The organism is Leifsonia sp. LS1 (genome assembly GCF_020521355.1).
Lineage (GTDB): Bacteria > Actinomycetota > Actinomycetes > Actinomycetales > Microbacteriaceae > Leifsonia.
The window spans coordinates 1-56,295 of sequence record NZ_BPER01000002.1 but is presented as its reverse complement, the minus strand read 5'-3'; the positions used below and the strand labels follow the sequence as shown (position 1 = coordinate 56,295).

54 protein-coding genes, 1 tRNA gene and 1 pseudogene (1 of these 56 only partly in view) are annotated in these 56,295 nt (G+C 70.2%); 29 read left to right on the top strand and 27 right to left on the bottom strand.

Features of this window, described 5'->3' with window-relative positions; genetic code table 11:
• The 5 genes from LLS1_RS03605 to LLS1_RS03585 form a co-directional block, all read left to right on the top strand.
• A protein-coding gene (locus LLS1_RS03605; RefSeq protein ID WP_226653650.1) for an iron chelate uptake ABC transporter family permease subunit crosses the window boundary here: on the top strand, positions 1-100 show its 3' end. 968 nt of this gene lie to the left of the window's left edge; the window shows 100 of its 1,068 coding nt (coding positions 969-1,068); its start codon lies beyond the left edge, outside the window; it ends in the stop codon at positions 98-100.
• A complete protein-coding gene (locus LLS1_RS03600; protein ID WP_226653649.1) occupies positions 97-1,167 on the top strand; it encodes an iron chelate uptake ABC transporter family permease subunit in 1,071 nt (356 codons plus the stop codon). Before LLS1_RS03605 ends, LLS1_RS03600 begins: the two co-directional genes overlap by 4 nt.
• Entirely contained in the window at positions 1,164-2,018 is an 855-nt protein-coding gene (locus tag LLS1_RS03595) for an ABC transporter ATP-binding protein (protein ID WP_226653648.1), read from the top strand. The genes LLS1_RS03600 and LLS1_RS03595 overlap by 4 nt, the downstream gene beginning before the upstream one ends.
• Before the next feature lie 11 nt (positions 2,019-2,029).
• Positions 2,030-2,995: an ABC transporter substrate-binding protein gene (locus LLS1_RS03590; protein ID WP_226653647.1), complete on the top strand. Its 966-nt coding sequence runs from the start codon at positions 2,030-2,032 to the stop codon at positions 2,993-2,995.
• 72 nt (positions 2,996-3,067) lie between these two features.
• Positions 3,068-4,045: a zinc-binding dehydrogenase gene (locus LLS1_RS03585; protein WP_226653646.1), complete on the top strand. Its 978-nt coding sequence runs from the start codon at positions 3,068-3,070 to the stop codon at positions 4,043-4,045.
• Between the two features lie 21 nt (positions 4,046-4,066).
• Here LLS1_RS03585 and LLS1_RS03580 read toward each other — a convergent pair whose 3' ends face one another.
• The 4 genes from LLS1_RS03580 to LLS1_RS03565 form a co-directional block, all read right to left on the bottom strand.
• Entirely contained in the window at positions 4,067-5,383 is a 1,317-nt protein-coding gene (locus tag LLS1_RS03580; protein ID WP_226653645.1) for a M1 family metallopeptidase, read from the bottom strand.
• Complete coding sequence (locus LLS1_RS03575; RefSeq protein ID WP_226653644.1) at positions 5,380-9,339, bottom strand: Pls/PosA family non-ribosomal peptide synthetase; 3,960 nt, start codon at positions 9,337-9,339, stop codon at positions 5,380-5,382. Before LLS1_RS03575 ends, LLS1_RS03580 begins: the two co-directional genes overlap by 4 nt.
• Before the next feature lie 44 nt (positions 9,340-9,383).
• Complete coding sequence (locus tag LLS1_RS03570; RefSeq protein WP_226653643.1) at positions 9,384-9,746, bottom strand: hypothetical protein; 363 nt, start codon at positions 9,744-9,746, stop codon at positions 9,384-9,386.
• A gap of 66 nt (positions 9,747-9,812) precedes the next feature.
• Positions 9,813-10,292: an NUDIX domain-containing protein gene (locus LLS1_RS03565; RefSeq protein ID WP_226653642.1), complete on the bottom strand. Its 480-nt coding sequence runs from the start codon at positions 10,290-10,292 to the stop codon at positions 9,813-9,815.
• Positions 10,293-10,342: 50 nt separating this feature from the next.
• On the opposite strand from LLS1_RS03565, the gene LLS1_RS03560 reads away from it, so the two are divergent.
• The 3 genes from LLS1_RS03560 (at position 10,343) to LLS1_RS03550 (ending at position 13,472) form a co-directional block, all read left to right on the top strand.
• Positions 10,343-10,801: an NUDIX domain-containing protein gene (locus LLS1_RS03560; protein ID WP_226653641.1), complete on the top strand. Its 459-nt coding sequence runs from the start codon at positions 10,343-10,345 to the stop codon at positions 10,799-10,801.
• Positions 10,802-10,865: 64 nt separating this feature from the next.
• Positions 10,866-12,557: a bifunctional 3'-5' exonuclease/DNA polymerase gene (locus LLS1_RS03555; protein WP_226653640.1), complete on the top strand. Its 1,692-nt coding sequence runs from the start codon at positions 10,866-10,868 to the stop codon at positions 12,555-12,557.
• Positions 12,558-12,623: 66 nt separating this feature from the next.
• A complete protein-coding gene (locus LLS1_RS03550) occupies positions 12,624-13,472 on the top strand; it encodes a DUF1684 domain-containing protein (RefSeq protein ID WP_226653639.1) in 849 nt (282 codons plus the stop codon).
• Positions 13,473-13,499: 27 nt separating this feature from the next.
• Here the strand turns inward: LLS1_RS03550 and LLS1_RS03545 are convergent, their stop codons facing one another.
• On the bottom strand, positions 13,500-14,066 hold the full coding sequence (locus tag LLS1_RS03545) for a PadR family transcriptional regulator (protein WP_226653638.1): 567 nt from the start codon (positions 14,064-14,066) through the stop codon (positions 13,500-13,502).
• A 193-nt stretch (positions 14,067-14,259) separates the two neighbouring features.
• Here LLS1_RS03545 and LLS1_RS03540 point away from each other — a divergent pair, with 193 nt between their 5' ends.
• Positions 14,260-14,763 (top strand): DUF3145 domain-containing protein, encoded by a 504-nt coding sequence (locus tag LLS1_RS03540; protein ID WP_226653637.1) that lies wholly within the window; start codon positions 14,260-14,262, stop codon positions 14,761-14,763.
• A gap of 102 nt (positions 14,764-14,865) precedes the next feature.
• On the opposite strand, the gene LLS1_RS03535 is transcribed toward LLS1_RS03540, so the two are convergent.
• From LLS1_RS03535 to aceE, 7 genes are all read right to left on the bottom strand, one after another.
• Entirely contained in the window at positions 14,866-16,101 is a 1,236-nt protein-coding gene (locus LLS1_RS03535; RefSeq protein ID WP_226653636.1) for a beta-ketoacyl synthase, read from the bottom strand.
• Positions 16,102-16,212: 111 nt separating this feature from the next.
• A complete protein-coding gene (locus LLS1_RS03530) occupies positions 16,213-16,464 on the bottom strand; it encodes an acyl carrier protein (protein WP_021765217.1) in 252 nt (83 codons plus the stop codon).
• Positions 16,465-16,520: 56 nt separating this feature from the next.
• Positions 16,521-17,525, bottom strand: coding sequence for a beta-ketoacyl-ACP synthase III (locus LLS1_RS03525; protein ID WP_226653635.1), 1,005 nt, complete (start codon positions 17,523-17,525; stop codon positions 16,521-16,523).
• 9 nt (positions 17,526-17,534) lie between these two features.
• Positions 17,535-18,455, bottom strand: coding sequence for an ACP S-malonyltransferase (locus LLS1_RS03520; RefSeq protein WP_223356319.1), 921 nt, complete (start codon positions 18,453-18,455; stop codon positions 17,535-17,537).
• 79 nt (positions 18,456-18,534) lie between these two features.
• Positions 18,535-20,940 (bottom strand): hypothetical protein, encoded by a 2,406-nt coding sequence (locus tag LLS1_RS03515; RefSeq protein WP_226653634.1) that lies wholly within the window; start codon positions 20,938-20,940, stop codon positions 18,535-18,537.
• A 53-nt stretch (positions 20,941-20,993) separates the two neighbouring features.
• Entirely contained in the window at positions 20,994-22,202 is a 1,209-nt protein-coding gene (locus LLS1_RS03510; RefSeq protein WP_226653633.1) for a CdaR family transcriptional regulator, read from the bottom strand.
• 8 nt (positions 22,203-22,210) lie between these two features.
• Complete coding sequence (aceE, locus tag LLS1_RS03505) at positions 22,211-24,937, bottom strand: pyruvate dehydrogenase (acetyl-transferring), homodimeric type (protein WP_226653632.1); 2,727 nt, start codon at positions 24,935-24,937, stop codon at positions 22,211-22,213.
• A gap of 225 nt (positions 24,938-25,162) precedes the next feature.
• Here aceE and LLS1_RS03500 point away from each other — a divergent pair, with 225 nt between their 5' ends.
• Positions 25,163-25,636, top strand: coding sequence for a peroxiredoxin (locus LLS1_RS03500; protein ID WP_223356328.1), 474 nt, complete (start codon positions 25,163-25,165; stop codon positions 25,634-25,636).
• 39 nt (positions 25,637-25,675) lie between these two features.
• Positions 25,676-25,748 (top strand) — tRNA-Val (locus LLS1_RS03495).
• Between the two features lie 113 nt (positions 25,749-25,861).
• Here LLS1_RS03495 and LLS1_RS03490 read toward each other — a convergent pair.
• Both LLS1_RS03490 and LLS1_RS03485 read right to left on the bottom strand, forming a co-directional pair.
• Complete coding sequence (locus tag LLS1_RS03490) at positions 25,862-26,332, bottom strand: GNAT family N-acetyltransferase (RefSeq protein ID WP_226653631.1); 471 nt, start codon at positions 26,330-26,332, stop codon at positions 25,862-25,864.
• A 96-nt stretch (positions 26,333-26,428) separates the two neighbouring features.
• A complete protein-coding gene (locus tag LLS1_RS03485) occupies positions 26,429-28,012 on the bottom strand; it encodes an ABC-F family ATP-binding cassette domain-containing protein (protein ID WP_226653630.1) in 1,584 nt (527 codons plus the stop codon).
• A gap of 336 nt (positions 28,013-28,348) precedes the next feature.
• On the opposite strand from LLS1_RS03485, the gene LLS1_RS03480 reads away from it, so the two are divergent.
• The 4 genes from LLS1_RS03480 to LLS1_RS03465 all read left to right on the top strand — a co-directional run bounded on the left by LLS1_RS03480 (position 28,349) and on the right by LLS1_RS03465 (position 31,703).
• Entirely contained in the window at positions 28,349-29,104 is a 756-nt protein-coding gene (locus tag LLS1_RS03480; RefSeq protein WP_226653629.1) for a methyltransferase, read from the top strand.
• Between the two features lie 25 nt (positions 29,105-29,129).
• Positions 29,130-30,200 carry a zinc-ribbon domain-containing protein gene (locus LLS1_RS03475; RefSeq protein WP_226653628.1) on the top strand — a complete coding sequence of 357 codons (1,071 nt, stop codon included), beginning with the start codon at positions 29,130-29,132 and terminating at the stop codon, positions 30,198-30,200.
• A gap of 70 nt (positions 30,201-30,270) precedes the next feature.
• The gene (locus LLS1_RS03470; protein WP_226653627.1) at positions 30,271-30,690 is read left to right on the top strand and encodes a VOC family protein; all 420 of its coding nucleotides are present in this window, start codon (positions 30,271-30,273) and stop codon (positions 30,688-30,690) included.
• A 170-nt stretch (positions 30,691-30,860) separates the two neighbouring features.
• The gene (locus LLS1_RS03465; RefSeq protein ID WP_226653626.1) at positions 30,861-31,703 is read left to right on the top strand and encodes a class II glutamine amidotransferase; all 843 of its coding nucleotides are present in this window, start codon (positions 30,861-30,863) and stop codon (positions 31,701-31,703) included.
• 25 nt (positions 31,704-31,728) lie between these two features.
• Here the strand turns inward: LLS1_RS03465 and LLS1_RS03460 are convergent, their stop codons facing one another.
• Together LLS1_RS03460 and LLS1_RS03455 are read right to left on the bottom strand one after the other, a co-directional pair.
• A complete protein-coding gene (locus LLS1_RS03460) occupies positions 31,729-32,217 on the bottom strand; it encodes an FBP domain-containing protein (RefSeq protein WP_226653625.1) in 489 nt (162 codons plus the stop codon).
• Between the two features lie 172 nt (positions 32,218-32,389).
• Positions 32,390-33,709 carry an acyltransferase gene (locus LLS1_RS03455; protein ID WP_226653624.1) on the bottom strand — a complete coding sequence of 440 codons (1,320 nt, stop codon included), beginning with the start codon at positions 33,707-33,709 and terminating at the stop codon, positions 32,390-32,392.
• 119 nt (positions 33,710-33,828) lie between these two features.
• On the opposite strand from LLS1_RS03455, the gene LLS1_RS03450 reads away from it, so the two are divergent.
• Entirely contained in the window at positions 33,829-34,527 is a 699-nt protein-coding gene (locus LLS1_RS03450) for a hypothetical protein (RefSeq protein ID WP_226653623.1), read from the top strand.
• Positions 34,528-34,558: 31 nt separating this feature from the next.
• Here the strand turns inward: LLS1_RS03450 and LLS1_RS03445 are convergent, their stop codons facing one another.
• Positions 34,559-35,590: an NAD-dependent epimerase/dehydratase family protein gene (locus LLS1_RS03445; RefSeq protein ID WP_226653622.1), complete on the bottom strand. Its 1,032-nt coding sequence runs from the start codon at positions 35,588-35,590 to the stop codon at positions 34,559-34,561.
• 144 nt (positions 35,591-35,734) lie between these two features.
• On the opposite strand from LLS1_RS03445, the gene LLS1_RS03440 reads away from it, so the two are divergent.
• Positions 35,735-36,619: a helix-turn-helix domain-containing protein gene (locus tag LLS1_RS03440; RefSeq protein WP_226653621.1), complete on the top strand. Its 885-nt coding sequence runs from the start codon at positions 35,735-35,737 to the stop codon at positions 36,617-36,619.
• Positions 36,620-36,622: 3 nt separating this feature from the next.
• On the opposite strand, the gene LLS1_RS03435 is transcribed toward LLS1_RS03440, so the two are convergent.
• Complete coding sequence (locus LLS1_RS03435) at positions 36,623-37,615, bottom strand: LacI family DNA-binding transcriptional regulator (RefSeq protein WP_226653620.1); 993 nt, start codon at positions 37,613-37,615, stop codon at positions 36,623-36,625.
• A gap of 155 nt (positions 37,616-37,770) precedes the next feature.
• Here LLS1_RS03435 and LLS1_RS03430 point away from each other — a divergent pair, with 155 nt between their 5' ends.
• From LLS1_RS03430 to LLS1_RS03395, 8 genes are all read left to right on the top strand, one after another.
• Entirely contained in the window at positions 37,771-39,657 is a 1,887-nt protein-coding gene (locus LLS1_RS03430) for a glycoside hydrolase family 2 protein (RefSeq protein ID WP_308443784.1), read from the top strand.
• 98 nt (positions 39,658-39,755) lie between these two features.
• The gene (locus tag LLS1_RS03425; RefSeq protein ID WP_226653619.1) at positions 39,756-41,060 is read left to right on the top strand and encodes an ABC transporter substrate-binding protein; all 1,305 of its coding nucleotides are present in this window, start codon (positions 39,756-39,758) and stop codon (positions 41,058-41,060) included.
• A complete protein-coding gene (locus tag LLS1_RS03420; RefSeq protein ID WP_226653618.1) occupies positions 41,057-42,001 on the top strand; it encodes a carbohydrate ABC transporter permease in 945 nt (314 codons plus the stop codon). The genes LLS1_RS03425 and LLS1_RS03420 overlap by 4 nt, the downstream gene beginning before the upstream one ends.
• Complete coding sequence (locus LLS1_RS03415) at positions 41,998-42,927, top strand: carbohydrate ABC transporter permease (protein WP_226653617.1); 930 nt, start codon at positions 41,998-42,000, stop codon at positions 42,925-42,927. Before LLS1_RS03420 ends, LLS1_RS03415 begins: the two co-directional genes overlap by 4 nt.
• Complete coding sequence (locus LLS1_RS03410; RefSeq protein WP_226653616.1) at positions 42,924-43,526, top strand: hypothetical protein; 603 nt, start codon at positions 42,924-42,926, stop codon at positions 43,524-43,526. Before LLS1_RS03415 ends, LLS1_RS03410 begins: the two co-directional genes overlap by 4 nt.
• On the top strand, positions 43,523-44,659 hold the full coding sequence (locus LLS1_RS03405; RefSeq protein ID WP_226653615.1) for a Gfo/Idh/MocA family protein: 1,137 nt from the start codon (positions 43,523-43,525) through the stop codon (positions 44,657-44,659). Before LLS1_RS03410 ends, LLS1_RS03405 begins: the two co-directional genes overlap by 4 nt.
• Complete coding sequence (locus tag LLS1_RS03400) at positions 44,656-45,567, top strand: PmoA family protein (RefSeq protein ID WP_226653614.1); 912 nt, start codon at positions 44,656-44,658, stop codon at positions 45,565-45,567. Before LLS1_RS03405 ends, LLS1_RS03400 begins: the two co-directional genes overlap by 4 nt.
• Complete coding sequence (locus tag LLS1_RS03395) at positions 45,564-46,298, top strand: cupin domain-containing protein (RefSeq protein WP_226653613.1); 735 nt, start codon at positions 45,564-45,566, stop codon at positions 46,296-46,298. Before LLS1_RS03400 ends, LLS1_RS03395 begins: the two co-directional genes overlap by 4 nt.
• Before the next feature lie 125 nt (positions 46,299-46,423).
• Here LLS1_RS03395 and LLS1_RS03390 read toward each other — a convergent pair whose 3' ends face one another.
• The 3 genes from LLS1_RS03390 to LLS1_RS03380 all read right to left on the bottom strand — a co-directional run bounded on the left by LLS1_RS03390 (position 46,424) and on the right by LLS1_RS03380 (position 48,811).
• Entirely contained in the window at positions 46,424-47,377 is a 954-nt protein-coding gene (locus tag LLS1_RS03390) for an isoprenylcysteine carboxylmethyltransferase family protein (RefSeq protein WP_226653612.1), read from the bottom strand.
• A 64-nt stretch (positions 47,378-47,441) separates the two neighbouring features.
• On the bottom strand, positions 47,442-48,422 hold the full coding sequence (locus tag LLS1_RS03385; RefSeq protein ID WP_226653611.1) for a cation diffusion facilitator family transporter: 981 nt from the start codon (positions 48,420-48,422) through the stop codon (positions 47,442-47,444).
• Positions 48,419-48,811: a metalloregulator ArsR/SmtB family transcription factor gene (locus tag LLS1_RS03380; RefSeq protein WP_226653610.1), complete on the bottom strand. Its 393-nt coding sequence runs from the start codon at positions 48,809-48,811 to the stop codon at positions 48,419-48,421. Before LLS1_RS03380 ends, LLS1_RS03385 begins: the two co-directional genes overlap by 4 nt.
• A 71-nt stretch (positions 48,812-48,882) precedes the next feature.
• Between LLS1_RS03380 and LLS1_RS03375 the strand changes: the two genes are divergently transcribed.
• Positions 48,883-49,302, top strand: coding sequence for a hypothetical protein (locus tag LLS1_RS03375; RefSeq protein ID WP_226653609.1), 420 nt, complete (start codon positions 48,883-48,885; stop codon positions 49,300-49,302).
• Between the two features lie 21 nt (positions 49,303-49,323).
• On the opposite strand, the gene LLS1_RS03370 is transcribed toward LLS1_RS03375, so the two are convergent.
• From LLS1_RS03370 to LLS1_RS03360, 3 genes are all read right to left on the bottom strand, one after another.
• The gene (locus LLS1_RS03370; protein WP_226653608.1) at positions 49,324-49,893 is read right to left on the bottom strand and encodes a YbhB/YbcL family Raf kinase inhibitor-like protein; all 570 of its coding nucleotides are present in this window, start codon (positions 49,891-49,893) and stop codon (positions 49,324-49,326) included.
• A gap of 59 nt (positions 49,894-49,952) precedes the next feature.
• Positions 49,953-50,378, bottom strand: a complete 426-nt coding sequence (locus LLS1_RS03365; protein WP_226653607.1) for a MarR family transcriptional regulator — start codon at positions 50,376-50,378, stop codon at positions 49,953-49,955.
• 62 nt (positions 50,379-50,440) lie between these two features.
• On the bottom strand, positions 50,441-51,187 hold the full coding sequence (locus tag LLS1_RS03360; protein ID WP_226653606.1) for a phosphotransferase: 747 nt from the start codon (positions 51,185-51,187) through the stop codon (positions 50,441-50,443).
• A gap of 155 nt (positions 51,188-51,342) precedes the next feature.
• On the opposite strand from LLS1_RS03360, the gene LLS1_RS03355 reads away from it, so the two are divergent.
• Positions 51,343-52,254 (top strand): patatin-like phospholipase family protein, encoded by a 912-nt coding sequence (locus tag LLS1_RS03355; RefSeq protein ID WP_226653605.1) that lies wholly within the window; start codon positions 51,343-51,345, stop codon positions 52,252-52,254.
• A gap of 16 nt (positions 52,255-52,270) precedes the next feature.
• Here the strand turns inward: LLS1_RS03355 and LLS1_RS03350 are convergent, their stop codons facing one another.
• From LLS1_RS03350 to LLS1_RS03340, 3 genes are all read right to left on the bottom strand, one after another.
• Positions 52,271-52,681 carry an arsenate reductase ArsC gene (locus tag LLS1_RS03350; protein ID WP_226653604.1) on the bottom strand — a complete coding sequence of 137 codons (411 nt, stop codon included), beginning with the start codon at positions 52,679-52,681 and terminating at the stop codon, positions 52,271-52,273.
• 55 nt (positions 52,682-52,736) lie between these two features.
• Complete coding sequence (locus LLS1_RS03345) at positions 52,737-53,612, bottom strand: metalloregulator ArsR/SmtB family transcription factor (protein WP_264186810.1); 876 nt, start codon at positions 53,610-53,612, stop codon at positions 52,737-52,739.
• A gap of 71 nt (positions 53,613-53,683) precedes the next feature.
• Positions 53,684-54,994: an NAD(P)-binding domain-containing protein gene (locus LLS1_RS03340; RefSeq protein WP_226653602.1), complete on the bottom strand. Its 1,311-nt coding sequence runs from the start codon at positions 54,992-54,994 to the stop codon at positions 53,684-53,686.
• A gap of 82 nt (positions 54,995-55,076) precedes the next feature.
• Here LLS1_RS03340 and LLS1_RS03335 point away from each other — a divergent pair, with 82 nt between their 5' ends.
• Complete coding sequence (locus LLS1_RS03335; protein WP_226653601.1) at positions 55,077-55,433, top strand: metalloregulator ArsR/SmtB family transcription factor; 357 nt, start codon at positions 55,077-55,079, stop codon at positions 55,431-55,433.
• Positions 55,430-55,918 (top strand): annotated as a pseudogene (locus LLS1_RS03330) (N-acetyltransferase family protein). The gene LLS1_RS03335 and the pseudogene LLS1_RS03330 overlap by 4 nt, the downstream one beginning before the upstream one ends.
• Positions 55,919-56,295 lie beyond the last annotated feature (377 nt).

Here is a 56,295-nt window from a genome sequence, read left to right as displayed (position 1 = left end):
GATGAACCCGGCGGAACTGCCGGTCGGGTTGGTGACGGCGTTCGTCGGAGCTCCTGTCCTGATCGCACTCGCCCGTCGCGGCCGGGGAGCGGCGCTGTGACCCGCGGCGCTCCGCCGGAGCAGGACGCAGTGTTCGCGTTCGACCGCCCGCAGGTCGTCCTCCGCGGTCGAGGGCTCTCGGTCCGGCTCTCGCGGCGGGTCGTCATCACCGTCGCGGTGCTGACGGCGCTCGCGGTCATCGTCGCGGTGCTCTCACTCGGAACCGGATCCTACGCGCTCAGCCCGGCCCAGGTGGTGGAGGCGCTCATCGGGCGCGCCCCCGGCATCGCGCACACCATCGTCGTCGACTGGCGTCTGCCGCGCGTCCTGGTCGCCGCGCTCTTCGGGATCGCCCTCGGCCTCGCCGGCTCGATCTTCCAGTCGCTCACGCGCAACCCGCTCGGGAGCCCGGACGTGATCGGATTCGACACCGGCGCGTACACCGGCGCCCTGGTCGTCATGCTCGCGCTGCACGGATCCTCCCTCGGAGTGACGGCCGGCGCCATCACCGGAGGCCTGGCGACGGCGACGGTGGTGTACCTGCTGGCCCATCGCCGAGGCATGCACGGGTTCCGCCTGATCGTGGTCGGCATCGGAACGACGGCGATGCTCACCTCTGTGAACACCTGGATGCTCCTCACCGCGGACACGCAGGAGGCCGTCAGCGCGGCGTTCTGGGGCGCAGGATCGCTCGACACCGCCGGCTACCCGCAGCTGGCTCTCGGCGCAGTCGTCTTCGTCGTGCTCTTCCCGCTCGCGGCGGCCGTGTCCCGTGGCCTGGGCCAACTCGAGCTGGGCGATGACGCGGGCGCGCAACTCGGCGTCGCCGTCGAGCGGACCAGGATCACGGCGACCGTCGTCGGTGTCGCGCTCAGCGCCACGGTCACGGCGCTGGCGGGCCCGATCGCCTTCGTCGCCCTGAGCGCCCCGCAGATCGCGCGCCGGCTCGCGGGAACGGCGGGACCGACGCTCGGCGTCTCCGCCGCCACCGGCGGCGTGCTCCTGATGTCGGCCGACTGGATCGCCCAGCACGGCCTCCCCACCCCCGTCCCGGTCGGGCTCGTCACCGTCGTGCTCGGCGGCGGCTACTTCGTCTGGCTCCTGATCGCAGAAGGGCGGCGCCGATGACCGGGTCCGCACCGCGTCCGCCGACACGTCCCGCGCCGCTCGAGGTCGACGGCGCCACTCTCGGGTACGACGGCCGGGTGATCGCGGAGGACCTCTCGGTGCGCATCCCCGACGGCTCGTTCACCGTCATCGTCGGGCCGAACGCCTGCGGCAAGTCGACGCTGCTGCGTGGTCTGGCACGACTGCTGCGGCCCTCCGCCGGGCAGGTCCTGCTCGACGGACGCGACATCCACGCCTACCGGACGAGGGAGGTCGCACGCCGCCTGGGCCTGCTGCCGCAGTCCTCGATCGCGCCGGACGGCATCACGGTCGCCGACCTGGTCGCCCGCGGTCGGCACCCCCACCAGAGCGCCTTCCGCACCTGGAGCAGGGCCGACGAAGACGCCGTGGCCGCCGCCCTCGACGCGACGGGGGTCTCGGCGCTCTCGACGTGGCGGGTCGACGAGCTCAGCGGCGGACAACGGCAGCGCGTCTGGGTGGCGCTGGCACTGGCGCAGGAGACGGGGATCCTGCTGCTGGACGAGCCGACGACCTTCCTCGACATCGCGCACCAGTACGAGCTGATGGAGCTGTTCCGCCGGCTGAACCACGACGGCCGCACGCTGGTCGCCGTGCTGCACGACCTCAATCAGGCCAGCCGCTACGCCACGCACATCGTCGCCCTCAGCGACGGTCGCGTGGTCGCGCAGGGCGCGCCGGACGACGTGGTCACCGCCGACCTCGTCCACGACGTGTTCGGCCTCCCCGCCCACGTCGTGCCCGACCCCGTGTCGGGAACGCCGCTCGTCGTCCCGTCGGGTGTCCCCGGCCGCGTCTTCGAGTCCACCCGCCCGCTCAGCACCACCGAATGAACGAAGGATCCATGACACAGCACCCCCGCCTGCGCCGCACCGTCCTCGCGTTGGGAGCCGCCGCCCTGGCGGTCGCCCTCGCCGCCTGCAGCTCGACCGCCTCCGGCGAGTCGACCGCCTCCGCCGGCACGCGCACCGTGTCGACCGCCGAAGGCGAGGTGACCGTCCCGGCACACCCCCAGCGCATCGTCTCCGTGCACGCGTGGACGACCGAGTCCCTGCTCGACATGGACGTCACCCCGGTCGGGGTGGAGAACAGCGGCGAGCAGTACGTTCCCACCCGCTATGTGCCCGCGTGGAAGAAGATCGACAAGATCGCCGAGGGCGGCACCGTCGACCTGGAGAAGATCGCCGCGCTGAAACCGGACCTCATCGTGGGCGTCGACGTCCCGTACCTCAAGGACGTCTACGCGAAGCTCTCCACGATCGCCCCGACCGCCTTCGCGCCGTTCAGCGAGAGCGCCACGTTCCAGGACTATCCGAAGTACACCGCCGCTTTCGCAGACACCGGAGCTTCCTACGAGGCGCTGAAGAAGAAGTACGACGACCGGATCGCCGAGCTGAGGTCGACGTACGCGTCGCAGCTCGCAACGGTGAAGTGGGACGTCATCCAGGGCGGCTTCGATGCGGGCAACTTCTGGATCTACAGCACCGGCTCGCCCGTCGGGGGAGTGCTGGAGTCGCTGGGCGCGACGTTCGCGTCCGCCACGGCGGGCACGAAGTCGGGAGACACGCAGTCCGTCTCGTACGAGCGGACCGACCTCCTGACGGACGCCGACGCGATCATCTACTACGTGAACAACGACGGCACTCCGGCCAACAACATCGACAAGCTGTTCGCGCTCCCGGGTTACCAGTCGCTCCCCGCGGTCACCGCGGGTCACGCCGTCGGCACACCGGACTTCCTTCCCGGCTCGTACTCCGACGGCCTCGGACTGCTCGACTCCATCGAGAAGGCACTCAAGACCTTCTCCTGATCGTTCGCTGAGCGATCGCGCGCGTGGCCTAAGCTGGAAACCGATCTGTTTCCTACCCATGAGGCGGTACCCATGCGCGCGATCGTGCAGCACCAGTTCGGCGACCCGGCGAAGGTCTTGACGGTGGAGGAGCGTCCGCTCCCGGAGCCGGGACCCGGCCAGGTCCGTGTGCGGACGCTGTACTCGCCGATCCACAACCACGATCTGTGGACCGCGCGCGGAACCTACGGCTTCAAACCCGAGCTCCCGGCCCGCGCGGGGACGGAGGCTGTCGGCGTGGTCGAGGCGCTCGGCGAAGGCGTCGAGTCGCCGGCGGTCGGCCAGCGGGTCGTCACCGGCGGGACCTTCGGGGTCTGGGCCGAGGCGTTCGTCGCGTCCGCTTCCGGTCTGATCCCGGTGCCGGACGGCCTCTCCGACGAGACGGCGTCGCAGCTCGTGGCGATGCCTTTCAGCGCGCTGAGCCTGCTCGACTTCCTCGATGTGGAGCCGGGCGATTGGATTCTGCAGAACGCCGCGAACGGCGCCGTCGGCCGCCTGCTCGCGCAGTTCGCCGCCACGCGCGGCGTCAACGTCGTCGGGCTGGTGCGGCGGGAGGCCGACGTCGCCGAGCTGGCCGACGCCGGCATCCGCCACGTCGTCGCGACCGCGCACGACGACTGGCGCCGTGCGGTGACGGAGCTGACCGGAGGCGCGCCGTTCGTCGCCGCCGTCGACTCGGTCGGCGGCGAGTCCAGCGGCGACCTGCTCCATCTCCTCGGGGAGGGCGGGACGCTGGTGTCGTTCGGCGCCATGGGCTCCGACGCGATGACCGTCTCCTCGGGCGACCTCATCTTCAAGCAGGCGACGCTCAAGGGCTTCTGGGGCAGCAAAGTGAGCGCGGCGATGCCCGCCGACAAGCGCGGGGCCCTTTTCGGCGAGCTCATCCAGGCCGCGCTGAGCGGCGCGATCACGCTGCCCGTGTCAGGCGTGTATCTGCTCGACGACATCGCCGACGCGGTGCACGCGAGTGGACGCCCGGGGCGGGTCGGCAAGGTGCTGCTGCGCCCGTAGGCGGCGCGCACCCGTCTGCCGTCACTCGGTGAGCGATGGCAGACGGGTTCCACGCAGCCAGGCGTCGAAGAACGCGTCGAGCGGTTCGTCCGCGTAGCGCGCGGCCAGAGCCTCGAAGTCGGAGGCCTGGACCGTGCCGAAGCGGTGCTCGGCGCACCACGCGCGCAGCAGGTCGTAGAAGCGGTCGTCGCCGAGGCGGAGCCGGAGTGCGTGGAGAGTGCACGCGCCGCGCTTGTAGACGCGGTCGTCGAACATCGCGTCCGGGCCCGGGTCGGCCAGGACGAGGTCGTGCGCCGTGACCCTCAGCAGCGCATGGTGGGTCCGGGCGAGCGCGTTCGCCGATGGACCTCCCGACGCCTCCGACCAGATCCACTCGGCGTAGCAGGCGAAACCCTCGTTGAGCCAGATGTCGTGCCAGGCCGCCAGCCCAACGCTGTTGCCGAACCACTGGTGGGCGAGCTCGTGGGCGACCAGACGCTCGGACCCGCCGCGTCCGTCGACGTGCGACGCACCGAAGGTGGCCATCGCCTGCGCTTCCAGGGGGATCTCGAGGGGATCCTCCGTGACGACGACGGTGTACGAGGGAAAGGGATATGGTCCGAAGCGATCCTGGAAGCACTCCAGCATGCGCGCGAGAGGGGCGAAGTCGGCGAGCACGCGGCGGGCGAGCGCCGGCGGGTAGGCGAGAACGACCTCCACGCCGCCGGTGCGGCGCGGCTCGAGCGTATACCGGCCGATCTGCACGGCGGCGAGGTAGGTGGCCGTGGGCTCCTCCCGCTCGAACACCCAGGTGCCGCGCCCGGCGCTGACACTGTGCTCGACGAGTTCCCCGGTTGCGAGCACGGTGTACGCCTGCTCCGTCGTGACGCGGATGCGGTACGCGGCCTTGTCGGAGGGGCGGTCGTTGCAGGGGAACCACGACGGTGCCCCGGAGGGCTGGGAGGCCGTGATGACGCCGTCGCTGAGCTCCTCCCAGCCGAGAGCGCCCCAGCGGGTGCGGCGAGGAACCGGCGAGCCGTCGTAGGCGATCTCGACGACGAACTCCGCGCCCTCGGGGATGGCAGCCGCCGGGGTGATGCGCAGGTGCGTCTGGTTCTGCGTGTGCTTCGTGCGCTTCTCGCCGGAGAGCCTCACCTTCTTGGCCCGCAGGTGCACCAGGTCGAGCACGATCGCCGTGAGCCGGGTCCGGGCCCGGCCGGTGATGACCGCGGTGGCGTCGAGACGGTTGGTGGCGACGCGGTAGTCCAGGGCGAGGTCGTAGGAGACCACCGCATAGTCGTCGGTGCCGGAGCGGGGGAGGTAGGCGTGCGGGGCCGGAGCGGGGGAGGAGCCGCTCATCGAACCGCCCGCTTCTGGTACTGCCGCACCACGACCTCACGCCAGGGGCCGATCGGGTTGCCGCTCCACCGGCTCCCGGTGGGCACGCTCTCGCCGCGCATGACCAGCGAGGCCGGGCCGACGGTGGCCTCCGCCCCGATCTCCGCGGCCGGGAGGATGACGCTGTGCGGGCCCAGCGTGCCGCCGCGCTCGATGATGACCTCGTCCATGCTCATGATTCGATCATGGAACAGGTGCGTCTGCACGACGCAACCCCGGTTGACCGTCGTTGCGTCGCCGAGGGTGACCAGATCGGCCTCCGGAAGCCAGTAGCTGTCGATCCAGACGCCGTGTCCGATACGCGCGCCGAGGCTGCGCAGCCACCAGACCAGCGCGGGCGTCCCGGCGGCCGACCAGGCGAACCAGGGGGCGGCCACCATCTCGGTGAAGGTGTCCGACACCTCGCTGCGCCACACGAACGACGACCAGAGCGGATGCTCGCCCGAGCGCAGGCGTCCGAGCAGCGCCCATTTGGCGAGCGAGCTGACGGCGGCGGCGGCCGCACCGGCGGCGAGCAGCACGGGTCCGCTGAGGAGCACGGCCCACCAGAGCCCCCAGGTCTCCACCAGGGCGCCGAGACCAAGGAGCACGCCCAGGCCGATCCCGCAGGTGACGAACACGGGGACGACACGGAGAAGCTCCCACGTGGCGCGCGCCACCCGGAGCACCGCAGAGGGCGCGTACGTGCGCGAGAGGTCCGCGTCCTGCGGCTGGCGCCGCAGCTTGACCGGAGGCGATCCGAGCCAGGACGTCCCGGCCTTCGCCTTGCGGGGTGCCGCCGAGAGCACCGCCACCAGTCCGTCGCGCGGCACCCTGTTGCCGCCGCCGGCCATCCCGGAGTTGCCGAGGAACGCGCGCTCACCGATCTCGACCGGAGCGACGCGGACGTACCCTCCGCCGAGCTCGTACGAGGCGACCAGCGTGTCGTCCGCGAGGAACGCGCCGTCGCGGATGTGCGTCATCGACGGCAGCAGGAGGACGGTCGACGCCTCGACGTCCGTGCCGACTCGCGCCCCGAGCATCCGGAGCCAGACCGGGGTGAAGAGGCTCGAGTAGAGCGGGAACAGCACGGTGCGCGCCATGTCGAGCAGGCGCTCCGTCGACCACACCTGCCATCCGATGCGGCTGCGCACCGGGTGCACGCCCTCCGCGACGCCGGATCCGAGCAGGCGGACAAGGAGTACGACGGCCCCCGCGAGCACGAGCCCCGTGACGAGCGTCGCGGGGATCAGCGCCGCGAACGCCCGGACGGACGTCTCGGCGATGTCGGCGGCGCCGCGCACGGCGGCCGCGAGCACGAGTCCCCCGACCGCGAACGCGATCACGGGGACGAGAGAGACGACGAGCGAAGCCGCGGCGTACGCCAGCACCCATCTGGTGCGGCGCGGAGGACGCTCCTGCGGCCACCACTCGCGCGAACGTCCCACGCGCACGGCGGGGGAGCCGGCCCAGGTCTGCCCGGCGGGTACGCGCCCGAAGACGGCGGACCCCGGGGCGACGGTGGCGCCGCGCCCGATCTTCGCGCCCGGCATCAGCGAGCTGCGTGCGCCGACCGAGCTGCCCGCACCGATGCGCACCTCGCCGATGCGCACCAGGTCGCCGTCGATCCAATAGCCTGCGAGGTCGACCTCCGGCTCGATCGAGGCTCCCGCGCCGATCCGCAGCATGCCGGTGACGGGAGGGAGGGTGTGGAGGTCCACGCCGGGCCCGATCGTCGCCCCGAGCGCCCGTGCGTAATAGCTGATCCACGGCGCACCGGCCAGGCTGGCCGCGCCGATCTGGTGCGCGACCTGCTCAGCCAGCCAGAGCCGCAGGTGCACACCGCCGCCACGCGGATAGTCGCCGGGTCGGACGCCGGCGAGCAGGAGCCGCGCCGCTCCCACGGAGATCGCCATGCGTCCCCAGGGCGTGACGAACACGACGAGACCGACGACGAGCCACGGGAGGCTGACCTCGGGCAAGGCGTCGAAACCGCCGAAGGGGCGAAGGACGGCCGCGGCCGTCAGGAGGTAGAGCAGCCAGCGCACGCCGCTCAGGATGAACAGCGGCAGGCCGAGCACCGTCTGCAGGACCTGCATGCGGCGCGGGGTCCGCGGCACCACGTGGGTCGAGGCCGCCGACGCGGAGGCCGAGCTCTCCTCGAGCGCGCGGGCCATCGCGGCGAAGCGGGGGTGGGCGTAGACGTCCGCGACGCTGATGTCGGGGTGACGACGGCGCACCAGCGAGACGAGCTGCGCCGCGGCGAGCGAGCCGCCGCCCAGATCGAAGAAGTTGTCATCGGGACCGGAGACGGGCAAGCCGAGGACGCTCCGCCAGTCGGCGGCGAGGAGCTCTGCCACGGGGTCGTCCCCGACGACGGACGGGCCGTCCCCGTCGTCCTCCAGCGGCCACGGGAGGGCCGCGCGATCCACTTTGCCGGAGGTGCGCACCGGGAGGTCGTCGACGACGGCCAGGAGGGGCACCAGCGCCGCGGGCAGCTCCTCCCGCAGCTGTGCCAGAGCCCCGGTGCGGTCGAAGGCGTCCCGCTCGGGGACGGCCAGGTAGCCGACGAGGATGTCGTTGCCCGCGGCACTCCGGCGCACGGCGGCCGCGGCGCCCGAGACGCCGGGCAGCGCCTGCAGCGCAGCCTCCACCTCGCCCAGCTCGATGCGGCGCCCGCCGACCTTCACCTGGTCATCGGCGCGCCCGAGGTAGAACAGGCCGTCGGGATCGAAGCGGACGAGGTCGCCGCTGCGGTAGGCGCGCTCCCAGCCGAGCGTGGGCATCGGCGCGTACTTCTCGGCGTCCTTCACCGGGTCCAGGTACCGGGCGAGCCCGACACCGCCGATCACGAGCTCGCCCGCCTCGCCATCGCCGACGGGCCGTCCGTCGGCGTCCACGACCGCGAGGTCCCACCCGTCGAGCGGCAGCCCGATGCGCACCGGCTCGCCGGCCGTGAGCGCCGTGCCGCATGCGACGACGGTCGCCTCGGTGGGGCCGTACGTGTTCCAGACTTCGCGGCCCTCGACCGCGAGGCGGTTCACCAGCTCGGGAGGGCAGGACTCCCCGCCGAAGATCAGGAGCCGCACGCTGTCCAGCGCCTCGGGCGGCCACAGCGCGGCGAGCGTCGGCACCGTGGAGACCACCGTGATCCGATGCGCCTCCAGCCACGGCCCGAGATCCATGCCGGTACGCACGAGCGAGCGCGGCGCCGGAACGAGGCAAGCGCCGTGTCCCCACGCCAGCCACATCTCCTCGCACGAGGCGTCGAAGGCGACCGAGAGACCGGCGAGCACGCGATCCTGCGGGCCGATGGGCTCATCCTGCAGGAAGATCCGGGCCTCGGCGTCCACGAACGCGGCGGCCGACCGATGCCGCACCGACACGCCCTTCGGGGTCCCGGTCGAACCCGACGTGAAGATGATCCAGGCGTCATCGTCCGGGATCGGCGGGTCGACCAGCGGCACGGCGGACGTGCTGGGGTGCGGGGCGGCGACGTCGAAGAGCGTGACGGGATCGGGGGCCGCGTCCACCTCCGCCGCCCGGTAGCCGGAGTCGCCGATCACCCCGCGTACGGCGGCCTCCCCGAAGACCAGGTCGGCGCGCTCCTGCGGGTCGTCCGCGTCGACCGGCACGTAGGCGGCACGAGCGGCGAGGGTGGCGAGGATCGCCAGGTACAGCTCCCGCGTGCCGGAGGTCATGCGCACGCCCACCCGGTCGCCCGGCCGCACTCCCGCCGATCGAAGCCGCCCGGCGGCCGACAGGACGATCGCGAGCAGCTCACGGTAGGACAGCGCACCACGGGCATCCTCGATCGCCGACGCCTCCGGATCGGCTGCCACCGATGCGCGCAGGATGTCGATCAGGGTGCGCGGTGCAGGAGCGAGGGCGGACCTCAGCAGCAGCCCGGGCGCGGCGGTTCCGTCGGGGTCAGTCACGGGCGTTCACGCTAGGGCCGCACGGTTACCGGCCGGTGAACAGGTCAGCCTTCGCCGAGGGCGTGGAGCAGCTGCGCCTTGTTCATCCGGGAGTAGCCCTGGATGCCCTGCGCCTTCGCGCGGTCGCGGAGGCTGTGAAAGGTGGGGATGCCCGACGAGGGGCTCGCGGCGACATCCGGGCCGGCGATGGCATCGGCCTGCTCCTTCGCGGCGCGGGCTGCCTTCTCGCTGCGTCGCACGGCCTTTCTGGCGTCCTTGGCCGCTTGCTCCAGCCGGGCGGTCAGCTCCTCCGCCGCCTTGCGCGAGCGCTTGTCGAGCTTCTTCACCGCCCGCTCCGCCTCGTCGACCGCCGCACGGGCCGCGACCAGCGCCCGCTCGGCCTCCTTCTCCACCTTTTTCGCGCTCACGGCTCCTCCTCGACGTCCCGGGGTCCTGGACGGCCTCCTCGCGCTCACCATACGACCGAACGGGAGTCATGCGCCCTCCCCAGTCGCGAGAACCGCTCGCAGCGCCTCCAGAATGGGCCGCTGCCCCTTCGCGAGCTTCGTCACCGCTTCGTCCAGCGCGAACCAGCCGGCGGCGTCGATCTCCGGGAACGCCTGCGTGCGCCCGGAGCGGGGCGGCCACTCGAGCTCGAACGTGTTGCTGCGCACCTCGGCGAGTTCGAAGCCCGGGGCCTCCGCCGCCCAGACGACGAACACCTTGCCGGAGGCGCGGAACTCGCCGAGGGCGACGTAGGCGGCGTCGGGCGCGGGGACGCCCATCTCCTCGGCGAACTCGCGCAGCGCCGCGGCCAGCTCATCGCGGTCCGCGTCCTCGACGATCCCCTTCGGGAGCGACCAGGCTCCCTCGTCCTTGCGCGCCCAGAACGGACCGCCCATGTGCGCGATCCACACCTCGGTGCCCCGCGCACCCGGACGATGGAGGAGCACGGCGGCGCTGCGGACGGTCATAGTCCGACCCTACGTCCGCACCCGCGGTCGCGGGCGGCTAACGTGGAACCGTGAACTCGGGTGACGCGTGGGTCGAAGGTCCGCAGGGCGAGCGCTTCTGGGGCCGCTACGGCGCGGCCGGGCTGCTCGTGCACGACCTCCGCCGCGGCATCCTGCTGCAGCATCGCGCCGACTGGAGCCACTTCGGCGGAACCTGGGGCCTGCCGGGCGGAGCGCGGCACGAGGGCGAGACCGCCGTCGAGGGAGCACTGCGCGAGGCCGGCGAGGAGGCCGCGGTGCCCGCCGATGCCGTGCACGTCCTCTTCGAGAGCGTGCTCGACCTGGGCTTCTGGTCGTACACGACGGTCGTCGCCCAGGCCGTGCGCCCCTTCGAGGCGCGCATGGCCGATATCGAGAGCATCGAGCTGCGCTGGGTGCCGCTCACCGAGGTCACCGACCTTCCGCTGCATCCGGGCTTCGGTGCCGCCTGGCCCGCGCTGCGTGCGCGCCTCACCGGCCTCGGCGACTGAGACGCCACGGACGGTGCCGGCATAGCTCCCCGGCGATGTCTGCGGCACGGCAGAGAATGGGGGAGTGCACATCGTCCTCGAACGCGTCGGACGCGACGCGGTCCGCGCCGTCCCCCTCGAGAGCGGTGCGGCGGGCGAACCGCGGGACTTCCCGGCATCGCAGCTGCCCGCGTACGTCACGCGTCTCGAGAGCGCTCCGACCGCCGATGACCGGCCGCGCTGGGTGTGGAGCGACACCCGCTCCTGGTACCCGGCACTGCTCCGCGCCGGGGTGCGCGTCGAGCGGTGCGTCGACCTGACGCTCTCGCACGCCATCCTGCGCGCCTCCACGCTGAGCGCGACGTCGCCGCTGGCGACGGGACCGGCGACGGTCTGGGACGCCGCGACCGCGGTGGAGGACGCACCCCCGCCCAGCCACTCCGCCCTCTTCGATTTCGACGCCGACCTCTCCGGAGGGGCGGCCGAGGCGTCGTCCCTGGCCGAGTTCACGGCGCAGCAGGAGGCTGTGGCGGGCAGCGCCGACCCCGGCCGTCTCCGGCTGCTGCTGGCGGCGGAGTCCGCCGGCGCGCTCATCGCCGTCGAGATGCGGCAGTGCGGGCTGCCGTACAGCGCCGCACGGCACGACGAGCTGCTCACGACCCTCCTGGGAGCGCGCCCCGCCTTCGGCCGGCCCGCCGTGCTGGAGCACCTCGCACAGCAGGTGCGCGCGGAGCTCGACGCGCCCGACCTCAACCCGGACAGCCCGCCCTCGCTGCTGAAGGCGCTGCGGCGAGCGGGAATCCTCGTCGACTCCACCGGCTCGTGGGAGCTGCGGGAGGTGGAGCACCCCGTGATCGAGCCCCTGCTGCGGTACAAGAAGCTGTCCCGCCTGCTCTCCGCCAACGGCTGGGCCTGGCTCGAGAGCTGGGTGCACGATGGTCGCTTCCGCCCGGACTACGTCCCGGGAGGCGTCGTGACAGGAAGGTGGGCCACACGGGGCGGAGGCGCGCTGCAGCTGCCGAAGCAGGTGCGCGGCGCGGTGGTGGCCGATCCCGGCTGGAAGCTCGTGGTCGCGGATGCAGCGCAGCTCGAGCCGCGCATCCTGACCGGACTCTCTGCCGACACCGCGATGGCGGACGCCGGGCGCGGCAAAGACCTCTACGCGGGCATCGTCGCATCGGGGGCGGTCGACGAGCGGGCGCACGCGAAGGTCGCCATGCTCGGCGCCATGTACGGTGCGACCACGGGGGAGAGCGGACGACTGATGCCGCGGCTCACCCGCGCGTTCCCGCGCGCCGTCCGCCTGGTCGAGGAGGCGGCGCGAGCCGGGGAGCGCGGTGCGGTCGTGACCTCGCGCCTGGGCCGCAGCTCGCCGCCGCCGAGCGCGGCCTGGCGCACGGCGCAGTCCGCCGCCTCCGCCGCGGACTCGACCGCCGCCGACGAGAGACGCGCCCGCGCGCAGGCCCGTGACTGGGGCCGCTTCACGCGCAACTTCGTGGTGCAGGCCACCGCGGCGGAGTGGGCGCTGTGCTGGATGGCGGAGCTCCGGAACCGGCTCACCGCTCTCGCACCCGGGCGCCCGCTCGCGGAGTCGCCGCACCTCGTGTACTTCCTCCACGACGAAGTGATCGTGCACACGCCCGCCGCCCTGGCCGAGGAGGCGGCCGCCGCGGTCGAGGAGTCCGCCGCCCGCGCGGGCCGGCTGCTGTTCGGCGCGTTCCCCGTCGACTTCCCGGTGACGGCCGCGATCGTCGACACCTATGCCGAGGCGAAGTGAGCGTCGCGTGGAATTCCGGGGTGTCGGACTTGGTTGTCACCCACGACCTGATCGAGGATGGAGACCATGACTGACACCGCTGCCGCCCCCACCGACCCCAACGCCGTCCTGGCCCGGTACCGGCAGCGCCGCGAGCAGGCGGTGACCGCCCCGCAGGGCAATCTCGCGCTCGTGAACACCCAGTGGATCACTGGCGACCCCGAGGGACCCGCGCAGCCGGTCTGGGGCGTGCCCGGACTGTGGTCGCCCCTGCCCGCCGGCGAGTCCGGACTGAAGGTCACGGCGAGTGCGACCGACGACATCTTCGTCGACGAGGTGCTGGTCGACGGCTCCGCCATCGTCCGCGGCAAGGACGACCCGAACCCCGGCGCGATCCGGTTCAGCGGGACGCAGACGGGATTCGTGATCGCCAGCGAGGAGGGCGACTACGCGCTGCGGGTGTGGGACGCCGAGTCGGAGGCCATTCAGCAGTTCGGCTCCATCGACGCCTTCCCCTTCAACCGCGACTGGATCATCCAGGCGACCTTCACCCCGATCGAGGGCGGCAAGACCGTCGGCTTCGAGCACCTGAAGGATGACGGCAAGACCCGAGACATGGTCGTCCCGGGCGAGATCACGTTCAGCAAGGACGGCGTCGACTACAACCTCGCCGCCTTCAAGTCGGGGCGCGCCCTGCAGCTGGTCTTCGCCGACACCACCAATGGCGACAGCACGTACTCGGTCGGCCGCTTCCTCTTCGTCGTCCCCAACGAGGACGGCACGGTCACGCTCGACTTCAACCTCGCCGTGCTTCCGCCCTGCGCGTTCAGCTACAACTTCAATTGCCCGCTGCCGCCCGCGCAGAACCGTTTCGCGGTGCCGATCGAGGCCGGCGAGAAGAACGTGCTGAACAAGGAGGGCGGCCTCCTCCACTGAGCCCGTCCGCTCACTGAGCCCGTCCGCTCAGACCGAGTCGGCTGCCGGGCGGCGCCCACGCCGGGGACGCTCGGGGGATCGGGGCCGCAGCAGCACCTCCGGGTGGGTGCCGAGCGCGGCGGCGACCTCGTCGAGCCACTCGATGGCGGCCGTGGCACCCAGCTCGGCCGCGCGGTTGGCGACGAGCAGCGCCTTCGAGTCGGCATCGTGGGTGAGCTCCCGGATCCGCTCGGCGAACGCTGCGCGATAGTCCGCGACGATCGCGGGCGCGTCCGCCCCGGCGATCGAGGCGGCGAGCAGCACCTGGTCCTGCATCTCATCCCAATCGGGCTCCGTCGCGCGCGGGCCTGTCGTGAGCCACGCCCACGCGGCGCCGGCCCCCGCGGCGGTGAGCGCATACTGCGGGAGACCGTCCTCCGTCGTCCCCGCCGATTCGATGAGACCCTGATCGGTCATGCGATCGAGTGTGGAGTAGACCTGGCCCGCGTTGAGCTGACGGCGGTGGGCGGCACGCGTCAGGAACTCGTTCTGCAGCTGGGAACCGTACGCCGCGCCCTGCGTCAGGATGGCGAGGAAACCGTTCTGTACCGACATACTCGGTATGCTATTCCGCCCGACACGCCGTGGCACGCGAGAAACGCCGAATCACAATCTTGTAACTCCGGCGCGTTGTCCGGCATAATCGTCCGCAGTGGCGCGCTCGCGTGCCCGGAGAACTTCATACGCGGCAGGGGACATCCGCTCGTTGGTCGTTGGGGAAGACGCACCAAGCGAACGGAGGAGAACCATGTCGGCTCACGCAGCTCGAGGAGTGCTTTACGTGCACTCCTCTCCCGGCGCGCTCTGCCCCCACATCGAGTGGGCGGCGGGTCGCGCCCTCGGTCGTGCCGTCAGCTTCACGTGGGAAGCGCAACCGGTGCTCAAGGGATCCCAGCGCACCGAGTTCTTCTGGGACGGCCCTCGAGGGACGGGCGCCCGCCTGGCGTCCGCGCTCCGCGGCTGGGAGCACCTCCGCTACGAGGTGACGGAAGACGCCGGACTCGGAACCGACGGCGGCCGGTGGATGCACACCCCCGACCTCGGCATCTTCTTCGCCCAGACCGACACGGCGGGCAACATGGTCGTGCCGGAGGAGCGCGTACGGTACGCCATGGAGATCGCCGGCTCCAGCGCCCTCGAGCTTCACCGCGAGCTGCGCCTCGCACTCGGCCAGGCCTGGGACGATGAGCTGGAGCCCTTCCGGCACGCCCACGACGACACATCGGTGATCTGGCTGCACAAGGTCGGCTGAACGGACTCCCGCGGTGGGCCCGGCTCCGGCCGCCCGCGCGCGGTGACGGAAAGCGAGAGGCCCCGGTCGACGCGACCGGGGCCTCTCGCTTTCGGGGAGGGCTCAGACGGAGCGGAAGGCGACGACCGCGTTGTGGCCGCCGAACCCGAAGGAGTTGCTGATGCCGAGCTGCGGTCCGTCGCCGAGGGGCTGTGGGGTACCGGAGACCTGCAGCGGGATCGCCGGGTCCTGCTCGGTCAGGTTGATCGTCGGCGGGGCGACACGATCGCGGAGCGCGAAGATCGTGAACACGGCCTCCAGCGCTCCGGTCCCGCCGAGGAGGTGGCCGGTGGACGCCTTCGTCGCCGACACGGGGATGCCGTGGACGCGGTCGCCGAAGACCTCGCGCAGCGCGACGTACTCCGCCGGGTCGCCCACGGGCGTGCTGGTGGCGTGCGCGTTGATGTGCGTGACCTCGTCCGGCGAAGCGCCGGCCTGCGCCAGTGCCATCCGCACCGCCCGGCTGGCGCCGCGACCCTCGGGGTCGTTGGCCGTGATGTGGTACGAGTCGGCGGTCACGCCGCCGCCCACGACCTCGGCGTAGACCTTCGCGCCGCGGGCGAGCGCGTGCTCCTCGGTCTCCAGGACAAGGGCGCCGGCGCCCTCGCCCATGACGAAGCCGTCGCGGTCGACGCTGTAGGGGCGCGAGGCGGTCGCGGGGGAGTCGTTGCGGCGCGAGAGGGCCTGCATCGACGAGAAGGAGGCGATGGTGATCGGGTGGATCGCCGATTCGCTCCCGCCTGCGATGACGATGTCGGCGAGGCCGGCCTGCAGGTGCTCATAGGCGTTGACGAGCGACTCGGTGCTCGATGCGCAGGCGGAGGCGACAGTGCGTGCGAACGCACGGGCCTCGAAGTGCATGGAGATGGCGGCCGACGCGGCATTGGGCATCAGCATCGGCACCGTCATCGGGAGGACGCGACGGGGTCCGCGCTCGCGCAGGGTGTCCCAGGCGTCGAGCAGGGTCCACACGCCACCGATGCCGGTCGCATAGTCGACGCCCAGGCGCTCCGGCACGACCTCGGGGGAGCCGGCATCGGCCCAGGCCTCCATGGCGGAGACGAGGGCGAGCTGGCTCGACGGGTCGAGGCGCTTGGCGACGGGGCGCTCGAGCACGGTGTCCGGGCGGACCTTCGCCTCGGCGGCGAAGGTGACCGGCAGCTCGTACTTCTCGACCCACTCGTGCTCGAGGGAACGGGCTCCGGACTCGCCGGCGAGCAGTGCCTGCCAGCTCTCCGGGGCGGTGCCACCGAGCGGCGACGATGCGCCCACGCCGGTGACGACGATCTTCTTGGTCATGACGACAACTCTCCGTAGTTCGGTCCGTGAGGCTCGCGGGATGGCGCGAGCGCTCGCGCGGGCGGCGGCCGATCGGCGCGCCGCCCGCGCGGAGAACGTTTCTTGCGGGGCCTAGGCGTCCTGCGCCTTGACGATGAACTCGACCGCGTCGCCGACCGTCTTGAGGTTCTTGACCTCCTCGTCGGGGATCTTGACGTCGAACTTGTCCTCGGCGTTGACCACGATGGTCATCATCGAGATGGAGTCGATGTCGAGGTCGTCGGTGAACGACTTGTCCAGCTCAACCGTGTCGGTCGCGATGCCGGTCTCGTCGTTGATGAGCTCGGCCAGGCCGGCGAGAACTTCTTCGGTGGACAATGCCATGGTGTTTTCTCCTTGAGGGGGTGTCGTTTTGACCGTTGTTCAGTCTAGGGCAGGGCCTACGGGAGCACGACGACCTGCGCGCCGTACACGAGACCGGCGCCGAAGCCGATCTGGAGCGCCAGGCCGCCCGAGAGATCCGGGTGCTCCTGGAGGAGGCGGTGGGTCGCGAGCGGGATCGATGCGGCGGAGGTGTTGCCGGTCGTCTCGATGTCGCGCGCGATCGCGACGGTGTCGGGCAGCTTGAGCTGCTTGGCGAACTCGTCCACGATGCGCATGTTCGCCTGGTGCGGGATGAAGGCGGCGAGCTGGTCGGGCGTGACGCCGGCGGCATCGAGGGCTTCCTTGGCGACCTTCGCCATCTCCCACACCGCCCAGCGGAAGACCGTCTGGCCCTCCTGCCGCAGGGTCGGCCACGGGCTCTCCCCGTCGCGGAACTCGGTGAGCGTGCTCGACATCCCGACCGCGTCGGCCTTCGAGCCGTCGGAGCCCCAGATCGTGCGGGAGATTCCGGGATACTCGCTCGGGCCCACCACGACGGCGCCCGCGCCGTCGCCCAGCAGGAACGAGATGGTGCGGTCGGTCGGATCGACCACGTCGGAGAGCTTCTCGGCGCCGACGACGAGCGCGTAGTGCGCGACGCCCGTGCGGATCAGGGCGTCCGCCTGGGCGATGCCGTAAGCGTAGCCGGCGCACGCTGCGTTCACGTCGTAGGCAGCGGCCGGGTTCGCGCCCACGCGGTCGGCCAGCACGGCGGCCAGTGACGGGGTCTGCTGCGAGTTGGAGATCGTCGCCACGATCACGGCGTCGATGAGCGCGGGGTCGACGCCCGACTTCGCGATCGCCTCTCGCGACGCCTCCGTCGCCAGGTCGACGGCGAGGACATCGTGGCTGGCGCGGGTGCGGGTGACGATCCCCGTGCGCTGGCGGATCCACTCGTCCGACGAATTGATCGGGCCGACGAGGTCGTCGTTCGGGACGACGAGGTCGCCGCGGGCGGCGCCGATGGAGAGGATGCGGGTGTACTGCGGTCCGTGGGACTGCTGCAGGGTGGGGTGGGTCATCCGGTCCTCCTAGGCGGCCTGGTCGATGAGGTCGAACGCGGCGGGCAGGTCCTCCGGCGTTTTGATGGCGACGCTCGGGACGCCCTTGAGCCCGCGCTTGGCGAGGCCGACGAGCGCGCCGGCCGGGGCCAGTTCGATGATGCCGGTGACTCCGGCCTCCTGGAACGACTGCATGGTGAGGTCCCAGCGGACGGGCGACGAGACCTGGCCGACGAGGAGGCGCAGGAACGCGGCGCCATCGGTGACGCGCGATCCGTCCTTGTTCGTCCAGAGCGGCAGGGTCGGGTCCTGCGTGGTGAGCGTCTCCGCGAACGTCGACAGCACCGGGACGGCGGGCGCCATGTACCGTGTGTGGAACGCTCCGGCGACCTGCAGCGGGATGACGCGGGCGCGGGCCGGCGGGTTCTCGCCCAGGGCCGCGAGGGCATCGAGTGCTCCGGCCACCACGATCTGACCGCCGCCATTGTAGTTGGCGGGGGAGAGGCCGAGCGCGTCCAGCTGAGCGAGCAGCTCGGCCTCGTCGGCGCCGATCACGGCGCTCATGCCGGTCGGCGTCTCCGCGGCGGCGCGGGCCATGGCGGCTCCGCGCTCACGCACGAAGGCGACGGCGTCCGTCTCGCTCAGCACGCCCGCGCCGGCGGCCGCGGTGAGCTCGCCGACCGAGTGGCCCGCGATGCCGCCGATCCTGTCCCGGCGGCCGTCCGCGAAGAGCGCCGACAGCGTCAGAAGCCCCGCGGACACGATCAGCGGCTGCGCCACCGCCGTGTCGCGGATGGTGTCCGCGTCGCTGACCGTGCCGTGCGCGACGAGGTCGATGCCGACCGCGTCGGAGATGCCGGTGAGCTGGTCGCGGAACGACGTCTCGGTCAGCCAGGGGTCGAGGAAGCCGGGAGTCTGGGAGCCTTGGCCCGGGCACACGATCACAATCACTTGACTCAGTCTGCCAATCTTCCGCCGTGCGGATGTGTCGAATGGGTACGAAGTTTTTCGAGAAGCTTTGTCGGATTAGTTATGAGTTACGAGCCATCGAACGCTCGACTCTCTGAATGTCGCGGTCGAGCATTCGCTTTGAGCTCGGCCACTCCCATGGGCCGCCATTCGGCACCTCACGCCATTGAGCGTCGAGATACTTCGCTATCAGCCTGACGCGGGCAACGCGCTGCTCAAGCGTAAACACCTCACCTATTGAGGTTCGCGCCTCGTCGTCGAGAACAGGGAGATCTACCGCGATCGCGTCAAAATACGTGAACATCTGCAAGAGATGCTTGTAAGCGTATGCACCCACGGTTGTTATTCGATATACCTCGTCATCTGAGGACCTTCCAAACTTTCGCGTCGATTCGACAAGGCGAAACCGAGTCCCATAATCCAACGCATCACTAATTTCAGCTGGGTCAAAACCTATCCCTTGCATGGCTGAATAAAGCTCCTGCGAGCTAACGTAACCATGCTCTGTGTCGAGCTCCCCCGCTTTCTGCGCGTGCGCAAGGAGCAACGGCATTAGGAAGTGTTCCCGCGGGTCGCGGCGCGTCAATCGAAGTAGATTCGGAACGGGGGATGAATCGGGGTCATAGTACCGGTGGTCACCAAACATGATGGACCGAAGAAACTCATGTGGCGGGATTGTGTAGCCCCGCTCACTTTGAATAGCGATAATTTTCTCAGTATTGATGTGCCCGCTGCCGATGAAGTCGGTAACAAACTGAAGCGCCATGCGCATGTTTCCACCCGCGAGATTATCGATCAAGCGCATCAGATTCTCATTAGACGCGAAGTTCTCCGAAAGCACCTCCAGGAATGTCTCCAAGCTGCTACTGTCCAGCTGAATACCCGCGGGGAAAGATGGAAGCCTCCCCGTTTGTCGGAGGCGGTCAAGCGCAAATTTGACGCGAAGTTTGAGCATCACGTCTGTCCGCGGCGGGGAGATCGTAAATACCCGAGGGTGGTAGCCGGAGATCGCTCCCTCGCGTTCGGAGCTATAGAAAGTCTCAGGCCGCAATGTCACGAAAACGGTTGCTGGCCACCGCTGCGCGAGCTCATTTGCGATCAAGAACACTTCGTTCTGATCGGCGGCGCTTCTCTGATCGATGTTGTCAAGGAAGATAACGACCTGTCGATGCCATGATCGTCGTATCCACTCAAACACGCCGAGCAGATAGCCGGTCCGGTCGGCCATCTTTTCAGAGATGAACGCAATGCGTGCGCGTCTGTAGCCAGCCTCGTCAAATCCGATGAGGGCTCCCTCAGGCGAGTCGTCGAACAACTTTAGCTCCCGACGCAGCACGTCCTCGGCAAAGGACATCGATAGGACGTTCGTGTCGTACTTCGCTTGGAGTTGGTCTACACAGCAATCGAGGACGTGGCTGGAAAGCTCGCGAAGGCTGGACGAGGAGCCAAAATCAACGTAGATGCTAACGCTCTCTCCGAGAACCTCTTTAGCATCCACGTGGATAAGACGTTCAATGAACGTGCTCTTGCCCGACCCGACGTCTCCGAGAAGAATTATGGGGCGATTTGAAAGTGCGGCTTGAATAACGTCAGTTGAGAACCCCTCCGCGATTCCTCGACGGGACGAGGCTTCAGTCACGGTCGTCGCCGCAACCGATTCAAGAAGTTCGTAGCGTGTGCTGAGGATCTGTTTGCTCACCTCGGAGTACTGTGAGAGAGCCCCGCTCGACGCGTAGCACTCGCGAAGGAATACCTCTTGCAGATCCTCGAGATCATCGAGGTTTCCCAGGAAAAGGTCTCCCAGAATCTGTAGGCCCGTTTGAAGGTCATTGCGTCGCTGAAATCCCGGATAGTCGGTCAATCGAAACGAAAGCGGGTCTGGGGGAAGTGGAACGCTGCTGTGCAGCGTTTGATACAAGCTGCGCTGCCGCAGGCCTTCGGGGGAAAGGTTATTCCACAGAACGATGAACTCGGCCAGCATCGCCTCTGCGGTGGCGAACACCAATGCGCTAGCCTCCAGCGGAGCTAAACCGTCGGTGCGCGAGGCCAAAAAGACCACAAGCTGATGCCCATTGAATGCAACTGCGATCGAGACCCCGCGTTCTTGCGCGTATCGCGCAACCTGCTGAATTGCATCGCGTAGCGAGCGATTGGCACTACCGGATATCAACGCGGGGATTGGCGTTACCCGCGCGCCGAGCGACTCCGGGAGTTGAAAATCTACTCCTGTTCGTTTTGCCTCAAGTATGAATTGAGCGCCGGGGACTCCAACTGAGTAGTCCAAATAGCCGGATTCCGTTGGCGATTCATTACGGATGTTGTGCTCCGGCCAACCTAAGACGTCGATGAGAAGACGGTTAACAATATGAAATCTCGTATCCGCTTCGTTGTAGTTGGACTCACGAGCCTTCACTATTTCGGGAAGAAGCTTTTGGAGAGCGGAGTAACCCTCCTCAATCGAATTCATGAAATCGAACGTACCGAATAGGCCCTGACGAACAACACCGCCTCGCCGGCCAACTAGCCGCGCCGGGACGGCTCGGGCTCGTTGATCGAACCCACGATGAGAGCCGCCTGCAGGATCAACGCCTCCCGGGCGCCGGTCGCATCCCAGCCGATCACCTCCGAGACGCGCTTCAAGCGGTAACGCACCGTGTTCGGGTGCACGAACAGCTCGCGCGCCGTGGCCTCCAGCGAGCGGCCGTTGTCGAGATAGCACCACAGTGTGGTCAGCAGCTCGCTGGAGTACGCCTGCAGCGGCTTGTAGATGCGGGTGATCAGCGTCACCCGCGCGAGCCCGTCGCCCGCGAGAGCGCGCTCGGGCAGGAGGTCGTCCGCGTGCACGGGGCGTGGGCAGTTGCGCCACGCCTTCGCCACGGCGAACCCGGCCAGCGCGGCCTTCGCGCTCTTGGAGGCGTCGACCAGGCTCGCCACCTCGTGACCGAGCACGAGATGACCGGCGCCGAACTCCGGCTCCAGCTGCTGGGCGATCTCCAGGAAGCTGACCGCGGGGGCCGTCCCGATGGACTCCTCCGCGGTGCCGTCGTTGGGGACGGCACGGCCGATCACCAGCACCAGCCGGCTGCCCTGCACGCCGATGAGCACGTCGGCGGACATGTGGCGTGCAGTGCGGCGCAACTGGTCGACATCGAGGATCCGCGGGGCCGTGCCGACGAGTACGCTCACCTCTCCGTGGCCGTGCCAGCCGAGGGCGGCGATCCGGCTCGGGAGCTCGTCGTCGTACTCACCCGTGAGGATGCTGTCGACGACCAGCGCCTCCAGGCGCGCGTCCCACAAGCCCCGCGCCTCCGCGGCGCGGGCGTAGACGTCCGCCGCCGCGAAGGCGATCTCGCGCGAATAGAGCAGGATGGCCTCCCGCAGCGCCTCCCCGCCGCCGACCTTCACCCGCTCCTCGACCACCTCGACGGTGATCTTGATGAGCTGGAGGGTCTGCTGGAGGCTGACGCTCCGGAGCAGCTCACGAGGAGCCGCCCCGAAGACGTCGGCCGCGATCCACGGGGTCGAGCGGGGGTCGTCGAACCATGAGATGAACGACGAGATGCCGGCCTGGGCGACCAGCCCGACCGCACTGCGGCGGCCGGGCGGCATGTCGCGGTACCAGGGGAGAGTGTCCTCGAGCCGCTTGAGCGTGGTCGTGGCGAGCTCGCCCGAGATCTTGCGCAGCCACGCAAGGGTCTCGGCCTTGGTCCTCTCGACTTGCTTCGGCACGGAGGTCGTCAGGACTCGCCGCCCGCGGAGCCGGTGGTCCCGGCGTTCACGTCGTGCAGCAGGTACTTCTCGATCGCCCAGGCCGGCGCGTTCGGGTCGACCTGCCCCCGGGCCGCAAGCAGCTCCAGGGTGCGGACGACGAGCGACGGGCCGTCGATCTTGAAGAACCGGCGCGCGGCGGCGCGGGTGTCCGAGAAGCCGAAGCCGTCGGCGCCGAGGGTCGCGTACTCACCGGGCACGAACTGACGGATCTGGTCCGGCACGGCGTGCATGTAGTCGGTGACGGCGACGAACGGGCCCTCGGAATCCTGGAGCTTGCGGGTGACGTACGGCACCTGCTTCTCCTGCTGGGGGTAGAGGAAGTTGTGCTCCTCCGCCGCCAGGCCGTCGCGGCGCAGCTCGCCCCACGAGGTGACGCTCCACACGTCGGCCGACACACCCCAGTCCTGAGCGAGCAGGTGCTGGGCCTCCAGCGCCCACGGCACCGAGACGCCCGATGCGAGCAGCTGGGCCTTCGGGCCCTGCTGCTGTCCGGCGGCCAGCTTGTAGATGCCGCGGACGATGCCGTCCGCATCCACGCCCTCCGGCTCGGCCGGCTGCACGATCGGCTCGTTGTACACCGTGAGGTAGAACATGACGTTCGGGTCGGGGTGGTTGCCGCCGTACATGCGCTCGAGTCCGGCGCGCACGATGTGGCCGACCTCGTAGCCGTACGCCGGGTCGTACGAGACGACCGCGGGATTCGTGTTGGAGAGCACCAGGGAGTGGCCGTCGGCGTGCTGCAGGCCCTCGCCGGTCAGCGTGGTGCGGCCGGCGGTGGCACCGATCATGAAGCCGCGCGCCATCTGGTCGCCGGCCGCCCAGATCGCATCGCCGGTGCGCTGGAACCCGAACATCGAGTAGAAGACATAGACCGGGATGAGCGGCTCGCCCTGCGTGGCGTACGAGGTGCCCACGTTGGTGAACGCCGCGAGGGCGCCCGCCTCGTTGATGCCGACGTGGATGATCTGGCCCTGAGGGCTCTCCTTGTAGGCCAGGAGCAGCTCGCGGTCGACCGAGGTGTAGTGCTGGCCGTTCGGGTTGTAGATCTTCGCGTTCGGGAAGAACGCGTCCATACCGAAGGTCCGCGCCTCGTCCGGGATGATCGGCACGATGCGGTGCCCGAAGTCCTTCGAGCGCAGCAGATCCTTCAGCAGCCGGACGAACGCCATCGTGGTGGCGATCTCCTGCGTGCCGGAGCCCTTCTTCGCGATCGCGTACGCCGAGTCCTCTGGCAGGTTCAGCGGCGTGTACTTCGTGCGCCGCTCGGGGAGGTATCCGCCCAGCGCGCGGCGGCGGTCGTGCAGGTACTGGATGGCCTCGTCCTGCGGTCCCGGGTTGTAGTACGGCGGCAGGTAGGGGTTCTCCTCGAGCTGCGCGTCCGTGATCGGGATGCGCATGGCGTCGCGGAACGTCTTGAGGTTGTCCAGCGTCATCTTCTTCATCTGGTGGGTCGCGTTGCGGCCCTCGAACGACGGACCGAGGCCGTAGCCCTTGATGGTCTTCGCGATGATGACGGTGGGCTGGCCCTTGTGCTCCACGGCTGCCTTGAAGGCCGCGTAGACCTTGCGGTAGTCGTGGCCGCCGCGCTTGAGGCCCCAGACCTGGTCGTCGCTGTAGTCCTCGACGAGCTTCAGGGTGCGCGGGTCGCGACCGAAGAAGTTCTCGCGCACATAGGCGCCGTTCTCGGTCTTGTACGTCTGGTAGTCGCCGTCGGGTGTCTGGTTCATCAGGTTGACGAGCGCGCCGTCGGTGTCGCGGGCGAGCAGGTCGTCCCACTCGCGGCCCCAGATCACCTTGATGACGTTCCAGCCCGCGCCGCGGAAGTAGCTCTCCAGCTCCTGGATGATCTTGCCGTTGCCGCGCACCGGGCCGTCGAGGCGCTGGAGGTTCGCGTTGATGACGAAGGTCAGGTTGTCGAGCTTCTCGTTGGCCGCGACCTGCAGCTGACCGCGCGACTCCACCTCGTCCATCTCGCCGTCGCCCAGGAACGCCCAGACGTGCTGGTCGGAGGCGTCCTTGATGCCGCGGTTGGTGAGGTACTTGTTGAGCTGCGCCTGGTAGATCGCGTTGATCGGGCCGAGACCCATCGACACGGTCGGGAACTGCCAGAACTCCGGCATCAGGCGCGGGTGCGGGTACGACGACAGGCCGCCGCCGGCGTGCGACTTCTCCTGGCGGAATCCGTCGAGCTGGTCGGCGCTGAGCCGGCCCTCGAGGAACGCGCGGGCGTAGGTGCCGGGGGAGGCATGGCCCTGGATGAAGATCTGGTCCCCGCCGCCCGGGTGGTCCTGGCCGCGGAAGAAGTGGTTGAAGCCGACCTCGTAGAGGGCCGCGCTCGAGGCGTACGTCGAGATGTGGCCGCCGACGGCGATGCCGGGACGCTGCGCGCGGTGCACGAGGATGGCCGCGTTCCAGCGGATCCACGCCCGGTAGCGGCGCTCGACCTCCTCGTCGCCAGGGAACTCCGGCTCGTTCTCGGGCGAGATGGTGTTGATGTAGTCCGTTGTCGGGACCATCGGAACACCGAGGTGCAGTTCTTTGGAGCGCTTGAGCAGGCTCAGCATGATTTCACGAGCACGCTCGTGGCCGTGAGCCGCAACCAGTGCGTCGAGGGATTCCTGCCATTCGGCGGTCTCCTCCGGGTCCGAGTCGATGTTGTTCACCGAGTACGGGTCCTGGTCGTTTACAGTCACCCTCGACCTCTTTCTTGTGTCGGATGGATCGTGGACGGCTCGCACCGCTGTCGGTTCACGACAAACGAGCGGGCACCATCGATCAGCCTAGCCTCACTCCGCCCCTCCCTGTGACCGCGTCCTTGGCACGCGGAGCTGGCCGGTCTATGCTGTCTCCTCGTGCGCCTGCGCGAGCCTCCTGGTCCCGTGAGGCGACGCGGGCGACGAAAGGACGACTCACACCTCATGGCTCTGGAGAACGACACCCAGGCTCCCGACTTCGAGCTGCTCAACCAGCACGGCCAGCCCGTGCGCCTCTCCGACTTCCGTGGCCGCAAGGCGGTCGCGCTCGTCTTCTTCCCGCTCGCCTACTCGGGCACCTGCACCGGCGAGCTCTGCGCCCTCCGGGACAACCTCGCCCTCTTCGACGACCACCGCGTCGAACTGCTCGCGATCTCCGTCGACTCGAAGTTCACCCTGCGCGCCTGGGCCGAACAGGAGGGCTACGACTTCAGCCTCCTCGCCGACTTCTGGCCGCACGGCGAGATCGCCAAGGAGTATGGTGTCTTCCTCCCCGAGAAGGGCTTCGCCAACCGCGCGACCTTCCTCATCGACGAGTCCGGCATCATCCGCGCCTCCTTCATCACCGCCCCCGGCGAGGCTCGCTCCCTCGACGCCTACCGCGCCGCCCTCGAGCAGCTGCCCGTCCACGTCGGCTGACCGGCCGCGTGCCGCGCCGCCACTAGGCTGGGGGCACAAGGGCCTTTAGCTCAGCTGGTAGAGCGCCACGTTTACACCGTGGATGTCGTCGGTTCGATCCCGGCAGGGCCCACAGTTTTTCGCACCGTTCCTCCCCGTCCGCTTCCGCGTCCGCGGTTTGGACCAAATGTGGGGAATGTGTGTCGGGTTCCCCACATTCGGTCCAAATCGGCCCGCCGTTCGCGGTCAGGGGAGGCGGAAGAGCAACTCCGTCACGTCACGGCCGACGCCGGGAGCGTAGGAGGTCTCCTGCCCGATCTGTTCGAAACCGTTCCGCTCCAGGACCGTCCGAGATCCCGGATTCGTCTCGGCGACGCGGGCGTATAGCGGGCGGGTCAAATCCTCGGTGAGGAACAGCTCCAGAGCTGCGGTGGCGATGCCTTCGCCCCAGTGCTCGGGATCGACCCAGTACGAGATCTCGCGATCGCCCTCCATCCAGAAGCTCGCGATCGTGCCGACGAGATCGCCGGACCGTTCGATCGCCCGGATCAGGTTCGTCTGTTCGGCGCGAACCCCGCGGTAGTGCGCGTCGAAGGCGGCGCGATCGCCGGGGTCGCTGCGGGTGAACGCCGCCATTCTGACGCCGGCGGGGTCGCTCTCCCACACGAAGACCGTGCCCAGATCGGCATCGTCGAGCCCCCGAAGTCGCACTGCCATCGCCGACTCCCTCATCCTTCGCGTCCGGAGATTGTCTCATTCGTGCCGAATGGCGTGAAAATCGGCGGCATTCACGACATTCGGCACGAAGGTGTGTCAGGCGAGGGCGCCGGAGGGGTCGAGGGTGAGCGTGGTGTCGATGCCGACGCGGGCCAGGAAGCGCTCGTCGTGGCTCACGATCAGCAGCGCGCCCCGGTAGGCGTCGAGCGCCTCGGCCAGGTGCTCGACACTCGCGATGTCGAGGTTGTTGGTCGGCTCGTCGAGCACGAGCAGCTGCGCGGGAGGGTCGGCGAGCAGCAGCCGGGCCAGCGAGAGCCGGAACCGCTCACCACCGGAGAGGGTCCGCACTGGGCGGTCGGGCGCGCCGCCCCGGAGCAGCAGCCGCGCGAGCTGGTTGCGCACGTCACCGGGCGGCGTCCGCGGGGCGACGGCCCGCACGTTGTCGATCGCGTTCGCCTCGTCGTCCAGACCGTCGAGCCGCTGCGGGAGGTAGCCGACCCGGTCGGTCAGCAGCTCGGCGTCAACCGGGCCGGGCGCCGCCTCCGGGTCGCCCAACAGCCGACCGACCAGCGACGATTTTCCTGCACCGTTCGGCCCGACGAGGGCGACCCGCTCGGGGCCTTGGATGACCACCGTGCGGTGTCCGCTCCGGAACTCGGCGATGCGCCTCCCGCGCGGCACATCCGGGTCGGGCAACACGAGATGGATGTGCTCCTCGTCGCGCACCAGAGCATCGGCGGCATCCACCGCCGCCTGGGCGGAACGCACCTTGTCGTCGAGCGTTCCGCGCAATGCGCCCGCCGCGTTCTGCGCCTTGCTCGCCCGGGCACCCGCCAGGATCTTCGGGATGCCGCCGTCGCGCTGCGTCTTCGCGCCCGTCCTCTCGCGCCGCGCGAGCTTCACTTCCGCCTCCGCCCGCTGGCGCTTCTCGACCTTGAGCGACTGCTGCGCCGCCGGGGCGGCCTGAACCGCGGCGGCCTGTGCGCCGTCCCGGTGCTCCCGCCAGGCGCTGTACGGGCCGCCAAACGACTCGAGGTGGCCGGCGTGCAGCTCTGTCGTCGTCTCCATCCGTTCCAGGAGGTCGAGGTCGTGGCTCACGACGACCAGGGTTCCCGGCCACTCGTCGATCAGCCCGGCGAGCACCTCACGGGTAGGTCGATCGAGGTTGTTCGTGGGCTCGTCGAGCAGGGTGATGGGCGTGCGCGCGAGCCGTAGACCGGTGAGGGCGATCAGCATCGCCTGGCCGCCCGACAGCGCGGCCACGCGACGGCCGAGGTCGGCGGCGGAGAAGCCGATGCGGTGGAGGGCTTCGTCGGCGCGCGCCTCGATGTCCCAGTCGTCGCCGATAGTGTCGAAGTGCTGCGGATCGACGTCCCCGCTCTCAACGGCGGCGATCGCGGTGAGGACGCCGTCAATGCCGAGCAGGCGCGCCACCGTCGCGCCGCCGTCGAGGGTGAGCGTCTGCGGGAGGTAGCCGACCTCGCCGACGGTGTCGACATGTCCCGAGGTGGGAGTGAGGACGCCGGCGATGAGCCGGAGCAGTGTGGACTTGCCTGCCCCGTTCCGCCCGACGAGCCCGGTGCGTCCGGGAGCGAAGGTGCCGCTGACGCCGGTGAGCGCGCTCGCACCGTCGGGCCAGTCGAAGGCGACGTCGTGCAGGGTGATGGATGTGATGGACATGGAGATGCTCTCTGTGCGCGACCCGCGGGCGTGCGGCGGGCGAAGGATGCGGGGTTGACGGCGCGAGTCGGCGGGCGAGGCTCGGAACCTCGGTGCAGCGACAGGTGCGCAGACGGAACGACGGAGGCGCTACCCCCGGAGCGGTCGACACCGGTGCGACCCGGCGGACACAGTCAGGGGAAAGCCGCCCGGAGAAGGGGCGGTCACCGACGCGGGAGCAGCCCTCCCGCGGGTGGAAGCCACCGGCGCACCGGTGGCTAGAGTCTGTCGACCTCGATCTCCATGACCCCGAGCCTAACAGCCCGGCCCGGGGAGCCGCCTGCGTAGACTCGCGTCATGCCCGAGGGAGCGTACCGCTGGTTCGTCTACGCCGAGTTGGCGCTCGCGGCCGTCACGTTCGTCGCCCTGTGCTTCATCGTGGCGCCGTACGGCGGACGGCACGGGCGCAGCGGGTGGGGGCCCACCGTCCCGGCCCGCGTCGGCTGGATCGTGATGGAGAGCCCCGCGTCGATCCTGTTCCTGGTCTTCTACCTGCTGGGGGCCCATCGGGGCGAGCTGGTGCCGCTGCTCTTCCTGCTCCTGTGGCAGGCGCACTATGTGCAGCGCGCGTTCGTCTACCCGCTCCTGATGCGCTCGGGATCGCGGATGCCGGTCGCGGTGATGCTGCTGGCCATCCTGTTCAACCTGCTCAACGCGTGGGTCAACGCGCGATGGATCTCGGAGTACGGCTCGTATCCGACCGCGTGGCTGGCGGATCCGCGGTTCTGGATCGGCGTGGTGCTGTTCAGCGCGGGCTACGCGCTGAACGTCTCGTCCGACCGTGTTCTGCGCAGGCTGCGGGGCGACGGGCGCGGCGGGTACCGCATCCCGCACGGCGGCGGCTTCCGCTTCGTCTCCAGCCCGAATTACCTCGGCGAGATGGTGGAGTGGACGGGGTGGGCGATCGCGACGTGGTCGCTGGCGGGTGCGTCGTTCGCCCTCTACACGATCGCGAACCTCGCGCCGCGGGCGCTGGCGAACCATCGCTGGTACCGGGAGACGTTCCCCGATTATCCCGCAGGCCGCCGAGCACTGCTGCCCTACGTGCTGTGACGGTGGTCGCGCATAGGGTGACGGCGTGCCGGAGAACGTCGAGCAGTGGTGGGCCCGTCGCCAGTGGTCCAAAGGAGTCGCCGTGCCCTACTCCGTCGGCCGCTATCGCGGTGACTGGGAGCGCTACCCCACACTCATCCGCCAGTACCATCCCGACCTCAACCACGGCATCGTCCTGACCCAGGTTCCGCCTGCGGCGGACGTCTATCTGCTCTGGGAGTGCGACTCCGGGCACCGTTTCATCGCCACACCCGCCGAACAGCGCGCTCGGCCGAGCGGCACACGCCGCCGTTCGGCCTGGTGCCCGTTCTGTGCCGAGGCCGCCGTGCCGCGCCGCGTGCGTCCGGCCGCGGATCCGACGGCCACACCGCACCAGTGCGGACACGCACGGGATCCGCGCCGGCTCGAGAGCGACCCGGATGACGACCGCTGCTGGCTCTGCCGCCGGCTCGATCGCACGCGCATGACGCGGGAGGAGCTGGTGACCCTGGCGGCGCCGGGCTCGCGCGCGGCGGTGTCGGCCGAGAACAGCTCCGCGGCGACGCACTCGTGGCAGTGCGCCGAGGGGCACCCGGCGTTCCGGGCCAGCATCGAGCGCATCATCGACGGGCGCCGCTGCCCGGTCTGCCGCCACGCCCGCGAGGGTGCGGGCCGGCGCGCCGTGGGGGAGGCGTTTCACAGCCGTTACGCACCGCCGCCCGCGTCGGCGGCCGAGCCGGCCCTGAAGCAGCGCCTCGCCGACCGGCTGGCCGTGGATCTCGACTGCAACGCCGTGCGGGTCGCGCGTCCGTTCCACTCCCACCTGGAGGTCTGGCCCGACATCGTCATCCCGGAGCTCCGGATCGCGATCGAGTACGACACCACGGGGCGGCACGGCCTCGAGCACGTCGGCCCGCGCGAGGCGTCGGATCGGAGGAAGGACCGCCTGCTGCGCGCCGCCGGGTGGGAGGTCGTGCGCGTGCGCTGCAGCCCGCTGCGGCCGATCGGCCCCTTCGACATCGTGGCGGGAGCAGTGTCGGCGACCGTGGTCGAGCGCCTCCTAGAGCGCTTCGGCGAGATCCGCGGCGACCTGCTGGTGGCCGCCTACCTGCGCTGAACTCCGCCCTCGTGCGACCCGCCGGCACTGGGTACGCTGAGGAAGGAACCGTCCGGACGAAGGAGACCCGATGTCGACGCTCAACCCGTACCTCAACTTCCGCGGCCAGGCCCGGGAGGCCATGGACTTCTACGCGTCGGTCTTCGGCGGAGACGTCACCCGCAGCACCTTCGCCGAGTTCCAGGTGAGTCAGGAGCCGTCGGAGGCCGAGTGGATCATGCACTCGCAGCTGGTGACGCCCGCCGGCTTCACGCTGATGGCCGCCGATGTCCCCTCTCATATGGAGCTCGCGGACGGCTCGAGCATCTCGGTCTCGCTCAGCGGGGACGATGAGGCCGAGCTCACCGGCTACTACGAGAAGCTCATCGAGGGCGGCACGGTCGTCGAGCCGCTGTCGAAGGCGCCGTGGGGTGACAGCTTCGGAATGGCGATCGACCGGTTCGGCACCCAGTGGCTCGTCAACATCGCCGGAGCCCCGGCGCAGAGCTGACCTCCGGCGCAGAGCTCGCCTCCGGCGCAGAGCTGACCTCCGGCGCAGAGCTGACCTCCGGCGCAGAGCTCGCCTCCGGCCCTGTCTGGGCGCGGCCGCGGCTCGGCCGGGCATTCCCGCGGACCCGGTCACGGGACTAGGGTGGCGCCGATCCGTCCGGAGGTGTGCGCATGTGCCGTTGGCTCGCTTACTCGGGAGAGCCGCTCAGGCCCTCCGTCCTCGTCCTGGACGCGCAGCACTCGCTCGTCGCCCAGTCGCTCAACTCGCCGTTGGGCGCCGAGACGGTGAACGGCGACGGCTTCGGTTTCGGCTGGTATCCGGAGGGGTCGACCGCCGGCAGCGTTCCCGCTCTCTTCCACAGCATCGAACCCGCCTGGCACGACGAGAACCTCCGGGAGCTGACCGAGTCGATCACCAGCCCGCTGTTCTTCGGGCATGTGCGCGCCGCCAGCGGGCCGCCCATCCAGCGCACGAACTGCCATCCGTTCCGGCACGCCAACTGGATGTTCATGCACAACGGCTTCCTCGACAGCTTCACGAGCATCAAGCGCGACCTGACGTTCTCGGTCGACGAGTCGCTCTACCCGTCGATCCGCGGCACCACGGACTCCGAGGTGCTCTTCTACCTGGCATTGACCCTGGGCCTGCAGGAGGATCCGGTGGGGGCGATGGGGCGCGCCATCCGGCGGGTCGAGGACCTGGGGAGGGCGAAGGGGATCGCGTTCCCCGTGCAGGGCACCATCGCGCTGTCGGACGGCGCGACGCTCTGGGCGTTCCGCTACTCGACCTCGCATCGGAGCCGGACGCTGTTCCACTCCGTGGCGATCCCGGCACTGCGGGAGATGTACCCCGAGGCCGACCGGCTCCACCAGTTCGGTGACACGGCGAAGGTGGTCGTCTCCGAGCCGCTCAACGATCTCCCGGGGGCGTTCGTGGAAGTGCCGGAGTCGACCGTCGCCATCCTGGACGACTCCGGCTTCCACCACGAACGTTTCCTGGACGACGGGGAGTGACCGCCCGCCCCGTGCCGGCGGCGGCTCAGCCCTCGCCGAGCACCCGCCGCACGAACGCGTCGACGCGCTCGCGCAGGGTGTCGACGCGCTGCTGACGCGCCGCCTCGACATCGAACCCGATGTAGGCGGTCGCCGGCCGCTTGCGCGCGTTCACCGAGCACTCGAACGCGGAGCAGACCAGGGTGCCGAGCGTGTTGCCGTCGCGACCCGCTTTGCCCGCGCGCTTGGCGACGTAGAAGACCACCTCGTTGGGAAGGTGGACGTCTTCGCACCAGGAACACTGCGGCCGGGCGCGGACGGAGCCTTCGGCGCGCCGCAGCAGCACGCCGACGGGCTCGCCGTCGACGATGGCCACGACGTAGCCGACGTTCGGGAGCTTGCGGTCCCGCCAGGCGAGGAAGTCGATGTCGTCCCACGCGACCGCGTCGAGGTCCGGGAGGGAGAGCTCCTTGCGCTCGCGCAGGGAGGCGTTGACGAAGGAGGCGCGGATGCGCGCGTCCGTGAGGGTGTGCATGAGGATGCCTAACGTGTCGAGAAGTCTGTCCTGAGAGAAGGGCGCGCACGACGGCACGCCCAGTGTCACCGAGCGGGGGGACAGGGCTATCTCACGCCGGCGCGCAGGGCGCCGACGACCTCCAGACGCCCGGAGGGCCGAGGGGAGCAGAGAGAAGACACGAGACGGGAGTCTACGCCTCCACTGCGGCAGCGTCGACCGCGCGTCCGTCCCGGCACAGCGCGAGCGCGGCGAGTCCGCTGACGAGGCCGAGCATCGCGAGCGCGCCATCGAGGCCCAGGCACATGATGAGGAACGGCGGCACGGTGGCGATGAGCGCGGCGGCGTTCACGCGCCGCGCTCGCGGAGGGATCGTTCCGGCGCGGGCCGGTGTGCGTTCGAACCGGCCGACGACGAGGGACAGCGCGAACACCAGCGTGAGAGCGACGAGGAGGACCAGGGGGCGGGTCCCCCACCAGGCGGCGCTTCCGGGAGAGGGCACCGGGAGCGGAAGCAGCAGGGCCACGCCGGTCACGACGATGATGCACGGGAGGTGCCAGAGGTAGACCGTCATGAGCCGGCTTCCGACGAGGAAAGTCACCGCGCGCGCCGCGCGCGTGCGCATGACGGCGGAGAGCGCCGGGTGGATCAGGGCGAGGACGCAGATCTGTGCGACCCCGAGGAGCCCGAGCGCGAAGCGCGGCGGGTACTGATTCGTGAGCATGTCGGGCGCGTACATCCCGGCGGCGACACCCGCCGCGAGCAGCACGACGGCGGCCGCCGCGATGCCCCCGAGCAGGAGCCGCGGGGCGCGGAGGAACACCCCGTCTGCGTAGAGGAAGCCGAGCTGCTGGACGAACAGCCACACGAACAGGACGTTGACGAGGCCGATCACGTCGATTCCTGTGGCGGTGCGCACCGCGTCGACGATCAGGGCCGCTCCGGCGAGCGCGACGAGCGTGCGGACGGGTGCCCGCTCGTGGAGGCGCGCCAGCAGTGGAACGCACCACTGGCACAGCAGGTACGCCGCGAGGAACCAGAGGGGCGTGCCGACGCCCTGCGCGACCCCGGCGACGAGTCCCCCGGGGACACCGGCGACCAGCGCGATCCCGATGGCGCCCGCGAGCGCGGCGAAGAGGGGGATGGTCGGCCGGACCAGGCGGACGACGCGCGTCCGCACGTAGTCGGCAGCGGTGCCTCCCCGCCGCCGCAGGGAACGCCACGCGGTGAGCGACGCGAACCCGCCGAGCACGAAGAACAGCGGCATCACCTGGCCGAACCAGGTGGCCACCGGGAACCAGGCGAGCTCGGTGAGGGGCTTGCTGATCACCAGCGCCCCGGTGGCGTCGATCCCCACGCCGACCATCAGCAGGTGGGCGATCACCACCATGAGCACGCAGAAGACGCGGACGCCGTCGACGGCGAGGTCACGCCCCGCGAGGTCGGGACCGGCGGACGGGATTCGGCCGGCCCCCGGCCGGGACGAGCGGGCGGGTGCGGTGTTCCTGATCACGGCGGCCTCCTGGTGCTGGGTCGTTCGCGCCAGCGTATGGCGGGGTCGCACCCGTCAGTCACCGTGCTGCCACGGAACCCGGCACCGTGATCCGCGCCGACCCGGCGTATGGTCGAGCGGTGGACGACGAAGACGACAGCAGGGCGCGCGATGTCGCGCCCGAACACCGCTGGCCCGCGGTGATCGCGACGCTCGTCGCCCTCGCCTGCTACGCACTGCTCCCGAGCGTCGTGCCCGCGCTGGAGCGGTACCTCGTGGTCGGCGTCTGCCTGCTGATGCTCGTCGCCCTGATCATCTACAACCCCCACCGGCTCAGCCGGGAGTCGCGCTGGTCGCGCTGGGCGGAGTTCGCCCTGGCGCTGCTCATCCTCGTCGTGAATCAGGTGGCGTTCGTCGAGACGATCGTGCGGCTGCTCAACCGCCACGGCGACGGGGCGGACATCCTGCTGGCCTCCCTGCAGGTCTGGGTGACGAACGTGATCGCCTTCGCGCTGGTGTTCTGGACGATGGACCGCGGCGGACCGGTAGTGCGCGTGACACGACCGCGCCACGAGATCCCGCTGGCCGACTTCCGGTTCCCGCAGGACGAGGACCAGGACACCGTCGAGGAGGTCGCGCGCGGGTCGAGCAGGAGGCTGGATTGGGTCCCGAACTACGTCGACTACTTCTACTCATCGCTATCGAACTCCATGGCCTTCAGTGCGACCGACGCGATGCCGCTCACTCACCGGGCCAAGCTGCTGATGGCGCTGGAGTCGTTCTCCGGGTTCGTTCTGCTGGCGCTCGTGATCGCACGCGCCGTGTCCCTGATCGGCTGACCGGCTCATGCGCCGGCCGGCAGAGTGCACCTCAGCCGCCCAGCCCGCGCGCGAGCATGCTCTCGCCCGCCGCGGTCACGGCCTCCTGCCAGCTCCGTGGTCGGACCCCGAGGATCCGCCGGGCCTTCTCGCCGGAGACCTTCTTGCGGTAGCCGAGCTCGTCGGCCAGCGGGCGCAGACCGGGGTCGGCCTGTGCCGCGGCACGGACGACCTCGGAGGGCAGGGAGGCGGTCGGCACCCTCGGGGCGCGGTCGCCGAGGGCGCTGCGGAGCGCGGCGCCCACGTCGGCCAGGGGCACGGCATCCTCCTGGCTGGTGAGCAGGAGACGTTCGCCTGCCGCGCCGTCCGCCGTGAGCGCGGCGATATGCGCCGCGGCGACATCCCGCACGTCGACGATCGGCACGGCGACGTCGGGGTAGCCGGGCAGCGCACCGGTGAGCACGCGGCGCACCAGGTTGTTGGCGCCGGAGAGTCCGTCACCGATCAGGGGGCCGACGACGGCGACGGGGAGGATGGTGGTGAGCTCGATACCCGCCCCCGCCCCGGCGGCGAACTCCCACGCGGCGCGCTCCGCGAGCACCTTGCTGCGCCCGTACGCGTCCATCCCGGGGCCGTCGAGCACGGACCAGTCGTCCTCGGTGAAGGCGCGGTCGAGCGGAGGGTGGCCGAAGCCGACCGCGTGGAAGGCCGAGGTGACGACGGCGCGGCCGATCCCCGCGTCGCGGGCGGCCCGCAACACGCGAAGCGTGCCCTCGCGAGCGGGAGCGATGACCTGCTTCTCGTCGGTCACCGGGCCGAGGTGGACGGGCGATGCGACGTGAAGGACGCCGTCGACCCCCTCCATCGCCCTCGCCCATCCCGCGTCATCCAGCAGATCGGCCGCGGTGAACGCGAGGGCATCGTCCCTCGTCATCCCGGCGTCGCGTAGGGCGGTGCGCACCGCCGGCTCGCGGTCGAGGGAGCGCAGGGTGGCGCGCACCTCCGCCCCGCTGTCGAGCAGTTGCAGGATGAGGTGGCCGGCGATGAACCCGGAGCCTCCGCTGACGAGGACGCGTCGCGTCATGGGCAGTCCCTTCGTGGGCCGCCCGGCACGGGCGGGTTGGATGTCCCGATCGTCCTGCGTGCGGCCCGGCGCATCCAGGGCTCCCGCGACACTGGTACCCGCGGGGACAGGCACGGCGCACCGGACGATGAGTACCGTGGGGGAATGGACGGCGACACGGATCGCGGCGAGCAGAACCTGCTGGGGCAGTTCCTCCGTGCGCGCCGCGAGCTCGTGGCGCCGGAGACCCTCGGCATCCCGGTGCACGGCACCCGCCGCGTCGCCGGGCTGCGGCGCGAGGAGGTCGCCCTGCTCTCGGGGATCAGCGCCGAGTACTACCTCCGGCTGGAACAGGGCCGCGACCGGCACCCGTCCGGGCAGGTGCTGCGCTCGATCGCGCGCGTCCTGCAGCTCGACGACGAGGGCACCGCCCACGTGCTGGGACTCGTGCGCGACGACGACCGGCCGCGGCGCCCGCGGCGGGCGCGCCCCGAGTCCGTCCCCCCGAGCCTGGCCGCCCTCGTCCCGCAGCTGCCGTTCCCGGCGTTCGTCGAAGGGCGGTATCTCGACGTGCTGTGCGCCAATCCGCTCGCCACGGCGCTGTCGCCCCGCCTCGTCGCGGGCCGCAACCGGCTGCGCGACGTGTTCCTCGATCCCGCCGAGCAGGCGCTCTTCCCGCAGTGGGAGGCCGCCTCCGCCGCACTGATCGCCGGATTCCGCCGGTCGGTGGGGGCCGACGCGGGCGACGCGCGCGTGGTCCAGCTCGTGGGCGAGCTGTCGATAGCGAGCCCGACGTTCCGGCGGCTGTGGAGCCGGCACGACGTCCGCGAACGGCAGGGCGGGACGCTGACCTTCCAGCATCCCGTTGTCGGCGCCCTCGCCGTGCACCGCGAGAAACTGCTGGTCACCGGGACCGAGGGGATCGTGCTGGTGCTCTACCATCCCGCCGGCGCAGACGGGGCCGAGCGGCTCGCGCTGCTGGGCGCCCTCGCCGCGGAGCCGGGACCCGTCGCCGATCCGCCCGTCCGAGTGGAGGGCATCCACCGCTGACGCTCAGCGGGCGATGATCGCGTACGGCACACTGTGGTGCGCGCCCGGCGGCAGAGCAGGCGCGCCCAACAGATCCAGGATCGTATCCGCCGCGTCCTCGACGCCCGGATTGACGGTGGAGAACGTCGGGATGTGGAAGCGGCCCTCTTCGATGCCGTCGAACCCCATGACCGCCACCCTGTCGGGCACCGCGATGCCCGCCGAACCGAGCGTGTAGAGCGCGCCGAGCGCGAGGCTGTCGCTGAAGCAGAACAGCGCGTCGAAGTCGACGCCGTCGTCCAGGAGTCGCTGCACCGCGCGGGAGCCCTCGGCGCGGTTGAAGTGCTCCACCGTGGCGAACAAGGCAGGATCGAGCGGGATGCCGGCGGTGTCGAGGGCCCGTCTGTACCCGTCGAAGCGGAGTCGGGAGGTCGCGCTCGGTCCGGCCTCCTGCACGCCGACGGCGGCGATGCGTCGGCGGCCCGCGTCGAGCAGGTGGACCGTCGCGGCGGCGGCGGCGGTGACGTTGTCGATGCCCACGTGATGCACTCCCGGGCCGACCAGCGCCTCCGCCTGCTCGCCGATCACGATGAGTGGCGGCGAGGGGGGGCGGTCGGCGACGTCCGCGGCGGTCAGCTGCAGAGGGCTCAGCACGATGCCGTCGAGCGCCGGGAATCCGACGCCGGACATCATGTCGAGCTCGGCGGCGTGCTCGCCGCCGGTCTGGGCGACGAGCACGGTGAGCGCACGCTGCTGGGCGCGCGCGACGAAGCGCGACGCGAACTCCGCGAAGTAGGGCTCGCGCAGGTCGGGGACGACGAGGGCGATCAGACCGCTGCGCCCGTTGCGCAGTTGCCGGGCCGCGAGGTTGGGGCGGTAGCCGAGCTCGTCGATCGCCGCCAGGATGCGCTCGCGCACGGCGTCGCTCACCCAGCCGGTCCCGTTGACCACATTCGAGACCGACTTGGCGCTCACGCCCACGCGCTCCGCCACATCGGCGAGCGTCACTCTCGGCATCGAGCCCCTCCCTTCACGTGCCGACGGCTTCTCGACGCGCCGTCCGACGACAACCATTTGACTCTAGTTTATCGTTGAACTATCGTCATGGTTCAACGTGGAACCATTGATCCGGTCCCGCGACGAGCACAGCAGCGGACGAAGGAGTCAGACGGGTGTCAGGAACGGTCGACGGGTCAGGGACGGCAGCGCTGCGCGCGAGCCGGATGGAGACGGCGCGTCCGCGCCCCCAGCTGCTGCGCGCCTCCTTCCGGGGGATCGACGGCGACTGGGGATTCGGGTTCGACGACGACGATCGCGGGCTCGTCGACGGCTGGGCGGACGGCCGGGCCCTCCCGCGGACGATCACCGTCCCCTTCCCGCCGGAATCGGTCGACTCGGGCATCAACGACACCGGCTACCACCCGATCGTCTGGTACCGCAGGGAGCTCGCCGCGGCCGACCTAACGGCAGCAGGGCACGTCGCGGGGAATCGACTTCTCGTCCACTTCGGCGCCGTCGATCACCAGGCGCGCGTGTGGGTGGACGGGCAGGAGGTCGGCCGTCACACGGGTGGGCACACGCCGTTCACGGTGGACGTCACCGATGCGCTCGACGGCGATTCCGACACGCACGCCCTCGTCGTCCGCGCCGAGGACGACCCGCACGACATCGCGCAGCCTCGCGGCAAGCAGGACTGGCGGGAGTCGCCGCACAGTATCTGGTACCACCGCACCACGGGCATCTGGCAGCCGGTCTGGCTCGAATCGGTGCGTCCGCAGCATGTGACCGCCCTCTGGTGGACGAGCGACCAGAGCGTCGGCACCGTCACGGTGGAGATCGAGCTGAGCCGGCGGGCGGAGGCGGCCATACGGGTGGTCGTCGCCCACGGCGACCGCATCCTGGGCTCCACGCGCACCGTCGTGAACGACACCACCGCGACCGTCACCCTTCCGCTCGCCGGTCAAGGGAACGGTCAGGAGTTCGAGCGGCTGCTGTGGTCGCCCGCGTCGCCCACGCTGCTCGACGCCTGGGTCCACGTCGATGTCGACGGTGTCGAGCAGGATGTGGTGGCGAGCTACCTCGGACTGCGCTCGGTGCGCTGCACGGACGGGGCCTTCCTGCTGAACGAGCGTCCCCTCGTCCTCCGCTCCGTGCTCAGCCAGGGATACTGGCCGGACTCGCACCTGGCCGCTCCCTCGGGCGACGCCCTCCGCCGTGAGGCGGAGCTGATCGGCGAGCTCGGCTTCAACGCCGTGCGCGTGCACCAGAAGGTAGAGGACGATCGATTCCTGTACTGGGCCGACCGGCTCGGGCTGCTGGTCTGGGGCGAGATGCCGGCGACCTACGCGTTCGACAACCGCTCGGTGCGACGGACCATCGCCGAGTGGGGGGAGGCGGTCCTGAGGGACCGCAGCCACCCCAGCATCGTGACCTGGGTGCCCCTCAACGAGAGCTGGGGAGTGCAGCACATCGCAGCGCGTCCCGATCAGCGCGCGTTCGCGGAGGCGCTCTACCAGCTGACACGGGCACTGGACCCCACCCGGCCGGTCATCTCGAACGACGGCTGGGAGCTCGGCACGTCCGACCTGTGGACGCTGCACGACTACGAGCCCGATGGCGACGTGCTGCGCCGCCGTTACGCCGTCGACGACGACGCGCTCCGCACGTACATCGCCGGCATCGGTCCGGCGGGCCGGCGGATCCGTCTCCCCGGGACGGTCGACGACGGCCAGCCGATCATGCTGACCGAGTTCGGCGGCGTCGCCTGGGCGGCCGATGAGAGCCCGGCGGACTCCTGGGGCTACTCCGAGGCGGTCGGCCCGGCCGACTACGCCGAACGCGTCACCGCGATCCTCACGGCCGTGCAGGCATCCACCCGCGGGCACCGGGGACGTCCGGACGGCCTCGCCGGCTGGTGCTGGACGCAGCTCACGGACACGATGCAGGAGCGCAACGGCCTGCTCACGGAGCGGCGGGAGCCGAAGCTCCCTCTGGGCCGCCTCCGCGCCCTGATCTCCGGTGATGAGAGGACGGCGGCCGGCGTCGTCGCAGGCGGCTGAGCCGCGGCGGCCATCCACAGACCACGACACCGGATGCGTGCGGCGATCCGCCCGCATCCACCAGGGCGGACCCGCCCGACTCGATGAGGAGGAAACACATGTCACGAAGGATCGCAGCGAGCCTCGCGATCGCCGCCGCGGCCGCGCTCGCCCTTGCCGGTTGCAGCGGCGGGGGCGCCGCGAAGCCCGCGGACGTCACATTCGACAAGGACACGAAGGCCGAGATCTCGTTCTCCTGGTGGGGCAACGACGACCGCGCCGCCCGGTTCGAGCAGGCCATCGCGGGATTCAACAAGGAGTATCCGAACGTCAAGGTCGTCCGGAACTTCAACGCGTGGGGCGACTACTGGACCGCCCGCAACACCGAGGCCGCCGGACACGCGCTGCCGGATGTCGTGATGATGGACGCCGGCTACCTGGGGGAGTACGCGAGCAAGGGGCTCCTGCTCGACCTGACTCCCTACCGCGAGAACCTCCTCCCCTTGAAGGGCGTCGCCGACAACGTGCTCGGCTCGGGGACGGTGGACGGCAAGCTCGAGAGCGTCCCGCTCGGCACGAACGCCTGGTCGATGATGTACAACAAGGACATCCTCGACAAGCTCGGGATCGCGTACCCGACGGGCGACATGACCTGGGATCAGCTCGACGCCTTCATCAAGACGGTCGACGCGGCGGGCGCCTCGTCGGATCCGAAGATCTACGGCGCTGAGGACTACACCGGCGGGTTCCCGAACTTCATCTACCACCTGATGCAGGAGAAGAACCCCGTCTTCAAGAAAGACGGCACCCCCGCGTTCAGCAAGAAGGACGTGATCTCCTTCCTCGACAGCGCCGCGAGCCTGCGCAAAGCCGGAGCCTTCTATCCGATCGACCGGAGCATCGCGCTCTCGCCGTCCGGCGGCTTCCTGGCGGGCGAGTCCGCGATCTGGTTCAACTTCTCCACCACGGTCCTGCAAGGGATGACGGACGCCGGAACCGAGAACATCGGCATGGTCACGCCGCCGCTCGCCGACGGCGAGAAGACGCACATCCTCGCCCCGAAGCCCAGCATGCTGCTCAGCGTCTCGGCCAACTCGAAGCAGCCGGAGGCGGCCGCGGCGCTGGTCGACTACCTCGTCACATCGCCCGATGTCGCCAAGATCTTCGGGACGTCGCTGGGGACACCGGCGACCCAGGCGGGTCGCGACGCGATCGACCAGCAGCCCGCCGACACGGTGAACCTCGACTATCTCGACTCGATCTCGAAGGAGCTCACCGCGAGCTATCCGATCCTGCCCTCCGGGTACGGCACGATCGAGGCGAAGTGGGGCGACCTGCACGAGCAGCTGCAGTACGGGCAGATCACCAGCAAGCAGTTCGCCGACGAGCTCTTCTCCGAGATGTCGCTGGCACTCGGCTCATGACGACGGCAACGGCTCTCCGTGCCGCGCCACCGCGGCGCGGCACGGCCCGCACGCGACGCGAGGCGCGGGCCGGATACGCGTTCCTCAGCCCCTGGCTGATCGGATTCGTGGCGCTGACCGCTGGTCCGATGCTCGCCTCGCTGTACCTGTCCTTCACGAACTACAACCTGTTCGCGGCCCCGAAGTTCATCGGCCTCGACAACTACACCCGGTTGTTCGCCGATCCCAACTTCCTCCAAGCGGTGAAGGTCACGGGGCTGTACGTGCTCGTCGGGACGCCGCTGAAACTGCTTGCGGCCCTCGCGGTGGCGATGCTGCTGAACCAGCCGCGGCGCGGGCAAGGGTTCTACCGCTCGGCGTTCTACCTGCCCTCCCTCATCGGCGGGAGCGTGTCGATCGCGATCGTGTGGAAGGCGATGTTCATCGACGATGGGATCGTCGCCCAGATCGGCTCGTTCTTCGGCGGACCTCCCGCCGCGGAGGGCGGCTGGGTGGGCGATCCCTCCCGCACCCTCCCGATGCTGATCCTGCTCACGGTGTGGCAGTTCGGCGCCCCGATGGTGATCTTCCTCGCCGGACTGAAGCAGGTGCCCGCAGAGCTGTACGAGGCGGCGGCGGTGGACGGCGCGGGACCGGTGCGCCGGTTCTTCTCGGTGACCGTCCCGATGCTCTCGCCGGTGCTGTTCTTCAACCTGCTGCTGGAGACGATCCACGCTTTCCAGGTCTTCAACTCGGCCTACATCATCTCCAACGGCAGCGGCGGGCCCGCGGGCTCGACCCTCTTCTACACGCTGTACCTCTACCTGCGCGGCTTCCGTGACTTCCAGATGGGCTACGCGTCCGCGATGGCCTGGGTGCTCGTCGTCGCGGTCGGCATCGTCACGGTCATGCTGTTCCGGACGTCGAAAGCGTGGGTGCACTATGCGGGAGACGAGCGATGAGCGCAACGCCTACCGAGACCACGGCGGTCGTCGCAGCCGACACCGCACAACGCACTCCGCCCGGCATCACCCCGCCGAGACGCCCACGCCGGCGCGGCCTCGGGAAGTCGGTGGTGTTCCACGTCTTCGCCGTCGCCGTCCTGATCGTGATCCTCTACCCGGCGGTGTGGATGCTGATGTCGTCTTTCAAGCCGGGGAACGAGATCATCGGCTCGGTCGATCTCATCCCCAAGAACGGCGGCCTTCAGAACTACGTCACGGCATTGAAGGGCATCGGCGGGATCTCGTTCTGGACCTTCGTCGCGAACTCGCTGATCCTGGCCGTGGCCTCTGTCGCGGGCGTCGTGCTCTCCTGCTCCGTGACGGCGTACGCGTTCGCACGGATCAGCTTCCCGGGCCGAGGCCTGTTCTTCGCCTGCATGATCGCGACGATGCTGCTGCCGTTCCACGTCGTGATCATCCCGCAGTACATCGTGTTCAACCAGCTCGGCATGATCAACACGTACTGGCCACTGCTGCTCGGCAAGTTCCTGGCGGCGGACGCCTTCTTCGTGTTCCTCATGATCCAGTTCATGCGCGGGTTGCCGCGGGAGCTGGACGAGGCGGCGCGGATCGACGGCGCCGGGCACGTGCGCACGTTCACGTCGGTCATCCTGCCGCTCATGAAGCCGGCGCTCGTGACCAGCTCGATCTTCGCGTTCATCTGGTCGTGGAACGACTTCTTCGGGCCGCTGCTCTACCTCAAGGACCCGGGCACGTACACGATGCCGCTCGCTCTGCGGCTCTACGTCGACCAGACGTCGACCAGCGACTACGGCGCCCAGATGGCCATGGCCATCCTCGCGCTGCTACCGGTCGTCGTGTTCTTCATGGCCTTCCAGCGCTACCTCGTGGCCGGGGTCGCGACGCAGGGGCTGAAAGGATGACACGGGTCGACGACCTGCGCCGGTTCGGCGGCCGCGGCGTGGGAGCCTTCGGGGGGATGCTCGTCATCGGCCTCGGCATCACCGCGCTTTCGCTCCCGATCGTGACGATCGTGCCCGCGCTGGCCGCGGGGACCCGCCACCTGGACGAGCACGTGTCCGCAAAGCGGGACTCGGTCCGCGAGCTCGCGTCGCTCGGATGGGCCGCGATCCGCGGCGGCTGGCTGTTCGGCACGATCGCGGCCGCGGTGGTCGCGCTGCTGCTGCTCAATGTGGTGCTGGGCGTCGAGGGACTCGTCCCCGGGGGCGGCGTCCTGGCGGCCGTCAGCGGTGCGCTGGCCGTCGTCGCGGCCGTCACGGTCGGACGGGTGGCCGCCCGCTGGCAGCCCGGAGCCCGCTGGTCGCAGCTCTGGCGACGGCACCGGACCGATGCCATCACCGACCCGGTCGGGAGCCTGTTCGTGGTCGCCGGCCTGCTCGTCGCGGTCACCGTCGTCTGGATGCTCCCGCCCCTCATCGTCATCGCGCCCGGCCTCGTGGCCGTCGCGCTCGTCGCAGCGGAGCGACGTCGTCGCGCCGCCGCACAGGAAGGACACGAATGAACGCGCCTGAACCGGCGGGCGGCTCGCGCCCCGCCCCGATCCGCTCCGCGATCATCGGCACCGGCGGCATCGCCCACGCACATGCGCAGGCGATCGCCGCGCTCGGCGACCGGATGCGCCTGGTGGCCGTCTCCGACATCGACGAGGACCGTGCCGCAGCGTTCGCGGCCTCCGTCGGCGTCGAGCGCACCTATCCGTCCGCGACGGCACTGCTGGCCGCCGGGGGAGTGGATCTCGTCCACATCTGCACACCGCCGCAGACGCACGCCGCGCTGGCGATCGAAGCCATGCGGGCCGGGGTGCCCGCACTCGTGGAGAAGCCCACGGCCCTCAGCCTGGCCGAGGTCGACGAGATCGCGCGGGTCGAGTCGGAGACAGGGGTGCCGACCCTGACGGTTTTCCAGCACCGTTTCGGCGCCGCGGTGCGCCATCTCCGGCGCATGATCGCGGACGGGGAGCTCGGCCGAGCACTCGTCGCCACTTGCGAGACGCTCTGGTACCGTACCGACGACTACTTCGCGGTGCCCTGGCGCGGGCGCTGGGAGGTCGAAGGCGGGGGCCCGACGATGGGCCACGGCATCCACCAGTTCGACCTGCTCCTCGCGGTCCTCGGCCCGTGGGCGGAGGTCTCCGCGATCGCGGCGCGGCAGTCGCGCCCCACCGACACCGAGGACGTGTCCGCCGCTCTCGTCACCTTCGAGAGCGGTGCCGTCGCGACCGTCGTCAACTCGCTCGTCTCACCGCGGGAGAGCTCGCGTCTCCGCTTCGACTTCGAGTTCGCGACCGTCGAGGTGGAGCACGTGTACGGGTACACGACAGGGGACTGGACGCTGACGCCCGCGCCCGGGCATGAGGAGCTCTCCGCCCGCTGGGCCGCCGCCCCGCCCGCCGAGGAGACCAGTTCCCACCGGGACCAGTTCGCCGCGATCGCCGACGCCCTCGCGTCGGGCGAGCATCCGACGGTGGCCATCGACGATGCGCGCCGCACCCTCGAGTTCGCCGCGGCGACGTACGCGTCCGCCTTCCTGCGCACACCGATCGCGGCGGGCGCCATCGCCGACGACGACCCGTTCATGACGTCGATGAGCGGTGGACGCGTCCCCTGGGCGCCGGTGAAGGAGGTCGCGCGATGACCGCGCTGCGCGCCGTGCACGAGGTGGGCACCGCCGTGGCGGTGCTCGACGGCGACGTCGAGCTGTTCCGCTACGTGTACCGGCCCGAACATCCCCAGGTCGAGTCGCCGCGGCCCTACCTGCACCCGTTGCGCACGCGGAGCGGCGCGCTCGTCAGCCTCTACCGGCCGCACGACCACGTGTGGCACAAGGGCATCACCTGGTCGCTGCCGGTCGTCGAGGACGAGAACTTCTGGGGCGGTCCGACGTACGTGCACGGTCGCGGATACACCTCGCTCCCGAACAACGGCTCGCAGCGGCACCGCGGCGACCTCCGCGTGACCACCGAGGGGGACGCCGTCGTGCTGGATCACGAACTCGACTGGGTGACGCAGTCCGGCGAGCTCTGGTTCGCCGAGCGGCGAACGCTGAGCGCGACTCCGGTCTCGGATGATGCCTGGGCGCTGACGTTCGCGACCGCACTGCGCAACGTCCGCGGTGCCGACATCTCCCTCGGCTCGCCCACGACCCGAGGGCGCGAGAACGCCGGCTACGGCGGGCTGTTCTGGCGCGGTCCGCGGTCGTTCACCGGTGGCACCCTCGTCGCGCCGGGCGTGCGCGGCGGGGATGAGCTGCGCGGCCAGCGGCACGAGTGGATGGCGTTCGCCGGCCGGCATGACGAGACGGACGCCGCGTCCGTGCTGCTCATGCTCGACGACGCCTCCAACGTGCAACATCCCCCGCAGTGGTTCGCCCGCACCGCGGAGTTCGCCGCCCTCAATCCGGCGCAGTTCTTCAGCGAGGAGCACGTGGTGCCGGCGGACGGCCTCCTGCGGCTGCGCTACGGAGTCGGCGTCGCGAGCGGCACCGCGGACGACGCGCCCGCTCTCGCCGCAGCCGTACGGCAGGCGCTCGGGGCACGCCGATGACGCACCCCACCTTCCCCGGCGCGACCGGTGTCTCGCGTCTCGACGTCTACGACTCCCTCGCACCCGACGGGCTGGTCGGCGGCACACCGCACGTCCACCTCGTCTCCACCGAGGCATACGTGGTGACGGCCGGTCGCGGCAGGCTGATGACGATCGACGGCACCGGCCTCCGGGAGACCCCTCTCGCAGAGGGAGCGGTCGTCTGGTTCACGCCGGGCACCATCCACCGGGCGGTGAACGAGGGCGGCCTGCGCGTCGTCGTGCTGATGAGCAACGCCGGACTGCCCGAGGCGGGGGATGCCGTCATGACGTTCCCTCCCGAGGTTCTGGCGGATCCGGTCACCTACGCCGATGCCGCCTCCCTGGGAGACGGGGACGACGAATCCCGAGCGGCTCAGGCGATCCGGCGACGGGATCTCGCCGTCGCGGGCTTCTCCATCCTGCGCGACGCGGCGGAGGCGGGCGACCCGGCACCGCTCGCCGCCTTCTACGCCGCCGCCGCCCGCCTGGTGCGCGGCCGGGCACACGACTGGTCCGCCCTGATCGAGCGGGGGCCGCTCGCGCAGGCGAACCGGTCGCTCGAGCGGGTGCGCGCCCTCGCCGACGGCCTCGTCCCGTCCTACGACGATGCGACCGTGCGGACCGCGCCGCCCTCACCGGGAGCGCGCGGGTTCGGGATGTGCGGGCGTCTGCGCACCTACGATCTGCGCGGTGGGCCACGCCCCCGGTGACTCGGCGACGCCGCCGTCTCCTCCCCGGGCGAGGTCCGAGGCCGTAGACGATCCGGCCGGCGACCGGGATCGCGAGGAAGAAGATCCACGCCCGGACCCATCCGGCGTGCGTGCGCCTCGGATCGTCAGGGCGAGTGGACGGACTCGGGGGCGGCCGACCAGGGGGTGAGTCGTGGCAGCCAGCACCGCACCTGAGAGCGGTAGCGGGCGAACTGCCCGCCGAACCGCTCCTCGAGATCCTGTTCCTCGAACGGCCGCACCAGGTAGTTCCAGACGAGGGAACCGGCGATCGCATAGGCGAGGACGAGCCAGGAGCCGAGGAGGAGGCCCACCGCCACGCCCTGCGCGATGCCGGCGAGCGCCATCGGGTTGCGCAGCAACCGGTAGGGCCCGGCCACGACGAGCCGGTTGGGCATCGCCGCGGGCAGGGGAGTGCCGTCACCCCGCGTGGACATCGCGATCGCCGCCCAGATCCCGAGGGCGCTCATCAGCACGAGGAGGGCGAGGCCGACCGGTACCAGAACGGCAGAGGGCAGGGGCACGCGCAGGCCCCAGCGGTTCTCCGCCGCGGCGATGAGGAACGGGAGCACCACCAGGAACAGTCCCCAGAAGAGAACGATCTGGCCGAACGTCGCCGCGACGTGCGCTGCAACCGAACGCCGCCCACGCGCAGGGCGAAATGCGAACGGCCCCCGCACGAGCCACTCCGCGGGCAGCCTGCCGAGCAGGACCGCGCAGGAGGCGGCCGCCGAGCATCCCGCGGCGGCGATCATGAGCAGCACGCCCCAGCCTGCCTCGCCGGTGACGGTCGCGAAGAGCGCGAGAGCCGCAGTGACGACGACCGTCCATCCCGTCGCGACGGCGACCGCGACGCGGACGCCCGCCGCGGCGAGCGCCGATGCCCCGACGAAGAGCGGGATGTCGAGCACCGCGACAGCGATCGGGTCGAGGCTTCCCACCGTCGCCGAGCGCACCCACGGGACGCTGAACACCGCGACCCACCAGGCCGCACCGGCAACCGCCTGCAGCGCGAAGTAGGCCCGGCCCCACCGGGCCGGCAGCGTGAACGAGACCCCCACCGGCCACATTCTGGCGGCGACGCCCTGCCCGCGCAACGCGGCCCGCCGTCGTCGACGGCCGCCGTCAGCGCGGCACGATCTCCAGCGCGAGGTCGTCGAGGTTCGGCAGATGCGAGCAGGCCTGCGCCCGTGCCGCCGTGAGGGTGCGCTGCGCCTCGTCGAGCGACACGGCCTCCAGCGCGAGCCGTGCGTCGCCCTGCAGCCGGTGTCCTGCCCAGCGCAGACGCACGCGGGGGACGTCGGCGACACCCGGAGTGTCGCGGAGGGCGTGCTCCAGCCGTCCCACGAGCTCGGGTTCGATGCCGTCGAGCAGTCGGCGCCCGATGCTCCGGACCGTGCCCCACAGCAACACGATGATCGCCGCCGAGATCAGGAGGCCCACGATCGGGTCCGCCAGCGGGAAGCCCACGAGCACCCCGACGGCGCCGAGCACGACCGCGAGCGACGTGAACCCGTCGATGCGGGCGTGCACCCCGTCGGCGACGAGGGCCGCGGAGCCGATGCTCCGGCCGACGCGGATGCGGTATATCGCGACCGCCTCGTTGCCGGCGAAGCCGACCACGCCGGCTGCGACGACCCAGCCGAGGTTCTCGAGCGGCTGCGGGTGCAGGAATCGATCGATCGACTGCCACGCTGCGACGACGGCGGAGAGGGCCACGACGGCGATGATGAAGAGTCCCGCGAGATCCTCCGCCCTGCCGTACCCGTAGGTGTACCGCGCGGACGCGGCCCGGCGGCCCCAGACGAACGCCACCCACAGCGGAACGGCGGTCAGGGCGTCGGAGAAGTTGTGGACGGTGTCGGCCAGCAGCGCCACGGAGCCGCTGAAGGCCACCACGACGGCCTGGAGGAGCGTCGTCCCGAGGAGGACGAACAGGCTGATCCGCAGGGCCTTCACACCCTGCGTGCTCGCCTCGAGGGCATCGTCGATGGAGTCTGCGGCATCGTGCGTGTGCGGCACGAAGAGTTCGCGCAGGGCTCCCGTCAGACCCCCGGGGTGAGTGTGGTCATGGTCGTGGTCGTGCGGGTGTCCGTGGCCGTTCACGACAGACTCTCAGCGGACGTCGTCTCCGCGCGCGCGGCCTCCGCGTGGTGGTGCCGAGGGATCCCGCCGAGCGAATGCTCGGCCTGGAGGATCGCGTCGGTGACGAGTCGCGCCGCGTGCTCGTTCTCGAGCCGGTAGAAGACGCGCTGGCCTTCGTGCCGGGTCGTGACGATGCGCGCGAGCCGCAGCTTGGCGAGGTGCTGCGATACCGCCGCCGGCTGCTTGTCGAGGATGTCGGCGAGGTGGTTGACCGACAGTTCGCCGGCGTCCCGCAGCGCCAGGATGACCCGGACGCGCGTGGCGTCGGCCAGCATGCCGAACACCTCCACAGCGAGCTCGACATATTGGCTGTCGGGGAGTCGCCCACATATCGTCTTATCTGCATCCATACGCAGATTAAAAGCAGATCTGCACCCGCGGCGCAAGTGCAGGCGGTTTCCGCGGTGCTAGCGTGCTGTGTATGCACCGCCAGGGGAGGTCTCGACTCGCGCTGGGTGTTCTCGCGCTCGTCTCGGTCGGGCTCGCCGGCTGCGCTTCTCCCGGTCGATGCGGGCAGGCGATCAGTCCTCAACCCGACATCGAGGTGGACGTCCAGCCCTGGATCGACGCCCATCCGGAAACGAATGTGCGGGTGTGCGTCGGCGGCGATTGCACGACCGGCTACGCCGAAGTGTCGCTGTACGTACCCTTGTCGACACCGTGGGCCACCACCGGAACGTCGATCGAGGTCACCGCCGACGCCGTGCAGGGCGCCACCGTCACCTCCACGACCAGCACGACCGCGACGCTGCGCAATCTCGGGTGCGGGCAGCTCGGCGCGCGGCTGGAGCTCGACCGGCAGGGCGTGCTGCGCGCCGCGCGAGCGACTGCCGCTCCGTGAACCGGCGGGCGCTGCCGTCGCTCAGCAGGTCCGGGTGCCCGCCAGTGTTCCCGATGCCAAGACGTGGCCTGCCACGGCGGCCGGAAGACGGTCCGGGGATCCGATGGCGGCCATGTCGACCGGAGTGTCGAGCGCATACAGGTGGAAGCGGTACCGATGGGTGCCGTGGCCGGGCAGCGGTCGCGGACCGGCGTACTTCGCACGGCCGAAGAAGGTGGGCAGGAACCGGAGGGCGGGGTCGTCCGTGCGGAGCGCGCCCTCCGGGATCCCACTCGGTCGGGGCGCGAAGGCGACGATCGTGTGCAAGGCGGGAGCCGACCGCGGCGCGTCGACGTCTTCGAACACCAGCAGGAGATCCACGGTGCCTTCCGGCAGCGGGCTCCACGCCAGCGCCGGGGAGAGGTCCTTACCGATGAGCGGGCCGCAGAACCTCGCCGGGATGGCCTCGCCGTCGCGATAGGCGGGGGAGGTCAGCTCGATCGTGCCCGCCGCGCGGAACTCCGGCGCCTCGGCGAGACTGCGTGCGGCGTCCGGCCGGACGGAGCGGAGGGCTCGGCCGAGCGGCCAGATGAGGGCTTCGACGGGATGCATGGTCCTTCTTCCAGGGTTTCAGGGAAACGTTCGTCAGAGGGGTGTCGCGGTGTGCGGCTTCACGAATCCGCGAGCCGGAGGAGCAGAGCGGCGGCGCGCAGGATGTCCTGCCGCTCGTCGGCCGTGAGCTCCGCCAGCCGGGCGTTGAGCCAGTCGCGCCGGTGTCGCTGGGAGCTCGTCGCCGCCGCCGTTCCCGCAACGGTGAGTGTGAAGATCACGCGGCGACGGTCCTCGGTGTCACGCGCCTTGGACACCAGGCCCTGCTGTTCGAGCCGTCGCACCGTCTGGCTCATCGAGCCGAGCGTCACCCGGCCCGCCGAGGCGAGCTCGCTCAGGCTCTTCGGGCCCTGCTTCAGCAGGACGAGCAGGACGAGCAGCGCAGCGTCGGTCACCTCACCCTCCGCCCGCTCCGACCGGAAGCGACTGTGGATTCGCGTGACGGCACGGCGCAGCTCCGCACCGACCGCCTCGATATCCGCGCTCATGAAGCCCCTCTCGCTCCGGCCCCTCCGGATGCTGAGTACACCTTAGCAGTTAATTAGTACTACTAAGCGATTGCCGCCCGCCACACGGATTGGTGGGCGGCGACGTAACGCGTCACCGCCTCCCAGTGCGCCCCGTGTCCGCTCGCGTACATCGTTCCCCACGGTTCCCGGCCGGTCTCGTGGGCCGACCTCAGCAGCTCGTGCATCGCCGCCGCCCGCTCGTGCATGGCCCGGGGGAGGAGCTCCCGCATCCGAGCACTCGCGCCGTATCCGTCCACGAAGGCAGCGAGGCCGCGCGCTGCCTCGTGCGGCGGAGCGGTCACGTCGTTGAGCGTGAACGACTGGGCTGCGTACGCGAGGTCCCAGAGCGCGCTGCTCGGGCCGGCGCCGTCCCAGTCGATGAAGACCCAGCGCTCTCCGATCAGGAGGTTCCACGGCGCGAGGTCGTTGTGGCAGATCACGGAGGCGTCGGGCGGTGGCAGGAGGGTCTCCCACACGGCGTCGCGTCCGGGTGCGAAGTCGGCGCTCGCGTCGTGGATGGCGCGGACGAGTGCGCCGACCCTGCCGAGCTCGCCGAGTGTCAGCGGGGGAGCGTCGAGAGCCCGCCGACCCGGCACGAACTCCGTGATCTGCCGCCCCTGCTCGTCGCGCCCGAGGGGAACGGGGGCATCCACCCCCGCGGCCCGGAGGTGGGAGACGAACTCCGCGACGTGCGCCGAGGCCGCGGTCCACGGCTTGCGCACCGTGCCGCCCACGCGGACGACGGGTCCGCTCGCGTTGCCGCCGGCGAGCGGCTCTTCCTCGTCCACCTGACCCACAGTATGCTCATGCGAGAACGTGACACGATCCGAGGAGGTGAGCCCGATGCTCGAACAGTCCATTCCGGGCGCTCCGCGGAGCTCACGATCGCGCGACTGAGGTAACCGTCGCGGGAGCGCCTTCCTGTCTTCAGAAAGCTGCGCTCATGACCTCTTCGCAGAACGAACACCCCACCGGCACCGCCCTCGTCCTCGGCGGAGGCGGATCCGCCGGCAACGCCTGGCTGATCGGCGTGCTCGCCGGCCTCGCCGACGGCGGCGTCGACGTGACGGACGCCGACCTCGTCGTCGGAACCTCCGCCGGTGCCACCGCCGCCGCCCAGCTCGCCGGCGCCGACTCGCGTACACTGCTCGCCGCCATCCTGGACACCCCGCCCGTCCGGACCGACGGCCGAGGAGGCCCGCGCCCGACGGCCTCGACGCGGCCGAACTCTACGCACCTCGAGCGCACCGACGCCCTCATCGCCGCAGCCGCGGACCCGGCCGACATGCGCCGACGGATCGGCGCGGACGCCCTCGAGCTCGCCGCCGCGAATCCGGCCCTCCGGGACCGGTGGCGCTCCACGGTCGCAGCGCGCTTCCCCGGCCACGACTGGCCGGAGCGCCGCCTGCTGCTCACGGCGGTCGACGCCCGCTCCGGGGAGCCGATCGCCTTCGACCGGGCAAGCGGAGTCGACCTCGTCGACGCGGTCGCGGCGAGCACGTCCGGTGGCGCCGGCTATCGCATCGGGGAGCGCGACTTCGTCGACGGCGGCTACCGGACCAACGCGGACAACGCGGATCTGGCGGCGGGATACGACCGCGTCCTCATCCTGTCGCCGTTCGGAGGTCGCACCCGCCTCCCGCTCGCGTGGGGTCTCGATCTCGCGACTCAGACCGAGCGGCTACGCGCGGGCGGCAGCCGTGTCGAGACGATCTTCCCCGATGCCGCCGCCCGCGCGGCGTTCGGGGACGACATGATGAATCCGGCGACCCGGCCGCCCGCGGCGCGCGCGGGTCAGGCCCAGGGGAGGGTGGCGGCCGAGCTGGTCAGGGAGCTGTGGGCGGGTATCCGCTGACGCACCGAGAGCTGCATCAGGGTGCAGGGATCAGCTCGGCCAGCAACCCCTGCACGCGCCGCTTGATCTCGTCGCGGATCGGGCGGACCTCCTCGACAGGGCGCCCGGCGGGGTCGGTGAGGTCCCAGTCTTCGTAGCGCTTGCCGGGGAAGATCGGACAGGTGTCACCGCACCCCATCGTGATTACAACGTCGGACTCCTTCACGGCGTCCGTGGTGAGGATCTTCGGCTGCTCGCCCGCGATGTCGATGCCCTCTTCGGCCATGACCTGCACAGCCACCGGGTTGATCTGGTCTTTCGGCTCGGAGCCGGCGGAGAGGACCTCGAGGCGGCCTCCGGAAAGCTCACGCATGTACCCGGCGGCCATCTGGGAGCGGCCGGCGTTGTGGATGCAGACGAACAGGACTGTGGGCTTGGTGTCAGACATGGCGGGTCTCGCTTTCTCTCTCACAAGAAAGCATAGATGCGTGTCTATGGTTTTGCTAGTCGGCCGCTGCGGTGTTCACGAGCCGTTCAGCATCGATCCGGGCCAGGAGGTCACGAACCCGACTTTCGATGTCGTCGCGGATGCCGCGCACTGTGGCGAGGGGCTGGCCGACGGGGTCGGGGATGTCCCAGTCGAGGTATTCGCGGCCGGGGTAGATCGGGCAGGCGTCTCCGCAGCCCATCGTGATCACGTAGTCCGCAGCGCGGACCGCTTCGTCGGTCAGTGGCTTGGGGAACTCGCCGCCGAGCGGGATGCCGACCTCGTCGAGCACCGTGACGATCGTTGAGCGGACGGCGTCGGCGGGTTGGGAGCCGGCTGTGCGGACGACGACGCGGTCGCCGGCGAGCTGGCGCAGGATCGCGGAGGCGAGCTGCGAGCGGCCGGAGTTCTGCACGCACACGAAGAGCACCTCCGGCACGCCGGCGCGTTCGCCGGTTGAGCGGAGGAGTGCGTCGAGCCGGGAGACGGTGAACGCGCTGGTCAGCGACGCCCGGTTCTTGCGCCCGTCGAGCCGGTCGTAGCTGTCTCGCACGTACTGTTCGATGCTTTCGCGCGCGAGCACCCCGCGGTATCGGGTGGCGAGGTCCTCGACGATGCGGTCGAGTGCCGCGGCGTCGTCGGAGGGTTGTTCATCCCGGACGAGTTCCGCGACCCGGTCCAGCTGCTGCGGACTGATGGAGTACCAGGCGGTGCGGCCCTCTTGGGTTCGCTGCACCAGGCCCTCGTCGCGCAGCATCTTGAGGTGGTGGGAGACGGTCGGCTGCCGCAACTCCAGCGCCTCAGCCAGGCGAGTGACCGACCCACGGCCGTCCGGGGCGTCTAGCAGGAGGCGGAGGATGCGGGCGCGCGTGGGGTCACTGATGCGCTTCAAGCTCCGTAGCGCGTCCGGTTCCGGCACCCCACCCATAGATGCAAGTCTATGCGCAGGGTGCCGGAGTGTGGTCAGGAGCAGCAGGAGGACCCGGACGCGCCCGTCGAGCACACACCGGTCGCGGGCAGCACCAGCTGCACGTTGCGGGCAGCGGCGATGTCGCCGGCGAGGTAGGCGGTGATCGAACGGACCTGCTCGTAGCCGGTGGCGAGCAAGAAGGTGGGGGCGCGGCCGTAGGACTTCATCCCGGCGAGGAAGAAGTTCGGCTCGGGCTGCTGCAGCTCAGCGAACCCGTGCGGTTCGACGGTCCCGCAGGTGTGGACGTTCGGGTCGATCAGCGGCGCCAACCGTGCCGGCGCCTCCACAATGTCATCGAGGTCCAGGCGGATCTCGCGCAGCATGTCCAGGTTCGGGCGGAACCCCGTCGCATTCACCACCACGTCAGTGTCGTGCTCGACCAGTTCGCCGGCGCGCTGCCCGATCAGCCGGACACCGCTATCGCTCGGGGCGAGGCGCAGGATCTCGAACCGGTCAAGCCTCCGGATGACTCCCGAGTCGATCAGCCGGTCGACACGCTTGCCGATCGCGGAGCGGGCGGCGAGCTCGTCGTCCTCCGAGGTGGTGACCCGGACCGCGGTGGCGTTACGGATCAGCCAGGTGATCCGCGTCTCCGGCACCTCCCGCTTCAAGGCGGCGAGGTTCAGCAGCGTGTTCGCCGCCGAGTGTCCCGCGCCGACGACCGTGACCCGCCGGCCGGCGAACCGCTCCCGGTCGCGGCCGAGCACATCCGGGAGGGCGTGCGAGACGTGCTCGGCCACAGTCGGAAGGCCCAGCGGGTCGAGGCCGGAGGAGGCGAGGCTGTTCGGGGTGAGGTAGGTGCCGGATGCGTCGATGAGGGCACGCGCGGTGACCTCCTGGACGCCGCCAGCGTCGGTGATCCGAAGCAGGAAGGGCGTCTCGGCGCGGCCTGCGCTGCGGGTGCGGTCCATGCCCTCACGGCTGACCGCGTCCACGGTCACGCCATACCGGATACGGGAAGCGATCGCGTCCAGCTCCGAGAGCGGCCCCAGGTAGGCGCTGACGAACTCGCCGCCCGTCGGCAACGCAGTATCGGCCGGAGCCGTCCACCCCGTCGCTTGCAGCAGGCGGCTTGAGGCCGGGTCGATCAGGTGCCGCCACGGTGAGAAGAACGTGATGTGCGCCCACTTCTGAATGCTCGCTCCCGCATCCGCACCGGCCTCGTAGACGACGAAGTCGATGCCGCGCTCCACGAGGTTCGCGGCCGCAGCCAAACCGATCGGGCCGGCGCCGATGATGGCGACAGGCAGGCCGTCGAGTCGGCTGCTACGCACGACAGGGGTGCTCAGGTCGATGAGGGTCATCGCATCCTCCATTGATGTTCTTCGATGCGTTGAGTGTGCCCACATCCATCGAAGTTTGTCAATATTGCGATAGGATCAACTCATGAGCATGGCCGAGGCGCTTCCCCTCACCCCCGTCGGGGCGTGCTGCACGCCCGTCACGCAGGACGTGCTGTCCGCTGAGGATGCGGAGTCGATGGCGGTTGCTTTCAAGGCACTCGGTGACCCGACGCGCCTCCGCCTGCTGTCCATCGTCGCCGCCTCCGAAGGCGACGAGGCGTGCGTCTGCGACCTCACCGAGCCCGTGGGCCTCAGCCAGCCCACCGTGTCCCATCACCTGAAGATCCTCATGGACGCCGGCTACCTCACCCGCTCCAAGCGCGGCACCTGGGCCTACTATAAGCTCGTTCCCGGCAGCCTCGACCGGGTCTCCGTCCTGCTCGCCACCGCCACGGCATGACCATCCGCCCTTTCGCGCCACCTGACTGGCCAGAGGTCGAGCGCATCTACACAGAGGGCATCGCCACCGGCAACGCCACCTTCGAGAGCGCACCTCCGACCTGGTAGCAGTTCGACTCCGGCAAGCTCTCCATCGGACGCCTCGTGTCCTTCGACGATCAGGGAGTGACCGGGTGGGCTGCGGTGTCACCCGTCTCGGCACGCGACGTCTACCGCGGCGTCGTCGAGCACTCCGTCTACGTCGCAGAGCGCGCCCGAGGTCACGGCGTTGGCCGTGAGCTGCTCCAAAGGATGATCGGCGCCTGCGACGCCGCCGGCATCTGGACAATCCAGTCGAGCATCTTCCCCGAGAACCTGCCTAGCCTCCACCTCCACGCCGAGATGGGATTCCGCGTGGTCGGACGTCGCGAGCGAATTGCCTTCATGACATACGGCTCGTGGGCAGGGGAGTGGCGAGACACGATTCTCGTCGAACGACGAAGGTGAACGGGATCAATAGCCCGCGGTTCACCACCGAGCCCAACGACGGGCCCAGTGCGCTGTTTCGAGTAAAACTCACGGATCCTGCTGCAGCCGTCTGGCCCAAAGGCGGGAACCTGAACGCTCGCTCGGACAACTAGCTGCGGCGCGGGCGGCGCTCGCAAAGCGGATCCTCGGCGAGGGGCGGCTCCGCGTCGAAGGCGCCGGCAGCGTGTGGCGGGTGATGAGGGCGGATGACGGGGTGCTGGTCTCCACGATCGGGGACACCCTCTAGTCGGGGCGCATCCACGTCAGAGGGGACGACAGCTCCTTTAGTGGTGACCCTGCGTATTCCCGACCGGCGTATTCGTCGTAATCGAAGCCGGCGGCGAGGGCCTCAGTAG

Bases quoted from the DNA above. Each gene is read 5' to 3' on its own strand.
- LLS1_RS03595 (WP_226653648.1), top strand. From the start codon at position 1,164: ATGACCGGGTCCGCACCGCGTCCGCCGACACGTCCCGCGCCGCTCGAG.
- LLS1_RS03590 (WP_226653647.1), top strand. From the start codon at position 2,030: ATGACACAGCACCCCCGCCTGCGCCGCACCGTCCTCGCGTTGGGAGCC.
- LLS1_RS03585 (WP_226653646.1), top strand. From the start codon at position 3,068: ATGCGCGCGATCGTGCAGCACCAGTTCGGCGACCCGGCGAAGGTCTTG.
- LLS1_RS03580 (WP_226653645.1), bottom strand. From the start codon at position 5,383: ATGAGCGGCTCCTCCCCCGCTCCGGCCCCGCACGCCTACCTCCCCCGC.
- LLS1_RS03565 (WP_226653642.1), bottom strand. From the start codon at position 10,292: ATGACCGTCCGCAGCGCCGCCGTGCTCCTCCATCGTCCGGGTGCGCGG.
- LLS1_RS03550 (WP_226653639.1), top strand. From the start codon at position 12,624: ATGACTGACACCGCTGCCGCCCCCACCGACCCCAACGCCGTCCTGGCC.
- LLS1_RS03545 (WP_226653638.1), bottom strand. From the start codon at position 14,066: ATGTCGGTACAGAACGGTTTCCTCGCCATCCTGACGCAGGGCGCGGCG.
- LLS1_RS03540 (WP_226653637.1), top strand. From the start codon at position 14,260: ATGTCGGCTCACGCAGCTCGAGGAGTGCTTTACGTGCACTCCTCTCCC.
- LLS1_RS03535 (WP_226653636.1), bottom strand. From the start codon at position 16,101: ATGACCAAGAAGATCGTCGTCACCGGCGTGGGCGCATCGTCGCCGCTC.
- LLS1_RS03530 (WP_021765217.1), bottom strand. From the start codon at position 16,464: ATGGCATTGTCCACCGAAGAAGTTCTCGCCGGCCTGGCCGAGCTCATC.
- LLS1_RS03525 (WP_226653635.1), bottom strand. From the start codon at position 17,525: ATGACCCACCCCACCCTGCAGCAGTCCCACGGACCGCAGTACACCCGC.
- LLS1_RS03515 (WP_226653634.1), bottom strand. From the start codon at position 20,940: ATGAATTCGATTGAGGAGGGTTACTCCGCTCTCCAAAAGCTTCTTCCC.
- LLS1_RS03500 (WP_223356328.1), top strand. From the start codon at position 25,163: ATGGCTCTGGAGAACGACACCCAGGCTCCCGACTTCGAGCTGCTCAAC.
- LLS1_RS03490 (WP_226653631.1), bottom strand. From the start codon at position 26,332: ATGGCAGTGCGACTTCGGGGGCTCGACGATGCCGATCTGGGCACGGTC.
- LLS1_RS03485 (WP_226653630.1), bottom strand. From the start codon at position 28,012: ATGTCCATCACATCCATCACCCTGCACGACGTCGCCTTCGACTGGCCC.
- LLS1_RS03480 (WP_226653629.1), top strand. From the start codon at position 28,349: ATGCCCGAGGGAGCGTACCGCTGGTTCGTCTACGCCGAGTTGGCGCTC.
- LLS1_RS03470 (WP_226653627.1), top strand. From the start codon at position 30,271: ATGTCGACGCTCAACCCGTACCTCAACTTCCGCGGCCAGGCCCGGGAG.
- LLS1_RS03465 (WP_226653626.1), top strand. From the start codon at position 30,861: ATGTGCCGTTGGCTCGCTTACTCGGGAGAGCCGCTCAGGCCCTCCGTC.
- LLS1_RS03460 (WP_226653625.1), bottom strand. From the start codon at position 32,217: ATGCACACCCTCACGGACGCGCGCATCCGCGCCTCCTTCGTCAACGCC.
- LLS1_RS03445 (WP_226653622.1), bottom strand. From the start codon at position 35,590: ATGACGCGACGCGTCCTCGTCAGCGGAGGCTCCGGGTTCATCGCCGGC.
- LLS1_RS03440 (WP_226653621.1), top strand. From the start codon at position 35,735: ATGGACGGCGACACGGATCGCGGCGAGCAGAACCTGCTGGGGCAGTTC.
- LLS1_RS03435 (WP_226653620.1), bottom strand. From the start codon at position 37,615: ATGCCGAGAGTGACGCTCGCCGATGTGGCGGAGCGCGTGGGCGTGAGC.
- LLS1_RS03425 (WP_226653619.1), top strand. From the start codon at position 39,756: ATGTCACGAAGGATCGCAGCGAGCCTCGCGATCGCCGCCGCGGCCGCG.
- LLS1_RS03420 (WP_226653618.1), top strand. From the start codon at position 41,057: ATGACGACGGCAACGGCTCTCCGTGCCGCGCCACCGCGGCGCGGCACG.
- LLS1_RS03415 (WP_226653617.1), top strand. From the start codon at position 41,998: ATGAGCGCAACGCCTACCGAGACCACGGCGGTCGTCGCAGCCGACACC.
- LLS1_RS03410 (WP_226653616.1), top strand. From the start codon at position 42,924: ATGACACGGGTCGACGACCTGCGCCGGTTCGGCGGCCGCGGCGTGGGA.
- LLS1_RS03405 (WP_226653615.1), top strand. From the start codon at position 43,523: ATGAACGCGCCTGAACCGGCGGGCGGCTCGCGCCCCGCCCCGATCCGC.
- LLS1_RS03400 (WP_226653614.1), top strand. From the start codon at position 44,656: ATGACCGCGCTGCGCGCCGTGCACGAGGTGGGCACCGCCGTGGCGGTG.
- LLS1_RS03395 (WP_226653613.1), top strand. From the start codon at position 45,564: ATGACGCACCCCACCTTCCCCGGCGCGACCGGTGTCTCGCGTCTCGAC.
- LLS1_RS03380 (WP_226653610.1), bottom strand. From the start codon at position 48,811: ATGGATGCAGATAAGACGATATGTGGGCGACTCCCCGACAGCCAATAT.
- LLS1_RS03375 (WP_226653609.1), top strand. From the start codon at position 48,883: ATGCACCGCCAGGGGAGGTCTCGACTCGCGCTGGGTGTTCTCGCGCTC.
- LLS1_RS03370 (WP_226653608.1), bottom strand. From the start codon at position 49,893: ATGCATCCCGTCGAAGCCCTCATCTGGCCGCTCGGCCGAGCCCTCCGC.
- LLS1_RS03365 (WP_226653607.1), bottom strand. From the start codon at position 50,378: ATGAGCGCGGATATCGAGGCGGTCGGTGCGGAGCTGCGCCGTGCCGTC.
- LLS1_RS03355 (WP_226653605.1), top strand. From the start codon at position 51,343: ATGACCTCTTCGCAGAACGAACACCCCACCGGCACCGCCCTCGTCCTC.
- LLS1_RS03350 (WP_226653604.1), bottom strand. From the start codon at position 52,681: ATGTCTGACACCAAGCCCACAGTCCTGTTCGTCTGCATCCACAACGCC.
- LLS1_RS03340 (WP_226653602.1), bottom strand. From the start codon at position 54,994: ATGACCCTCATCGACCTGAGCACCCCTGTCGTGCGTAGCAGCCGACTC.
- LLS1_RS03335 (WP_226653601.1), top strand. From the start codon at position 55,077: ATGAGCATGGCCGAGGCGCTTCCCCTCACCCCCGTCGGGGCGTGCTGC.